This is a genomic window from Caulobacter segnis, assembly GCF_003243465.1.
Lineage (GTDB): Bacteria > Pseudomonadota > Alphaproteobacteria > Caulobacterales > Caulobacteraceae > Caulobacter > Caulobacter segnis_A.
In genome coordinates, this window is sequence record NZ_QFQZ01000008.1 from 1 (window position 1) to 55,326 (window position 55,326).

Below are 55,326 nucleotides of genomic sequence, written 5' to 3' on the forward strand. Positions count from 1 at the left end.
GCGCGACCTGGGAAGGCAACCAGGTGTGGTTCATCCTGGGCGGCGGCGCGATCTTCGCGGCCTGGCCGTTCGTCTACGCCATCAGCTTCTCGGGCTTCTACCTGGCCATGTTCACGGTCCTGGCGGCCATGATCCTGCGGCCGGTGGGCTTCAAGTACCGCTCCAAGCGGCCCGATCCGCGCTGGCGGTCGTTCTGGGACTGGGCGCTGTTCGTCGGCGGCTTCGTGCCGGTGCTGTGCTTCGGCGTGGCCCTGGGCAATGTGTTGCAAGGCGCGCCCTTCCGCCTGAACGACGACCTGCGGGCCTTCTACGAGGGCTCGTTCCTGGGCCTCTTCTCACCGTTCGCCCTGCTGTGTGGCCTGCTGTCGGTGGCCATGCTGGTGCTGCACGGCGCGGCCTGGATCACGGTGAAGGGCGAGGAAGGCCCGGTCAGCGACCGCGCCCGCCGCATCGGCGAGATCGCGGGCCTGGCCAGCATCGTGCTGTTCGCGGCCGGCGGCTTCTGGGTGGCGTTCGGGGGCATGGGCTTCCGGATCGAGGGGCTGGCCGACGCGGCTGGTCCGTCCAACCCGCTGCGGGGCGCCGCCGCCGTGTCGGCGCCGGGCGCGTGGCTCGACAACTACGGTCGTTATCCCTGGATGGTCGCTGGGCCGGTCCTGGGCTTTGCCGGGGCGACTCTGGCCTTGCTAGGCCTGCGCACGAAAAAGGCTTGGATGGCCTTCACCGGCTCCGCGGCTTCGGCCGCCGGCATCATCGGGACGGTCGGCCTGTCGATGTTCCCGTTCATCCTGCCCAGCAGCGTCGACCCGCGCTCGAGCCTGACGGTCTGGAACGCCTCGTCCAGCCACATGACCCTGTTCATCATGCTGATCGTCACGATCGTCTTCCTGCCGATCGTGCTGGCCTACACCGCCTGGGTCTACAAGGTGTTGTGGGGGCGCAGCACCACCGCCGCCCTGGCCACCAACCCCGACCTCTACTGATCCGAAGGAGACAATCCGATGTGGTACTTCACCTGGATCCTGGGCCTGGGCCTGGCCGTCGCTTTCGGCGTGCTCAATGGCGTCTGGTACGAATTCAATCTTCTCGACGACGGCGACGTCGACGAGGGGAGGACCTGAAGCGGACCAGGTCCTAAGGGCCGCCTGGCTGGACACCAGGCGGCCCGCCGCTTTTGTTGAAGAGAACGCCTTGCGGTCCCCTCAAGGGGGCGGTCGGAGACTAGAAGCGATAGCTCAGGCTCACCGAGGCGTTACGGCCTTCGCCCGGCAGGATGTAGCGCGCGACATGCACGTGGCTGTCGGCGAAATAGTCCTTGTCGAGCAGGTTTTCGATGTTGAGCTGGAGTTCCAGCGGACGGCCATCGACCGTGATCCGATAGGCCTGAACCAGATCGACCCGAACATAGCCCGGCAGACGCGTGGTGTTGGCGCCATCGGCGTAACGATCGCCCTGGGCCAGAAGGCCAAGCCCGGTGCGCCACTGGGCGTTCCAGCGCATCTGGCCCCAGAGGCTGCCGGAATCGCGCGCCACGTTGGGGATATGCTTGCCCGGATAAAGGCTGGCCTGGCGGTACTTGGCGTCGGTATTGGCATAGGCGAGATTGACCGACAGGCGATCGGTGACCTGTCCATTCACCGAGGCCTCCAGGCCCTGCGACCGCGCCTGGCCGCCGATCAGGAAGCGGCCGAAGAAGGCCGGGTCGCCCGCGATCATGTTGTCGTGGTCGAGGCGGAAGAGCGCGGCGTCGGCGCGCAGGCGCCCTTCGCCCATGTCGAGCTTCCAGCCGAACTCGTACTGCTTGGAATGGCGCATGGGGGCCGATTGGCCGCTGGTGGTCAGAACCGGCTGGAAAGCACTGCCGGTGCTGTAGGAACCATAGAGCGATTGGGTGGCGGACAGCGCGTAGGTCACGCCAAGCTTTGGCGACAAGCGCGCTTCGGTCACCGGCTTTACGACGCCAACGGTCCCGTAGGCGGAGTCCAGGTCAACCCACTGCAGGCCCGCGATCAGGTTCAATCGACCAATCTCGATCCGGTCCTGGGCGCTGAGCAGCCAGGTCTTGGTGTCCTGGATGGTCAGGGTGCGGGCCAGCGTTCCCGTGGGGGCGACGACCAGGCCGTAGACGGGGTTATAGACATTGATCCGCGGATTGCTGGCGGCGGGTACGCTCAGCGACGGCAGGTTCAGATCCTCGGCATAGTACTCGCCGCCCACATAGAGGTTATGGGTCAGGACGCCGGTGGCGAAGGTCGAGACCGCCGACACGGCCACGGAGTCGATGATCCGCTTGCCGCCGGGCTCGTAGGCGGTGGCGCGGTTATAGGTCCCAACCGGCTGGCCCGCGGCGATCGAGAACACCGAGTTACGCACCGACGTCGTCTTGCTGTCCATGTGCGTGTAGTCGAAACGGACCTGGGTCGCGGGCGTCAGGCGATAGTCGCCATGCAGGCTGTAGACGCGGTTGTTGGTCGTCGAGTCTTTGAAGGGCTCGCCAAGCTGGCGGTCGCGCGGCACGGCCACGACCTTGCCGTTCAGGGCCGGCAGGCCAAAGTCGGGGTTATAGATCTGGTTGGTTCCTTCGAAATCGAAGGCCACGCGATAGCGATCGCCGTCGGTTTTCGACAAGCCAAGCTTGACGCCGTCCAGCCGGTCCTTGGCGTGACGCCACTCGTCCTCGGTGGAGTGAACCACCACCAGGCGTCCGGCCACGCCGTGATCGGCCGACAGCACGCGATTGACGTCGAGCCAGGCTTCACGCGCGTTGTGCGCGCCAACCCGCGCATAGGCCGCGCCGAAGTCGCGAAGCTCGGCGGACTTAGTGGCCACCTCGATCGTGCCGCCAGGTTCGGAGCGGGTCGAAGCGGCCGCGCCGGGGCCGCGCAGGACATTGACCTGGTCGACGAAGGCCGGCGTGAAAGCGTAGTTCGACAGGCGCGCGCCGTCGCGAACGATGCGGCTGCTTTGGGTGCCGCTGTCGGCGATCGAGCCGCGCAACACCGCCACCTGGGAGTGGCTTCCGGTGAAGCTAAGGTCGGGTTGGGCGCCGGGGACATTGCGCAGGACGTCCAGCAGGGTTGTCCCGCCTTGCTCGAGCACCAGGTCGGTTGGAACCGTCGAGATCGACAGCGGCGTCTTCAGCTCGCTCGCCGGCGCGCCCAGCGCCAGGTCCTGCGGCGCGCGGGCATGGGTGACCGTCACCGAAGAGACCGGGGTGTCGGCTTGGCCGTTTTGCGACGCGGGGGTTTGGGCTCGAGCGGTGGAGGCCATGGCGATCAGCGCCAGCGACGCCGTGGCGGTGAGGAGCGAGGGTCTGCGTAGAGGCGCGGGAGGCATTGAGCTGTCCAGTTTTGGATAGAAGGAGAGGGGGAGCGAAATTGTCGGCCAAGCGCGCTCGAACGCGACGCGCCTGGGCTTATGAAGGCGCGCCAAGCTGGTCGATCTGATCGCGGAAGCCCGAGAACATGTCGCGCATTGGACCGGCGATGGCAGGGTCGGTCTTGGCCGGCGTCCCGCCCGCGAACGGCGGCTCGGGGCTATATTCAGCCTGAAGCATCAGCGCCTCGGCGTAGGAGCGGCCGCGGAAAATCTCGACAATGGCGAGGCCAAGATCGAGGCCGGCGGACACGCCCGCGCCGGTGATGACATCGCCGTCCCGTACGACACGCTGATCGGTGGGGATCGCGCCAAAATGCGTGAGCTTGTCGCGCGCCACCCAGTGCGACGTGGCCTTGCGCCCCTTCAGCAGGCCCGCCGCGCCAAGGATGATCGAACCCGTGCAGACACTGGCGACGCAGCGCGCCTTGCCGGCGCGATCGCGCAGGAAGTCGAGGGTCGGGCGGTCGGAAGCCGCCGCGATCGTCCCATAGGTCCCGCCGGGGCAGAACAGCACCGAAAGATCCGCCGGGCAGTCGGCGAGGGTCATCGTCGGGGCGATGGCCAGGCCCAGGTCGCTGGCGACCGGGGCAAGGTTGGCTTGGTTGGTGACCAGGTGAACCTTCGCGCCCATCATGCTGCCAAAGAAATAGTGGGGACCCACTAGGTCCAGCGCGGTGAAGCCGGGATAGAGGAGCATGGCGACCTCCTCATCGCCGTGCATCCGCAGACCTGGAACCTGCATCAGGCGCTCGTGCGCTTCTGCCGCACGCGCCTGGGCGTCGCTCTGGCTGGACTGGAGCGCCGCGGCGGCGGCTTCCAGCACCAGAGAAGGCGAGAGCGCGGCGGCGCCGGCGAAGCCGGCCAGAAGCGTACGTCGTTCTAGGCTCATAGAGGCGCTCCGGGTCAGGGTTTGGCGAACGGATCGCGGTCGGGATCGTCGCGCCATTCGTATTCGAGGCTTCGCGCCAGGGCCTGGGCGTCGGCCTTGGCGGTCAGGCGCGCGATCAAGCCCAGCGCCATGTCGGTTCCGGCCGAGACGCCCGAGGAGGTGAAGTACTTGCCGTCTTCCACCCAGCGGGCGCGCTTGATCCAGGTCACGGAAGGATCCTGATCGACCGCGAGCGAGAACAACGCCTTGTTGCTGGTCGCCTTGCGCCCCTTGAGCAGGCCCGCCTTGGCCAGCAGCGCCGAGCCGGTGCAGACCGAGGTGGTGAACTCCGTCTCGGCGTCGCGCGCCTTGAGGAAGCTCAGGAGGGTTGGGTTTTCAAGCTGGCTGTAGGTCCCCGCGCCGCCGGGAACCATCATGATCGCCAATCTCGGCGCGGTGGCGAAACTGTATTCAGCTTGCACCACGGCCCCCTGGGCCGAGCGCACCGGCCCGCCGTCCTGGGAGATCATCACGACCTCTAGGCCCGGCGTATTGGCCCACATCTCCACAGGACCGAACACGTCCAGCACCTCGAACCCGGGGTAGAGAACGATGCCGACCGTGCGGGTTTGAACCTCGGCGGGCTTCGCGGTCGCCGCGGGCGTGGCGGCCTTGGTTGGCCGGATGTTGGGATCCAGCGCCGCGCGCAGATACGCCGCCCGGCCGTCCTTGATCGTCTCAGCGTATTCGTCTCGGTTCGAGACGCCATCGCCATCGGCGTCGCCGTCGGCGGCCAGATAGGGCGTCAGGGCGCGCGCCAGCGTGTAGTCGCCCTTCATCGGCGCGCCAAAGGCGCCGGCCATGGCGTTGAAGGCGAGATATGACTCCTCGCCCAGCAGGGCGTAGCCCGCCGCCACCTGAGGCGCGGTGGGCCAGGTCTTGGTCAGGCGAGCAAGATCGGTCTGGGCGCTCGCCAAGGCCTGATCATAGGCCGCGGCGAGCCTGGCGCGGTCGAGCCCGCCCTTGGCTTCCAGATGCAGGTCGGCGCCGTTCAGAAAGGCGGCGGCTAGGGCCATCTCGTCGGCGTCGAGCAGGCCGTTGGCCTTGCCCCTGACGCCTTGATTGCCGTCGACCTTTTCGGGCTTGAACTTCAGGCCGCGTAGCGCCGCGTCGAAGTCGACGCTCGCCGTTTGCGCCGAGGACGGCGTGCCCGCCCCCAAGAGCAAGACCGCCGCGAGCGATCCGAGGAGGCCGCGCCACAAGGGGGATTGATGCATCGTCATGGTTTGGCCTCCCCGGCGCCCAGGCATCAGAAGACGGTGCGCAGGCTGACGAAGGCCGAACGCGGCTGGGTCGGGATGACATAGGGCCCGCCGAAGTACTGGTAGGGCTCAAAGCCCTTGCGACCGGCCAGATTGACCACCGACAAGCCGATGCGGACGACGCCCAGATCATAGGAGGCTTGAGCGTCGACCAGGGCCAAGCCCTTGGCGGCGATGGTGTTGGGCAAGGTCAGTTCGCGGCTGGACGTGGCGGTCAGGCCGCCGCCTATCCGCAGGCCCTTCAGGTCGCCGGCCAGGAAGCGATAGTTGGCGGCCAGGCGTCCGGAATGCTTGGGCACGGCGCGCAGGCGGTCGCCGACCGGCAAGGTGTTGTCCTTGCTGATCTCGGCGTCGGTATAGGCGTAGTTGAACAGCACCGAGAGGGCCGGGGTGGGCTCGTAGACCAGATCGGTCTCATAGCCCTTGGAGCGCTGCTCGCCCGTCTGCACCGAGACGAACGGGATCGTCGGGTGAGCCGTGATCACGTTTTGGCGGGTGATCTGGTAGAGCGAGACCGTGCCGGTGAGCCCCTTGATCGGCGCTGTGAACTTCAGACCGCCTTCATAGGATTGGGACGTCTCCGGCTTGGGGGTGATGCCGTAGAAGCCGCCCGCGACCACGCCCTTGAAACCCTCGGCGTAGCCGGCGAAGGCCGAGACGCCCTTGCCGAGCCGATAGGTCGCGCCGATGCGCGGGGTGAGACGCTTGTCGGTGTCGGCCGTGGCGGCGCCGACGTTGCTTTGGATCTTCAGCGTCGTCCAGCGCAGGCCCGCGGTGATGTCGAGGCGCTCGCCAATGGCGATCTGGTCCTGAACAAACGCCGCCGTCGTGCGCAGGCGGTCGTTCTGGTCGAAGTAGAAGGGTGGGTTTCCGCCAAAGGCGGCGTAGGGACGCGCGGCGGCGTAGTCCAGGGTCGCCCAGGCCGCGTTGAAGTACATCGCCCCAAAGTAGCGCGTCTTGTCATAGTCAGCCCCGACCAGCACCTGGTGGCGCACAAGCCCTTCGCCCAGACGCGCCGTCAGGCTGCCGGTCACATAGGTCTCGGTCGTATCCGAGGGCAGGTAGGCCGTGCCGAAGTTGTAGACCGAGCCGGCGATCTGGCCATACGGGAAGGACGAGTACTCCTTGAACGCGCCCTCATAGCGGCTGGCCGTGACGCTGGCCTCGAGCTTGTCGGAGACCTTGTGCGTCAGGTTGGCGGTCAGCTGCTTGTTGGTGATCCGCGTGCGCGGCGCGTCCAGGGCGCCGGCGAACTTGTAGCGATCGATGACCAGGGCCGGCGCGAAAGTCAGCCCCGCCGGCACGCCGGCATATTCGCGTTGTTCGAGGTGGTTGTAGCGACCGCGAACGACAAGCCGCGTCTTGTCGTCGATCTCCACGGCCAGGGTCGGGAAGAGTGCGTAGCGACAGCTGTCGATATGGTCGATGTAGCTGTCGGCCTTCTCCGTCATGCCCGCCAGGCGCAGCCCGATCTTGTCATTGACCGGCAGGTTGATCGCCGCGTCGCCGCCCAGGGTGTTGAAGCTCCCGGCGCGAAGCGCGACCGTGCCGCCGAAGGTCTTGCCCGGGTCCTGGGACACGACATTGATGATGCCAGAGAGCGGCGCGCCCGAGCCGCCGCCGAAGAGCGTGCTGGTCGGGCCCTTGGCGACCTCGATCCGCTCGACATTGACGAGGGTGGCCGGGTCGGCGACGCCCGCAGGCAGCTGATAGGTCGGGGCGCCGTCGAAATAGTAGCTGACCGGGAAGCCGCGGATCATCGGCGGCTGCAGCACGGTCTGTTCGGTGCTGGTCGGGGTGACGCCCGAAACGTTGACCAGGGCGCCCGACAAGGTCTGGAGCGCCTGGTCCTCGATCAGCCCCCGCGTCAGGGTCTGGATCGACTGCGGGATTTCCTCGACCGGGGTCGCGGTGCGCGTGGCGCTGACCGCGCTTGGCGCGGTGAAGCTGCCGCGCGGACTGGTGATCACGACCTCGCTGACCCAGCTGGACGAGGAAGCCTGAGCCAGGCCAAGAGCCGGCGCGCCGATGGCAGCGACTGCGCTACCGACGAAGAGTGCGATTTTCATGGTGTTAGCGCCCCCCGGCGCGGCTCTGAGAGATTGTTTTTTGGTGAGGAGAGGCGCGCTTAGCGCGCGGCGGCGTCGAACAGGGCATTGGCCTTGTTCCAGTTCACGACCTGCCACCAGCCGCTAAGGTAGGCGCCGCGGTTGTTCTGGTATTGGAGGTAGTAGGCGTGCTCCCAGACATCGTTGGCCAGGATCGGCGCGCCCTTGACCGGCGCGTCGTCCATCAGCGGGTTGTCTTGGTTGGGCGTGCTGACGACGCGCAGCTTGCCCTCGCTCCAGATCAGCCAGGCCCAGCCGGAGCCAAAGCGTTGCAGGCCGGCCGTCTCGAAGGCCTTCTTGAAGGCGTCCAGGCTCCCGAAGTCCTTGTCGATCTGGGCGAGCAGCTTGGCCGAAGGCGCGCCGCCCTGGCCGGGCGCGGCCATTAGCGTCCAGAAGAGCGTGTGGTTGTAGTGGCCACCGGCGTTGTTGCGCACGACGGCCGGGTGACGCGAAACCTCCGCCAGGATCGCTTCCAGCGACTTTCCCTGCAGAGCGGGCGTGGCCGCCACGGCGGTGTTCAGAGCGTTGACATAGGCCTGATGATGGCGGCCGTGGTGGATGCGCATCGTCTCGACGTCGATCACCGGCGAGAGCGCCTCATAGGCGTAGGGCAGCGGCGCCAGGGTGAAGGCGGCTTGCTGCTGAGCGCCGGTCGGCGCCGAAGCCGTCGTTTGGGCCAAGGCGGGCGTGCTGATCGAGAACGCGAGGATCGTAAGGGCGAGCAGCGAGCGTCGCATGTCTAAGCTCCTGGGCTGAAAGGGCGGTGACGCCGCGAGCCTCCGACAAGGCTCGCGGCGCCTGGACGGCGCTCGGCCGGGGCAAGGGGAATTCGCCACGCCTCAACGCCGTCGCCGACGGGGGCTTTTAAGAGCCCGTCGTTCCGTTGGCGGGTTGATCGGGCAGCAGGCTGGCGACCAGGACCTGCATGGCGCCGATGTTCTCACCAAGCAGGTCGGCCGAGCGTTGGTGATCCTGCGCGGCGACGGCGTCGAACAGCGCCTGATAGCGATTGATCCAGGTCTCGCGGTCGAGCACGGGCGCCTCGCTGGCCAGATAGATGCGATCGACGGCGTTGCGCAGGTTCTGGACGGTCATCAAGGTCAGATCGCGCTCGGCCGGCCCGCAGAGGGCGGCGTAGTAGCGGCGGTCGGCGGCGATCCAGGCCCGAGGTCCCTCGTCGTCCTCCAGCTCCAGCATCACGGCGCGAACGGCCCGCAAGGATCGCTGCGTATGCCGGCCGATGGCGCGGGCCAGCATGTCGCCCTCCAGCAGGCGACGCAGGTCGAAGATCTCCAGGCAGCGACGCGGGCTGGGCGTGGAGACGAAGGCGGCGCGGTTGGGCGAGATCTCGATCAGGCCCTCCGACTCCAGCTTGGCCAGGGCGTGGAAGACGGGGATGCGGCTGACGCCGAGTTCGGCGGCGACCGCCTCCTGGCGCAGCAGGACGCCCGGCCGCAGAAGGCCCTGGACGATCTGGTCGCGAAGGTGCTCGGCCACGGCCGCGGCGGCGTTGGGGGCTGAGCGGATCATGCGCGCGCCTCGGAGCTTTGAGGGGCGACACAGGGCGAAAGGGCCATCTCGGACCCTGGGGGAAGGAAGATGTGTGACATGGGAGGACACCGATCAGAGCTGACAAAGGCGCGCGGGGCCGCAAGCGGCCAAGGCGCGCGGGCGAGCCGTCAGGCTTGGATCGGCGGTCCCGTCTGGGGCGGGGGACGAGCGCGTAGAGGCAGGGTCAGATCCCGCCCGGCGAGGGGACCAAGACGCGCGGCGGCGACGAGCGCCGCGGGCGCGAGCGTCAGCCGGGGTTCGACTGAAGGCGCGGCCTGGGCCAGTCCTCCAAAGCCGCAATCGGACTTCGAGGTGTGCGGGTGGTCTTCGTGCTGCTCGCCCTCGGCCGCCTCGCGATCGACGGACAGGCCGCCGCGAACCGTCACCAGCTTGGGGCCCGCGCCCGTGCAGATCACCATGGTCGGCGCGCCATTGGCGCTGAATACCGGCATGTATCCGCTGGGGATCAGCACGCGCAGGCAGACGGCCACGAGGGCGAACGCCATCGCGAGATCGGTCCACAGAGGCTTGTGAGCGGCCTTCTCCACGTCTCCCTCGTAATCCCCCGGGGATCACAAGCCAAGAATGAACATCCAAAACGCGTAAAGGTATTCGTGTATACAAAAAGTCAGCTCGATCCTTAGGTAATCGCACGGGGAGACAAGCGCTTTACCTTGGCCTATGAGCGGCGAATGGGCTGCCGGGGAGAACAGCTAAGAGTTTGGGGGCGCGAGGCGGCTCTGCTGCTTGCGCTCTTGGCGCTTGTCCTGCGCTTGATGATCCCCGTCGGCTTCATGCCGAGCCAGACCCAACCGTCCACCTGGCCGTTCGCCACGGTCATCTGCACGGGCTCGGGGCAGCTGGTCCTGCAGCCCGGCCAAGCGCCGCCGCGGGAGGACGCCTCAAAGCGCCCGGCCAAGGCCGCGGGTCATCCAACATGCCCGTTCGGCGCCCAAGGCGTGCTGCTGGCGCCGCCTTTGATCATCCTGTCGCAAGCCGCGATCGCGCGGACCCTGATCTTGGCGCCGCCGATGCCGGCCAAGACCTGGTCCGCGTCCATGGCGGGACCGCCTCTGCCGGCCCGGGGACCTCCCGCGCGGCTTTAGAGCCCCTTCGCGCGAGCCCATGGGCTCGTGACCGCGCCGCCGCCTTTTGGCCAAGCGGCGCTCGACATGCATTCCAGGATCAATCCGTTGAAGACCCAGCTTTTGTTCGGCGCGGCGCTCATCGCCCTCGCGCCCGCCATCGTCCACGCCGAAACCCCCGTCCAGGTCGAGGACGTCATCGTCACGGCCCTGCGCGCGCCAACGCCGCTCAGCCAGGTCGCCGCGCCGGTGAACCTCGTTAGCCAGAAGGACTTCGCCGACCGCCAGGCCCAAGGTTTCGCCGAGGTGCTCGAGCGCCTGCCCAATGTCGAGTTCTTCGGTGGGCCGCGCCTCCAGGGCGAGATGCCGTCGGTGCGTGGCGCCACCGGTCGCCAGGTGCTGATTTCGGTCGACGGCGCGCGCCAGAACGCCACACCGTCTCTGTCGACGCCGCTCTTTCTGGATCCGGCGTTCATCTCGCGCGTCGAAGTGCTCAAGGGCGTGGGATCCTCGCTTTACGGCGCCGGAGCGCTGGGCGGGGTCCTGGCCTTCAAGACGGTCTCGACCGACGATCTCCTGGCCAAGGACGCCGTCATCGGCGCCGATGCGCGGGCCGACTATCAGTCGGCCAACGGAGGCAAGCGTCTGTCGGCGCGGACCTATGCCCGCTCGGGCGGCTTTGACGGCCTCGTGGGCTTGGCGCTTGGCGAGTGGGGGCCGGTGCGGCAAGGCGGCGGAACCCGCCTTCGTCCCGCCGACGGCGACAGTCAGACCGTGATCGCCAAGGGCGGATGGAACGCCAGCGACCGGGTGCGCGCGGAGCTCTCGCACATCTACTACCGGCTCAACGACTTCCAGCCCAACAACCCCCAGGCCGACGCCAGCTTCCCCTACTTTCAGGACAATTACGCGATCCAGCGCCAGACCGTGGCGCGCCTGACCGGCGAGAACGCCGCGGGTGGCGAGGCCTTCAACCTGTCGGTCTATCGCACCACCCTCAACAGCGGCGCGCGCGAGAACCGGGCGGTGACGCCGGTCCTGACCTCGACCTCCACGGCGACCCGCACCACGGGCTTCACGGGGAGCGGGGTGCTCGACTTCAAGACCGGTCCGATCGGCCACCGCCTCGTGGCTGGGGGCGATGGCTATCGCGACAAGATCGCCTCGCGCACCGATGGCCAGCCCGGCACCGTCAGTCCCGATGGCGAGCAAACCTCGCTCGGCGGCTTCGTGCGCGACGAGATCGCGCTTTCGTCCTGGCTTTCCGTCACGCCGGCCGCGCGCTACGACCGATACGAGACCAAGCTTGCGAGCGCGACCACGCCCAAGACCTCGGATACGCGCGTGTCGCCGTCGCTGACCGCCTCGGTCAGGCCAGCCTCTGGCGCGCTGGTCTATCTGAGCTGGGGCGAAGCCTTCCGGGCGCCGGCGGTCAACGAGCTCTATCAATCGCTGTCGCAGGCGACCGCCTTCGCCAACTTCCGCGCCAATCCCGACCTCAAGCCCGAACTTTCCCGCGAATGGGATCTTGGGGCCAGTTGGTCGGGCAAGCTTCCGAACGGGTGGGGGAGGCTGTCGCTGCGCGGCGACGCCTTCAAGGCCAAGGTCGACGACCTGATCACCAGCGTCGTGGTCGGCTTCTACACCAATCCGTTCCTCGGTCGCCGCCCCATCCAGCAGTACCAGAACGTCAGCAAGGCCAAGCGCGAGGGCGTGGAGGTCGAGGCCAGGCTCGAGCGCGGCGTCGTCTCGGCCGAACTGGGCTACAGCCGGATCCGCGTCACCGACGAGATGACCGGCGCCAATCTCTTCTCGCCGCCCGACAAATGGACGCTGGGCCTCAACTACGCCGTCTCGCCCGACGTCTCGCTGCGCTGGCGCTCCTCGATCGTCGCGGCCCAGGACTACGACACGACGGTGATCCGCCGCCGACCGGCCTACGACGTTCACGACGCCTTCGTGTCCTGGGCGCCGGCGGGCCGCGCTTGGCGGGTCGACCTGGGCGTGACCAACCTCTTCGACGAGCAATACGCCGCCTACAAGCAATCGACCGCCTATCCCAACGTCTACGAGCAAGGCCGCAGCCTGCGCGTGGGCCTTGCCGCCAAGTTCTAGGAGGCCCCCCAGATGCGCACGTCAACCTTGATGCTCGGCGGCGGCCTCTGCGCCGCCGCCATCGCGATGGCCAGCGCGGCCAGCGCCGCCGATCAGGCCTTCGAGATCCGCTTCGCCGCCAAGGTGGGCGGCGCGCCGCTCGTTTGCGGCAAGACCTATCCTGGCGTCGGAACGACCAAGGCCGACATTCGGCTGCAGGATTTTCGCCTCTATGTCTCCAACGTCCGGCTGCTCAAGGCCGGCGGCGGGGAGGTTGCGCTGCGTCTCGACCAGGACGGCGTCTGGCAGGACGCGGACCTGGCCTTGATCGATCTCGAAGACGCCAGCGGCAATTGCAACGGCAACACCGCGACCCGCGCGGTCGTCCGGGGCAAGGCGCCGGCCGGGCGCTATACGGGCCTGGTGTTCGACCTTGGCGTGCCCCAGGCCATGAACCACCAGGACCCGACCAACGCCCGCCCGCCGCTGAACTTCTCGGCCCTCTCCTGGCCCTGGCGCGGCGGCTACAAGTTCGTGACCATCGACTTCGACGCCAGCGCCCCGACCAATCCCAAGGCCGCTGGGTTCTCGATCCACCTCGGCAGCACCGACTGCGGGGAGGGCGCGCTGCGCAGCCCGCCGCAGGCGCCCTGCCGGCTCCAGAACAGGCCGACCTATCGGTTCGAAGCCTTCGATCCGGCGCGCCAGATCGTGGTCTTCGACCTGGCGGCCCTGGTGGCCGACAATGACGTCACCCTCAACACCCCCGGAACCCCGGCCGGGTGCATGTCGGGCGACAATGACGACGATTGCGCGGGCGTGATGAAGCGGTTTGGCCTGGCGTTCCGCCAGGCGCCGGCCGGCGCGCAGGCCTGGGTGCGGGTCGAATGATCCCGCGGCGCGGCCTGGCGGCGCTCGCCCTGGGCGTGGTCGCCGTGGCCGGGGGCGCGCTCGCCGCCCAGGGCGGCTTGCTCGCGCTCGGCCCCTATGTGCGCGGGACCTATGACTATGGCCTGCCCAAGTGGGCGCCGGCGCCGCTGGAGCCGAAGGGCAATCCGACGACCGCGGCGAAGGTCGAGCTTGGGCGGCGATTGTTCTATGACAAGCGCCTGTCGCGCGATGGGTCGATGTCGTGCGCCAGTTGTCACGAGCAGCGCCTGGCCTTTACGGACGGACGCGCGACCTCGCCGGGCGTCACCGGCGACCATACGGCGCGCAACGCCATGTCGATCGCCAACGCCGGCTACACACCGGCCCTGACCTGGGCCAACCCCCTGCTGCACAGCCTGGAGCGGCAGGCGATGGTCCCGCTGCTGGGACAGGAACCGGTGGAACTGGGCCTGGCGGGCATGGACGAAACCTTGCGCCAGCGGCTCCAGGCCGAGCCGGTCTATCGCGCGCTCTTTCCCAAGGCCTTTCCCGAGGCCAAGGGCGAGATCACGATCGGCACCATCGCCCGGGCGATATCGGCCTTCGAGCGGACGGTGGTCTCGGTGCGCTCGCCCTATGACCGTTATCGTTACGAAGGCGATGTCGAGGCGCTGTCGGACTCGGCGTTCCGGGGCGAGGCGCTGTTCTTCAGCGAGCGGTTGGAATGCCACCACTGCCATAGCGGCCTGCATCTTTCCGACACCGTCCTGCATGAGCGCAACACGCTTGGCGAGACCGCCTTCCACAACACCGGGCTCTACAATATCGACGGCAAGGGCGGCTATCCGCCGCGCAACACGGGCATCGCCGAAGTGACGGGCCGGCCCGAGGACATGGGGCGGTTTCGGGCGCCGAGCCTGCGCAATGTGGCGCTCACCGCGCCCTACATGCACGACGGCTCCATCGCCACGCTCGATGAGGTGATCGACCACTACGCCGCCGGCGGACGCACGATCACGTCCGGCCCCTATGCCGGCGTCGGCGGCGCCAACCCCTACAAGAGTTCCTTCATGTCGGGATTCAAGCTCGACGCTCAGGAACGCGCCGACCTGATCGCGTTCCTGAAGTCGCTGACCGATGAGCACTTGCTCACCGATCCCCGTTACGGGGATCCGTGGGCCCAGGATCAGGAGCCTTCGCGCCATGCCAAGACCCAATCGGGCCGCTAGCCTGCTGGCCAGCCTCATGCTTGTCGTCGCGACGGGGCCGGCGGCGGCGCACACGAGCCTGGTCAGTTCTCAACCCGCCAGCGGCGCGATCCTGACCGCGCCGCCGACGCGTCTTGAGCTCACCTTCGCCGAACCCACGCGCGTCACCAGCCTGAAGCTGGTCAGTTCGGGCCGCGGCGAGCAGCGCCTGGGCACGCCGGCGAAGACCGCGCTCAGCGTCGTGACGAACCTGCCGCCGCTGGGGCCGGGACGCCACGAGGTGGTCTGGCGGGCCTTGTCGGCGGATGGCCACCCGGTCGGCGGCTCGGTGATCTTCGTCGTGCGCGGTCCGCCGCGTTGATCGCGCTCGACATGCTAGCGGCCGTGTTGAAGGCCTTGCTCTACGCGGCTGTCCTGGTCGCCGCGAGCGAAGGTCTGCCTTCGCCCAGCCGGCATTTGAGGTCGAGGTTCCTGGGGCGGCGCGGGCTTTCGGCCCGCCGGCTAAAACGGATCCTGCTTGGCGCCGCGGCGACGGCCGCATCGCTCTGCGCCCTGGTCTTCGCGCTCCGTCTAGGTGGGTTCGACCCGGACACCCTGACCTATCTGACTGGCACGGCGCCGGTGCGCGGATGGGGGCTGATCCTCATCGGCGCGCTGCTCGGCGTCACCGTCACACGGGGCGTTTGGGCGCGTCGTCTTTCGACCGGCCTGATGTTGGTCGGTCTGAGCTGGTCAGGGCACCTGGCGGCGGCGTCGCCCTGGGGGCGCCTCGTTGTCCTTACGCATCTGGCGGCGGTGTCCTGGTGGATCGCAAGCTTGCTCAGCCTGGCCTATGTGCTGCCGCGATGGCGGGCGCCTCGGCTGGCGAGGATCCTCGCCGACTTCAGCGCCCGCGCCGCCGTGGCGGTCGGGCTCCTTGTCCTGGCCGGGGGAATGGCGATCCTGCTGCTCGCCCGAGGCCATCCGCTGGCCGCGAGCTATCTAATCGGCCTGGCGATCAAGCTTGCCCTGGTGGCGGCCGTTCTGTTGCTGGCGCTCCACAACAAGGTTCGCCTCACGCCCGCCCTGGTTGACCGCGGCCCGGCTCGCCTCCAACGCGCCCTCGGCATCGAACTTGTGCTGATGGCCTTGATCCTGGTGGCGACCGCGGCCCTGACTAGCTTTCTGTCGCCGCATCAGGGGCACTGACGCAAGGAGCGACAAGGCGTGACCGACGGCCTCGTCGAGGCGCCATCGGCAGACCTGGGCAAAACAGCGGCATTGAGCAATTTCGCGCCTCTCGCGCGCCAGTCGCGGTCGCGCGCGCTGTCGGCCCTTGCCAAGCTTCCAAAGTCTCCGCTCAATGTTGTTATATAGTAACATTGAGCGGATCGCGCCGAGATGACCAGCCAGCCGACACGTCGCCACCTCCTAACCTCCGTCGCGGTCGGCGGCTCTTCGCTCCTGGCCGCGGGGGTGGGGGAGGCCGTGGCGCTCGGGCCCGAGGCGTCCTTGCGGCCAGGCTCCATCCCCGTCGCCGACCTGCCCAGCCACTTCGACGTCGAACCAGGCATTCACAATCTCGAGGCCGGCTATTGGAGCATGATGCCGCGCGTCGTCGCCCAGACCTATGCCCGTCACAACGCGGCGGTGAACAGCGCCAACGCGATCTGGGCGCGTAACGTCATGGCTGACGGTTCTGGCTGGGCGGTCGGCAGCCGGGCGGCCCAGGCGGCCATCGCCCGGCAGATGGGCTGCGCGCCCGAGGAGATCGGCGTCACGCGCAGCGGCGCCGACGCCTTGCAGATGTTGATCTGCAACTACAAGCCGCTGAAACCCGGCGACGCGGTGATCCACTGCGACCTCGACTACAATGTGATGATCGCGGCCATGCAGTGGCTCGGCACGCATCGCGGCGCGACCGTGGTCCCGTTCGCGATGCCGGAGCCGGCGACGACCGCCAATATTCTTTCGGCCTACGAAGAGGCGCTCAAGCGCACGCCCCGGGCCAAGCTTCTGCTTGTCACCCAAGTCTCTAACCGCACGGGCCTTGTCACGCCGGTCAAGGAGATCGTGGCCATGGCCCGCGCCCGGGGCGTGGACACCATTGTCGACGCCGCCCATGGCGTAGCGTGCCTGGATTTCCAGCTCGATGATCTGGGGGCGGACTTCGTCGGCTGGTCGGTTCACAAGTGGACCTCGGCGCCGCTCGGCACCGGCGCGATGTACATCCGCAAGAGCCGGCTTGCCGACATCGACATCGCCTACGGCAACACCTTCCATGCCGAAGACGACATCAGAACGCGCGTGCCGGACGGCACCGTCAACTTTCCCGCCATGCTGACCATACCGACCGCCGTCGACTTCCATTTCGCGGTCGGGGCGGCCGCCAAGGAAAAGCACATGCGCGGCTTGCGGGATCGCTGGGTCAACGCCTTGCGCGACCGGCCCAATGTCGAGATCTGCGTGCCAGACGATCCCGCCCGCTATTGCGCCATCACCAGCTTTCGCCTGAAGGGCATGACCACCGACGAGGACGCCAAGCGCGTCCAGCGCATCCTTCTCGAGCGTTATCGCATCCACACCGTCTGGCGCGGCGGCATCGCCAAGGGGCCGGCGATCCGGGTGACCCCGGGGCTCTACAGCACGCCGGCCGACGTCGATGCGTTGGTCGCCGCGCTTCGGGCCGAGCACGCCATGTTCGTCTAGCGCGTTCGCGCTCCACGGCTTGGCGGCCGACTAGAGGCCATAGGCCGACGAAAGGCGCGCGATGAAGGCTTCGCGCGTGATGTCGATCTTGAACTGCCGCGGCTCGAAGGTCTCGTCGGCCACGACCGCGGCGGCGAACCCTCGCATGTCGGCCCGGATAGCGTCGGGCAGGGCGATGCTGGCGCCGGCGGGCAGGAGCTGCAGCAGGCGGGCGACGTCGTTGCGGTGCTTCTTGATGTTGTCGCCCTGGCCTTCCTCGCCGGCGGCGCGCCGCGCCGTCAGATCAAGCCAGGCGCGGGCCTTGAAGGGGATGATCGCCGCTTCGTCGAGGATCGGGACGTCCTGGACGGTGCGCCGCATCGCCTTGAGGAATTCATAATAGTCGGCGTTGAGCAGGATCGCCGACAGGCTGGCGGCCGCCTCGTCGATCGGCAGGGGCGTAAAGACACTGTCCCGCGCCAGCACGATCCCCTCGGGCGTCCGCGAGAAGAGCTCGATCATCGCCGGATAGCTGGCCTGGCTCGGCTTCTGGAACCGGTAGAGCATCTTCTCACCGCTGGCCCGTTCCTGGATCTGGTAGCCGCCATCGGTGATGAAGGCCATGAAGCGGTCGCTGAAGGCGGCGTCGAGGGCCTCGACGATCAGCACGATGTCCAGGTCCTTGGTTAGGCGGAACGGCAGTCCCGCTTCTTCCAGCACCAGTTCGGAGGCGGTCCCGCCGACCAGGACATACTGGTGCCCGCAGCCCGCGAAATGGGCGCGGAAGCGGTCAAGTCCCATCACCATGCCATATCCTCCAGCATTTGCGCGGCCGCCTGAGCGACCCGCTCGTCCGGTTCGCGCCGGATGCTGAGATAAAGCGACAGCCGGTCGACGACGCCATCCTCGGCAAGGACGAGCGGGTCGTAGGACCAGGTCTCCAGTTCGATACGGTCAGCCTCATCGGTCCAGGCCGGCTCGAGTTCCAGCGCTTGGGTCATGCCCGTCCAGCGCGACGCCAGGACCGCTCGCCGCTCCACGCGCGGCGGACTGAGCATCGTGTAGTGCGCCAGGGCGGTCTCCCCGGCCAGGGGCGCCTGGTCGAGCGGGATCTGGCCCCGAACCAGGCGCAGCTTGCGGACCGGCGATTTCAGGCGCGGCTCGATCGTGTTCCACAGATCGCGGCCGTTCACCGCGAAACGAAGCCGCCGGCGCCGGCCGGCCCAGAGGGCTTCCGCGACGCCAATCGCCACCAGTTCGTCGAGCGCGCGGCTCATGCTCATGACCGATACCTGGAACCGTTCGGCCAGGTCGGTCAGGCTCTGTTGATCGACGAACCGGCCCAACATGGCCCCCAGCACGACCGATTGCGCGGTTGGAGAAAGATAGTCGGGCTGCGGCGCGATTTTTGCCGGCGCGCCTTCGCGCAGGTCGAGAAGCGCCTCGGGAACATAGATTTGGGCGCCGGGGGCCAGGAAGGCGATCCGGTGTTCGATCAGTCGGCGGCGTACCCGCGCGTCGACCCGCTCGAGAACCAGGACCACCAGCGCAACACCGAGGTGACGTCGCGCCAACTCGCGGTGCTTGGCGATGTCGAAGGTGTCGAGCGGGCCGGCGCGATTGACCATGAAGACGGCTGGCCGCCCTTGCAGGTCGCCCCGCCAGAAATGGTACCGATCCGTCAGGAAATAGGGCAGGCCTTCCCCGGCGAGGTCGTGCAGGCGCAGGTTCATGCCGAACACTTGCGCCACATAGGCCTCGGCCGTGAGGGCGAGGCGCTCCAGGCGGTCGGCGGCGAAATGATCTAACACCATGATGTCGGTATAACATCGGTGATGTTAAAATGCTATTTCAATGTTAGATGGGCTTGGGGCTGAGCTGAAGGCAATCGGCGACCGACCTCGTCGATAGCCCAGGATAGAGAAGCTCTACGTCCAGCGCCACCGGATCCGCCAGGGCGCCCACCCGCGCCTGGAGACCTACGAGGTCGAGTATAGGGCTTCCGGGTCAGCGCCCCGGCGGGACGCGACAAGGCCTTGAAGATCAATCTCATCCTTCGCCGCAGAGGCCTTTTCCACTGGGCGGTAACGCGCATCGAATTGCCCAAGGATGTGCTTGACGCCGAGGAGGGCGCGACCCCGTCAGCCGCGCCCGCGCCTGAGACGCCCCAACCCGCGGAGCCGGATGTTGCGCAGGCCCCGGAGCCGGAAGCGCCTGCCGCGGCGCCTTCCAGCGTGGTGGAGAGCGCGCCGCCGCCCGTCGCGGCCTTGATCCGCCGATGGTATGCGCAGAACGATCGTTGCCGCGGCGGCTCGGGTGATGATCCGTCCACGGCGCTGGCCTGCGATGATCGCGAAACCACTGCCGGCAAGATCGATGAACTCGGCTGGTGTTACGGTGAAAATCCAGCCCGCCAGACGACATGGGCGCGCTGCAATGGCCGCTAGTTTTAGGCTTATGGTCAAGCTGACGGTATTGACCGCGAATGCGTCTGTCTCAACGGTCAATTGGAGCCAAAATGGGCGAAAATCACGACTTTTTGAGTGATTTTTTTGTTTTATAAAAACAACGGGTTAGGTGGAATAACTTGTGACGGTATTTTGGGCGGTAACGTCGCCTAACGTCTTCTAGAAAGTTTCGTAAAATCAACGCGATAACCGGGTCGTTGATCATCGAGTGGGAATAGGCGTTCCTTGCGGTTCTGGGCTTCGCCTTTCTGCGCCGAGGCCTTAGCTATTAGGCGTCACTCTAAGGATGATCATCATGAAGCGCGTGGTGCTGGCATTCTCGGTCTTGGGTCTGGCGATCGCGGGCCTCGCGCCCGCTGTCGCGGCCGACACCGCCGCTCCGCGCGCCGGCGACATCTATGGCGTCTGGCGCAATCCCAAGGGCAGCGTTCACATCGAGATCAAGCCGTGCGGCGACAGCACCTGCGGCAATGTTGTGTGGGCTAACGCCGAGGCGCAGGCGGACGTGCGCAAGGGCAGCAATCGCGAGCTGGTCGGCATGCAGCTGCTGCGCGACTTCTCGCCGACCGGGCCCATCGACTGGAAGGGGCGGGTGTTCGTACCCGACCTGAACATGACCTTCTCGGGGCAGGTGCGCCTGCTGGACAAGGCCTCGCTGCGCGCCAAAGGCTGCCTGTTGCCCAACTTCCTCTGCAAGTCGCAGGTCTGGACCCGCGTGGATCCGGCGGTCCGCCCCGCCTAGACTTCATGTCGCAACTTGGCCTTCCGGGCTTCGATCCCCCCACGCCGACCGATCGGCTGATGTTCCTGCTGTACCCGGATGCGTCCACGGCCGATCGTATCGCCGGAGAGGCGCGGCGGCTGCGCGAGGCCCTGGGTCTGCGGGGACAGATCCTCCTGACCGACCGCTTCCACCTCACCTTGCATCACCTTGGCGACTATGTCGGCCTGCCCGCAGAGCGCGTGCGCCAGGGCGAGGCCGCCGGCGATGCGATGACGACGGCGTCGTTCGAGGTGTCGCTCGACCGCGCCATGAGCTTCGCCAACCGTCCGGGCAACAACCCCTTCACCCTGCAGCCTGGCGAAGGGCTTGAGCCGCTGCTGGCGTTTCAGCAAAAGCTGGGGGTGGAGATGGCCAAGGTCGGGCTGAAGCCGGACAAGGCCTTCGTCCCGCATGTCACGCTGCTCTATGATGGGCAGGTTGTCCCTGCCGAGGCCATCGCGCCGATTCGCTGGACGGTCGACCGCTTCGTCCTGGTCCAGAGCAAGCTGGGCCAGACGCGCCACATCGTCCTGAAGGCCTGGAACCTTGTCGGCTGAGGTTGGCGGGGAGGCTGGCCTCCTCTAGGCCATCACCCCAGAGGATTCGCCTAGGACGACGGCCATGACCCTGACGATGTACGGCATCAAGAACTGCGACACGGTCGCCAAGGCCCGCAAGTGGCTTGAGGATCGCGGCCTGGCCTATGCTTTTCACGATTATAAGGCCCTGGGCGTCGAGCGCCCGCGGCTGGAGGCGTGGGTCGACGAACTGGGCTGGGAGGTGTTGCTGAACCGCGCCGGAACGACCTTCCGCAAGCTTGACGACGCCGATAAGCAAGACCTCGATCGTGAGAAGGCGATCTCGCTGATGCTGGCCAATCCGTCGATGATCAAGCGCCCGGTGCTGGACATCGGCGAGCGCAGGCTGGTCGGGTTCAAGCCGGACCTGTACGCGGCCGCCTTCGCCTAGAGCGTGACGCCGAAGGTGGGAACCGGTTTCGGCGCGCGTCACGCTCTAAGTCTTTGATTAGAGCCTCCTCGAAACGCGTTCGCACAAGTTTCGGACGACAAGCTTTCGGGGATCGGTCTATCACTTCGGGGAACGGCCGCGACGTGGCGGCCTGCAGGGGGACTTTCAACGGGTGGGGGAAAAGGACGTCGCGCGGTACGAGCTGGTCATCTTCGACTTCGACGGCACGCTGGCCGATAGCGCCGCGTGGATGATGCGCGCGGTCAATCCGATGGCCCGTCGCTACGGCTTCAAGACCGTCACCGACGAGGAGATCGAGATGCTGCGGGGGCGCAGCACGCGCGAGGTGATCCGCTATCTGGGGGTTTCGCCCTGGAAGCTGCCGTTGATCGCCCGGGCCGGCAAGAAAATGATGGCGGCCGACGCGCACAAGATCCCGCTGTTTCCCGAGACCGCCCGGATGCTGCGCGCCCTGCACGCGGCGGGCGTGAAGATCGCCGTCGTCAGCTCCAACAGCGAACAGGTGATCCGCCGCGTGCTGGGTCCCGAACTCGCCGAGCTGATCAGCCTCTACTCCTGCGGCGCGTCGCTGTTCGGCAAGGCGCGCAAGTTCAAGCAGGTGACCGCGCGCGGCGTCTCTCGAGATCGGGTGATCTGCATCGGCGATGAGACGCGCGATATCGAGGCCGCCCGGGCTGTCGGCCTGGACTGCGGCGCCGTCGGTTGGGGCTACGCCAAGCCCTCGATTCTGGCCGAGCATCGCCCGACGGTGTCGTTCAGCTCGATGTCCGAAATTATTTCGTATGTCGCTGCATCCGGGGCGTGGGGCGGCGGCGACTAACCTTCGAAAGCGCGGATGATCGCGCTGAACGAAGGACCAAGGCGATGGCTTACGAGCTGTTTCGTGATTTCTGGTGGCTGATGTTCCCGATGAGCTTCATGGCTCTGGGGGCTTTGCGTGCGTGGTTGAACTATCGCGCGCGCCGCGAGGTGATCAGCACGCTGCGCGACCTGGCCGCCAAGGGACAGGAGCCGTCGGCCGCCCTGCTGGCGCAGCTGTCGCGCTAGGGGAGGGCGTGATGTTCGCTCAGCTGTTTCGAGAATTCTGGTGGCTGATCTTCCCGCTTTCGGCCTTCGCGTTCGGCGCCTGGCGGAATTGGCTGACCTACCGGGCCAACCGGGAGATGCTGGACCTGATCAAGACCTACGCCGCCTCCGGCCGCGAGCCCCCTCCTGAGCTTCTGGCCAAACTCAACGCACCCTGGCGGGACTGCGACGGCGACGAAGAGCGCCCGCGTCATGCTAGGCGTTGGCGCCGCGAGCGGACCTGGTACCGGGTCGTGCTGTTCGGAACGCTGAGCAGCGGTTTCGCCTTCGCCGCCGCGACCAATATCTACGGCGCGGGCGAGGCGTTCACGATCGTGGCCTTCGTGCTGGGCTCGATCTGCTTGGCGACGCTGGTCCAGGTTCTGCTGGATCGGAACGGTCCGACCGTCTGATGGACGCCGCGCTCGTCAAGCAGGCGCGCGCGGGGTCCCAGGCCGCCTTCGCCCGCCTGGTGGCGATCCACGAAAAGCCCTTGCGGGGTTTCCTGCGCAAGAGCGGCTGGATCGACGCCGACGATATCGCCCAGGAGGCCTTCGTGGCGGCGTGGGCGGGACTCCACAGGCTGCGCGACAACGACGGCTTCCGGGCCTGGCTCTACGGCGTGGCCTGGAAGAAGGCGCTATCCCAGCGACGCGGCACCCAGCGCGCGGCGGCGCGCGACGAGGCCTGGCGCGGCGAGCAGGAGCTTGAGGCCGCCGCCGGGGTCGGCGCGGAGGACCGTCTGGCGCTGGAGAAGGCGTTGGCGACCTTGCCGGAGGACCAGCGGGCCTGCGTCACCCTGTGCCTCGGCCAGGGCTGGTCGCACGCCGAGGCCGCCGAAGCTCTGGGGCTTCCCCTCGGCACCGTGAAATCGCATGTTACCCGTGGCCGCGAGCGGCTGCTGTCGGTTCTAGGAGGCGCGTCATGAGCCTGGACGATCAACTGTCGGCCTTCCTGGGCGAGACACCCAAGCGGAGCCGCGCCGATCTCATTGCGCTGGAGGTGATGCAGCGCGCCGAGCGGCGGGCTTTCGTCGAGCGCCTGGTGCTGAGCGCGATCGGGGCGGGGGTCGTGGCGCTGGTGCTTTGGGCTTGCGCGCCGGTCCTCAACGTCGCGGTTTTCACGATCGCGCCAAGCCTGGTGTCTATCGCGTCCGTCCTGACGATCGCGGCGGCGGTCCTGCTGATCGGCGCGCCGTCGCTGTGGAGCCAGTCGCTCACTCCGCGACGCTGATCTCGCCTTACGAAAGTTTCATCCCGGCGGGCGCCTCCAAACGGAGCCTTGAACGCCTCTTACTCATGAAAGCGGCGCTGGGGGCGTCGCTCCGCGAAATGGAGGTTGGCCCATGGGTCCCGATATCGTCGTTCCCGTCGTTGGTTGCATGATGATCGTCGCCATCGTCGTCTTGCCCTTCTACTTCAAGAGTAAGGAGCGCCGCGAAATGCAGGCCACGATCCGCACTGCGATCGAGAAGGGCCAGCCGCTTCCGCCCGAGGTCATCGAGACCCTGACCAAGAGCGTGAAGCTGCCTCCGAGCCGTCTGCGCGACATCCGCACGGGCGTGATGTGGCTGGCGGTGGGGTTGGGACTCGCCGCCTTCGGGGTCGTGATCGGCCGCGAGGAGGGCGAGGCTCTGACTCCGCTGCTGGCCGTCGCCTGTATGCCCGCCTTCATCGGCGTGGCGTACATCATCCTCAGCTTCTTCAATCCGAACAAGGAGCCGCGGGTCTAGCGCCCGTCGCCTTGGGAGGGGCTTGAAACCATGGGCGCGCAAAGCCCGCCAACCGGTCACGACATCGAGCTCGCCGCCAAGGCGGCGGGCGGCGATCGCCAGGCCTACGGAGAGCTGGTCCGGCGGCACGGCTCGGCCGTGCGCGGCCTGCTGCGGCGGCTGGGCGCGGACTCCGCGACGGCCGACGACCTGGCCCAGGACGCGTTCATCGCCGGCTTCGAGCAGGTGGCTGATTTCCGCGGCGAGGGAACCTTCGCCGGCTGGATCAAGAAGATCGCCGCGCGGCTCTATCTGAAGAAGGTCAAGCGCGAGGCGCGACTGATCTTCTCGGACACGGTCGAGCCGGTCGAGGAATTCGGCCGCCAGGACGCCTCCGGCGACGCCGCCCGTCGGATCGACCTCGACGACGCGCTGAAGGCGCTGTCGCGCGGCGAGCGACTATGCGTCTCGCTTTGCTATGGCGCCGACTGGTCCCACGGCGAGGCGGCGGAGGCCTTGAATATCCCGATCGGCACGGTCAAATCCCATGTCAAACGTGGTCTGGATAAACTCCGGGCGAAGCTCGCCCGACCTGAGGAAGGGGCGAGGAGGGAAGCGCATGGCTGAACCCGATTTCGAAGCCCAGCTGACCCGGCTGTTCGCCGAGCCGCCGTCGTTTCCGGACGCGGCGCTTTTCAACGCCGAGGTCGCGGCCAAGCTGGATCGCGGCTGGGCGATGCGGCGCCTTTTCATCGGCGGCGCGGGAACCGTGGCGGGCCTGTTCGGCGCCTTCCAGATCCTGTCTTCGCGCTTCGCGGACGAGATTGCGCAGCTGTCTCGCAACGGCGGCCACAACCTCGAAGCCGAGTACAGCGCGGGCGTCGCCAAGATCAACGCCGTTCTGACCACGCCCGCCAGCGCCGAAGCCGTCTGGTTGGCCGCCGCCCTGGCGGTGGTGGCCCTGGCTTTCGCGGTCACGCGGATCGTCGAGGAGCTTTAGTCGGCTTATCACTGTTCATGTTGCGGCGCGGCGCGATCCGGCCCACAAACGGCGCCCAATCGCGTTGCCTGAGGAGCGTTGGTCCTGTCCGCTCACCGTGAAGAGACGGTTCGCCGTCTGGCCGCCCCCGACATCGCCGCGCGTAAAGGCGGCAAGCCGATCGTCTGCCTGACCGCCTATACCGCGCCGGTCGCCGCGGCGCTGGACGAGTCCTGTGACGTTCTGCTGGTCGGCGACTCGGTCGGCATGGTCGTGCACGGCCTGCCCAACACGGTCGGCGTCACCCTGGACATGATGATTCTGCACGGCCAGGCGGTGATGCGCGGCTCGCGCAAGGCCATGGTCGTGATCGACATGCCGTTCGGCTCCTATGAAGGGTCGCACGAGGAGGCCTACGCCAACGCCGTGCGGATCATGAAGGAGACTGGCGCCCAGGCCGTGAAGGTCGAGAGCGGCCAGACGGTGCCGGCGACGATCGCCTATCTGACCCAGCGCGGCGTGCCGGTCATGGGCCACGTCGGCCTTCGCCCCCAGGCCGTGCTGCTGGAAGGCGGCTTCAAGGCCAAGGGCAAGGACGAGGCTGGCCGGGCCAAGGTGCTGGAGGAGGCGCGCCTGACCGCCGAGGCCGGCGCCTTCGCCATCGTGGTCGAGGGCGTGGCCGAAGGCTTGGCCCGCGAGGTCACCGAGGCGGTCAGCGTGCCGACCATCGGCATCGGCGCGTCGGCGGCGTGCGATGGCCAGGTGCTGGTGGTCGACGACATGTTGGGCCTGTTCGACTGGACCCCGAAGTTCGTCCGCCGCTACGCCGACCTGAAGGGCGAGATCGAGCGCGCGGCGCGCGAATTCGCCCGCGACGTACAGGACCGCAGCTTCCCCGGCGAGGCCGAGACCTATTTCGCCAAGAAGGCCTGATCTGCTCAGGATCGATCCGCGACCGGCGGGCGTTGCGGCAGGGCGCGGCACGCTATAGGTTCGCCGCCTCGGCTGGCGGCCCTTCGCCCGCCACAATCTGTCTTACACCAGCGATGTCGGCCGGGTTCGTGCGCGGCGTCGTTTGGTTCTAGCGCCTGTTTCGGAGCGTCGTTTCGTGGTCGATGTTTTTGACGAAGTCGAAGAACAGCTTCGGGCGGAGCGTTATCAGTCGCTCGCCGTCAAGTCGCTGCCGTGGGTGGCGGCGGCGGTCGCCGCGGCTGTGATCGGCGTCGGTGGCTACTGGGGTTGGAAGTCCTACCAGACCAGCCAGGCCGACAAGGCCTCGGAAGCCTACCAAGCGGCGCTGGAGACCGCCCAGAAGGCCGGCCCGGACAAGGCGTTCGGCCAGTTCAAGGCGGTCGCGGACGGCGGCGCGCGCGGCTACAAGGCCCTGGCGCTTCTGCAGATGGGCGACATCCGCATCGAAGAGAACAAGACCAAGGAAGCCGTCGCCTATTTCGATGAAGCGGCCAAGGCGGCGTCCGATCCCATTCTCGGCGACCTGGCTCGCCTCAAATCCGCCTTCGCCCTGATGGACACCGCTTCCTACAAGGACATCGAGTCGAGGTTGACGCCTTTGGCGGGGGAAAAGAGCCCATACCGCGTGTACGCCAAGGAAGCGCTGGCCTTCGCCAAGCTGCAGGCCGGCGATGTCGCCGGCGCGCGCGGCGACTTCGTCGTGCTGGCCAACTCGCTGGACAACACCTCCGAGGAGGTTCGTCAGCGCGCCCAGGCGGCCATGCAGCTGATCGACTCGGGCACCGCTAAGGATCTGGCCGCGGCGGTGAAGGCCGCCGCCAGCCTGCCCGCCATGCCGCCCATGGGCCAGCTTCCGCCCGCCGGGGCCCCTAACGCCGCCCCCAACGCCGCCCAATGAGCCGCCTGATGATGTCCAAGCGTTCCGTCGCCCTGGTGGCGCTGATGTCGGCCTCGGTGGCCGTCAGCGGCTGCTCGACGGTCTCCAAGCTCAATCCGTTCGACAAGAGCGACAAGAACAAGAGCACCGCCAGCCAAGGCCAGCGGATTTCGATCATCGCCTTCGACCAGAAGGTTGAGGCCAACGAGTCGCTGAAAGGCGCTGACTTCTTCCTGCCCGACCCCGTCGCTCAGACGGAGTGGCGACTGCCGGGCGGCAACCCCGAGCAGTCGATCGAGCATGTCGACGCGGGCAAGGCCTTCGAGATCGCCTGGAAGCGGGGCTTCGGCAAGAAGGGCGGCCGCACGTTCCACGTCACCGCCCCGCCGGTTTCGGCGGGCGACCGCATCTATGTGATGGACGGCGCGGCCGAGGTGGCGGCGCTGGACGCCAAGACCGGCTCGACCGTCTGGCGCAAGGATATGCGTCCGGCCGCCGGTCCGACCAAGAAGGGCGGTTTCCTGGGGCTGATCCCCAAGAAGAACGATCGCCTGGGCTTTGGCGGCGGTCTGGCCCTCGGTCCTGACAACAAGCTCTATGTCGCGTCGGGCTTCCGCTTTGTCGCCCAGGTCGACGCCGCGAGCGGCGCGCTGGGCTGGACGCAACCGGCGTCGACCCCGATCCACGCCGCCCCGACCGTCGTTGACGGCCGCGTCTTCGTGGTGTCGACCGACAACGAGCTGCTGACCTTCGACGCCGCCACCGGCGCGCCGGGCTGGACCTACCAGGCGCTCAGCGAGCCCGCGCGGATTCTGGCCGCCTCGACCCCCGCTGTCAGCGGCGACACCGTGGTCGCCGGCTTCGCCTCGGGCGAACTGGTGGCCCTGCGGGCGGCCAACGGCAACGACCTCTGGAGCGAGGCGCTCAGCCGCGCCAGCCGCACCAACGCGCTTTCCGAGATCCGCGACATCCCCGGCCGTCCGGTCATCTACAAGGGCGACGTCTTCGCGGTCAGCCACTCGGGCGTGTTCTCGGCGACCGACCTTCGCACCGGCCAGGCGCGCTGGAGCCTGCCGGTCACCGCCATCACCACCCCGTGGGTCGCCGGCGACGTGGTCTATGTCGTCGACAAGGCTGGCCAGGTGATCTGCGTGTCGCGCGAGAGCGGCTCGGTCTACTGGATCCAGGACCTCAACAACACCGAGGCCCTGACCAAGAAACAGAAGAAGAAGCGCGCCAAGCATCCGATCCTGTGGTCGACGCCGATCCTGGCCAATGGTCGCCTGATCACGGTGTCCAGCCAAGGCGAGGCCGTGGCGCTGAACGCCAAGACCGGCGCCAAGGAAAAGACCCTGAAGATCGGCTCGCCCGTCCTGATCAACCCGATCGCGGTGGGGAACATGATCTATGTGGTCACGGACGACGCCGAACTGGTCGCCATCCGCTGATCCTCGGCCCCTCTTAGGGGGGCGGAAAGACAATCAAACGCCTTCGGGCCCGGGACGGTGAGAGCCGGCCCGGGCCTTCGCTTTTGCGAAGAGGGCGAAAATCGACTACTGGACGCCTATGCCTTTGAAACTCGCCATCGTTGGCCGCCCGAATGTGGGCAAGTCCACGCTGTTCAATCGTCTGGCCGGCAAGAAGCTGGCCATCGTCGACGACCAGCCGGGCGTCACGCGCGACCGTCGCTACGCGGACGGCCGCCTGGGCGACCTGGACCTGCAACTGATCGACACCGCCGGCTTCGAGGACGTCGCCGACGAGAGCCTCGAAGCGCGCATGCGCGCCCAGACCGAGCTGGCGATCGAGGAAGCGGATCTGTCGCTGTTCATCTACGACGCGCGCGAAGGCGTCACCCCGCTGGACGAAGTGTTCGCCACCCTGCTGCGCCGTCGCGGCAAGCCGGTGATCATCGCCGCCAACAAGGCGGAGGGCAAAGCCGGCCAGTCGGGCATCGGCGAGGCCTACAAGCTGGGTCTTGGCGAACCGATCCCGATCTCGGGCGAGCACGGCGAAGGCATGGCCGAGCTCTATGCCGCCATGCTGGAGGCCGTCCCCCCAGAGCTCTACACGGGCGACGACGAGGACGAGGACAAGCCGATCCGCCTGGCGATCGTCGGCCGTCCGAACGCCGGCAAGTCCACCCTGATCAACCGCCTGATCGGCGAGCAGCGCCTGCTGACCGGCCCCGAGGCCGGCATCACCCGCGACTCCATCTCGGTGGACTGGGTGTGGGGCGACAAGAAGGTCCGTCTCGTCGACACCGCGGGCCTACGCAAGAAAGCCAAGGTCCAGGAGAAGCTTGAGAAGCTCTCCACCCAGGACACGATCCGCGCGATCACCTTCGCCGAGGTCGTGGTCCTGGTGATGGACGCCACCCATCCGTTCGAGATCCAGGACCTGCAGATCGCCGACCTGACCGAGCGGGAAGGGCGGGCCCTGGTGTTCGTGCTGGCCAAGTGGGACCTGATCGAGGATCAGGCCGGCACCCTGGCCGCGTTCCGCGAACATGCCGAGCGGATGCTGCCCCAGGTGCGCGGCGCGCCGGTCGTAGCGCTGTCGGGGGAGACTGGCAGCGGCGTCAACAAGCTGATGCCGGCCGTGCTGAAGATCCACAAGGACTGGTCGACCAAGGTCAAGACCCGCGACCTGAACGACTGGCTGCAGATGGCCATGCAGCGCCATCCGCCGCCGGCCGTCAGCGGCCGCCGGGTGAAGCCGAAATACATGGCCCAGACCAAGGCCCGTCCTCCGACCTTCGTGCTGTTCTCCAGCCGCGCCGACCAGATGCCCGACCATTATCGGCGCTATCTGATCAACTCCCTGCGCGAAAGCTTCGACCTGCCGGGCGTGCCGCTGCGCATCACCATCAAGTCGGGCGCGAACCCTTATGCCGACGGCGAGGCCAAGGGGCACAGCGGCCGGGGCAAGCGTGAGTTCGAACGTCGCGAGCGCGAGGAGGAGCGCATCCGCGCCTCGCGCAACACGGTCAAGAAGTCCAAGCGCCTGGCGGACGAAGCCGCCGCCAGGGCCGCTGCGGAAGCGGGGCTGCCCGATCCGACGGTGAAGGCGCCGGTCAAGAAGAAGGCCGCTGCCGCCCCGAAGGCCGCGCCGAAGGTGGCTTCCGCGGACGCGCCGACCGCCGAACCTGGCAAGGCCGCCGTCAAGTCGGTGAAGGCCAAGGGGCCGCGCGCCCAGAAGAAGGTCTCGACGACGCCCAGCTACAAGGTCGGCGCCAAGTCGGCCGGTGGCAAGGCTGGGGCGCCGCGTCGGCCGACGGCCGGATCAAGGACCGTGCGTGGCAACACTGGGCCTGGCCGCCCCAAGGGACGTTAGAGGCTAGAACTCCTCCCAGTCGGTCGAGGGCGCAGCGGCGGCCGATCCGGGACGGGCGAAGGCGCGCACCCGCGCTTGCTGCTCGGCCACTGGATTGCGGGCGGGCGCGTGGCGCTCCACCCGCGCCGGTTCGGGGCGAGCCGGCGCGCCGATCTGGAACCGGGCGATCTGGCGGGCCAGATCCTGGGCCTCGCCCTTCAGGGCGGCCGAGGCGGTGTTGGCTTGCTCGACCATCGCCGAATTCTGCTGCGTCACCTGGTCCATCTGGTTGACCGCGGCGTTGACCTGATTGAGGCCCGTGGCCTGCTCTTGCGACGAGACCGCGATCTCGCGGATCAGACCGTTGATCTCGCCCACCTTGGCGACGATGCCGCTCAGGGCCTCGCCGGTGTCGCCGACCAGGCGAACGCCACGCTCGACCTGCGCCGTGCTGCTGGCGATTAGGGTCTTGATCTCCTTGGCCGCGTCGGCCGAACGCTGGGCCAGGGCCCGGACCTCCTGGGCGACCACGGCGAAGCCCCGGCCGGCTTCGCCGGCGCGCGCGGCCTCGACGCCGGCGTTGAGGGCCAGCAGGTTGGTCTGGAAGGCGATTTCGTCGATGACCCCGATGATCTGGGTGATCTGTCCGGACGACTTCTCGATCTCGCCCATCGCCGCGACCGCTTCGCGCACCACCTCGCCCGAGCGGTCGGCGTCCGCGCTGGCCGTCGCCGCGACGCCGGAGGCCTGCTGCGCGCCGTCGGCGCTGCGCTTGACGGTGGCGGTGATCTCGTCGAGCGCGGCGGCCGTCTCCTCGAGGCTGGCGGCCTGCTGCTCGGTGCGCTTGGACAGGTCGTTCGAGGCGCTCGCGATCTCGCTGGAGCCGTTCTCCATGCCACGGGCGGCCTGGGCGATCGCGGTCATGGCCTCCTTGAGGCTGTCGATGGCGGCGTTGTAGTCCTGCTTCAAGCGCGCGTAGCGGCCATCGAACTGGGCCTCGATACGGGCCGTCAGGTCGCCCGCCGCCAGGCGTTCCAGGCTTTGGGCCAGCGTCGCGACAACACTCTCTTGCTCTCGCAGCGACTGTTCCCGCAGCGCTTCGCCCTGGCGACGCTCGACCTCGACCTCGGTGACGTCGGCGGCGAACTTGATCACCTTGATCGGCTTGCCGGCCTTGTCGAAGATCGGGTTGTAGGAGGCCTGGATCCAGACCTCGCGACCGCCCTTGCCGATGCGGACAAACTTGTCGGCCAGGAACTCTCCGGCGTTCAGGCGACGCCAGAACTCCCGATACTCGGCGCTGGCCGCGTAATCGGCGGCCACGAACAGGCTGTGCGACTTGCCCTGGATCTCGCCAAGCGTATAGCCGAGGGCCTTGAGGAAGTTGTCGTTCGCCGTCAGGACCGTGCCGTCCAGAGCGAACTCGATCACCGCCTGGGACCGCTGGATCGCGTTCACCACACCTTCCAGGTCGGCCAGCTTGGTCGAAAGTTCGCTATCTGCGCGACGGGAGGAGAACAGCGCCATCTTGGGTCCCTGCGGTGACTTAGGGCGCAAGCAGTCGGGCGGGTTTCCTTAATGTCGCGCTAAGATTAACGCCCGCTAGCGCAAAGTCGCGAAACAACGTTCTGACTTGGCGATTCAGGGTGGCATTTCGCCGGCGCTGACAACCCTGGCGGGCCGGGCGCGCGAATCGCTTCAGGCGTCGATGCTCGGCGCTTCCTGGCCACGGTCCTTGAAGCGCACGACGCCCTTGGGCGCGTCGCGATCCGGGCGGACCAGGTCGACGACGAACGGGACGATGCTCTCCGGAGCCGGCACCGTCTGGGGGTCTTCGCCCGGGAAGGCGCCGGCGCGCATCTTGGTGCGCATGGCGCCAGGATCGACGCAGAAAGCGCGGACGGACGTGTTCTCCATCTCGTCGGCATAGACGTCGACGACGGCCTCCAGCGCCGCCTTGGTGGCCGCGTAGACGCCCCAGAACGCCGGGCGCGTGCGGGCGACGCTGCTGGAGAAGAACAGGGCCCGGCCGGCGTCCGAGGCGCGCAGCAGCGGGTCCATCGAGCGGATCAGGCGCCAGTTTGCCGTCAGGTTGGTGCTCAGCACCATGTCCCAGCCCTTCGGCTCCAGATGGCTGACCGGGGTGAGCGGGCCGAGCAGGGCGGCCGCCCCGACCAGGATGTCGAGCTTGCCCCAGCGCTGGTGGATTGCCGCGCCCAGATGATCAAGGCCGTCGGCCTCGCGCAGGTCCAGCGGGACCAGGGTCGCGCGCTCGCCGGTGGCGGCGAGGATGGCGTCGTCCAGGGCCTCCAGGGCGCCTTGGGTGCGGCCGACGGCGATCACATGCGCGCCGGCCTTGGCCAGGCCCAGGGCGACCGCCTCGCCGATGCCGCGCGTGGCGCCGGTGACGAGGGCGATGCGGCCGGCGAGCGGCTTTTCGGAGTCGATAGTCATGGCGCGGGTTCTAGAGCAGGGGGCGGCAAACGTAAAACCGCGATCAGCCCTTAAGCTTCCTTGGTCTGCTTGGCGTAGTGCTGGGCGATGACCGAGCATGCCATCAGCTGGATCTGGTGGAAGATCATCAGGGGCAGGACGATGACCCCGGCGGTCGGGCCGGGGAACAGGATCCCGGCCATCGGCACGCCGGTCGCCAGGCTCTTCTTCGAGCCGCAGAAGGTGATCGCCTTCTCATCCTCGGGGGAGAAGCCTAACGCCCGCGCGCCGAAGGTGGTGGCCGCCAGGACGATCGCCAGCAGCGCGCCGTTGACGGCCAGCAGGATCAGTAGCTGCAGCGGCGAGATCTTGTGCCAGATGCCGCCGACCACGGCCTCGCTGAACGCCGAATAGACAACCAGCAGGATCGAGCCTCGGTCGACATAGCCGATCAGGCCCTTGTGTTTGGTGATCCAGGCGCTGACCAGCGGGCGCGCCAACTGGCCGGCGATGAAAGGCAGCAGCAGCTGGACGACGATGTCGCGCACCGACTGCCAGCCGCCCGCCGCGCCGCCTTGGGTGTGCATCAAGAGGCCCACCAGCACCGGCGTGATGAAGATGCCGAACAGGTTCGAGGCGCTGGCCGCCACGACGGCGGCGGCGACATTGCCGCGCGCGATCGACGTGAAGGCGATCGACGACTGCACCGTCGAGGGCAGGCAGCACAGAAACAGGATGCCCGCCGCCAGGGTCGGCGGCAGGACGCCGATCTTGCTGATGACCAGACCCAGCACCGGGAACATCACGAAGGTGAAGGCCAGGATCAACAGGTGCAGGCGCCAGTGGGTGACGCCCGCCACGACCGACTCCCGCGACAGCTTCGCGCCATGGAGGAAGAACAGCAGGGCGATCGCCAGCTTGACGACGATCGACAGACCGTGCGCCGCCTCGCCTCGCACGGGCAGGATCGAGGCCAGCACGACCATGCCGAACAGGGCGATGACATAAGGCTCGAGCTTCAGCTTCTCGAGCAGACCCTTCAGACCCATGCGGGCGGCGGCTTTATGCGCTGACCAGCAGCGACAGCTGCTTGTCGTTGGCTTCGTTGCGGCCTTCGGCGATCTCGCGATCCGTCAGGCGGGTCGGATAGTCGCCGGTGAAGTAGTGGTCGGTGAACTGCGGCGCCGCCGGATCGCGAGGACCGGCCTCCAGGGCGTCGTAGAGGCCCTCGACCGACAGGAAGCCCAGGCTGTCCACTTCCAGGAACTTGGCCATCTCTTCCAGCGACTTGTTGGCCGCCAGCAGCTGCTCGCGCTCGGGCATGTCGATGCCGTAGAAGTCGGGCCACTTGATCGGCGGGCTGGCCGAGCGGAGGTGGACCTCGGTGGCGCCGGCCTCGCGGACCATGCGGACGATCTTCAGCGAAGTGGTGCCGCGCACGATCGAGTCGTCGATCAGCACCACGCGCTTGCCGGCCAGGATGGCGCGGTTGGGGCTGTGTTTCATGCGCACGCCCAGCTCGCGGACGCCCTGGGTCGGCTGGATGAAGGTGCGGCCCACATAGTGGTTGCGGATAATGCCCATCTCGAAGGGCAGGCCGCTTTCCTGGGCGTAGCCCAGCGCTGCCGGCACGCCGCTGTCCGGCACCGGCACCACGACGTCGGCCTCGACGCCGGTCTCCTTGGCCAGGTTGCGGCCCATGCGCTTGCGCACGCCATAGACCGAGCGGCCGTTCACGACGCTGTCCGGGCGGGCGAAATAGACATACTCGAAGACGCAGGGCCGGGCGGCCTTGGTCTGGAACGGCTTGGTCGAGGTGACGCCGGTCTCCTCGATCACCACCATCTCGCCGTGCTCGATGTCACGCACGAAGCGGGCGCCGATCATGTCGAGGGCGCAGGTCTCCGAGGCCAGGACGGGCTTGCCGTCCAGGTCGCCCAGCACCAGCGGGCGGATGCCCAGCGGGTCGCGGACGCCGATCATCTTCTTGTTGGTGATGGCCACCAGGGCGTAGCCGCCCTCGATCTGGCTGATGGCGTCGACGAAGCGGTCGACGATCTTGGCCTTCCGCGAGCGGGCGATCAGGTGAAGGATCGCCTCGCTGTCCGAGGTCGACTGGAAGATCGCGCCTTCCTGCACCAGGCGCTCGCGCAAGGTCAGGAAGTTGGTCAGGTTGCCGTTGTGGGCGATGGCCACGCCGCCGGTCTCGAGATCGGCGAACATCGGCTGGACGTTGCGGATGAAGCTGCCGCCGGCCGTCGAGTAACGGGTGTGGCCGATGGCCATGTTGCCGGGCAGGCGCTGGACGAGGTCGGAGCCGGTAAAGGCGTCGCCGACATGGCCCATGTGGCGTTCGGTATGGAAGCGGTTGCCGTCGAAGGCGGCGATCCCGCAAGCCTCTTGGCCGCGATGCTGCAGGGCGTGAAGGCCCAGCGCGGCGATGGCGGCCGCGTCACGCGCGCCAAAGACGCCGAACACGCCGCACTCGAGGCGAAGCGTATCGTCCTCGGGATCGCGCCACGGGGCGGACGAATAGCGGTCGGTCGACTGGCCCAGGAAGCTCATCGCGATTTCTCCACCAGATCGTCGAGGTCCCGACGCTGGTTCCTATCATAGCCTTTTCCCGACGATTTCTCGCCGGACGTATTGTCGCCGTCGTCCTCGGTCCCCTCGTGGACGGCGTCCTTGATCGCAGGGGCCAGCTTGCCGGCCAGGGCCTTGCCCTTGGGGGCGAAGACCTTGAGCGCTTTGCCGCTGACTTCGGACAGCGGGTAGAACAGCGAGTCCTCGACCCAGTGCGGCATCCGATCCGGCGGCGTCGCCAGGTGCAGCAGAAGGTTGAAGACGCCCAGCACCACGCAGGCGCGGACCAGACCGAAGGTCGCGCCGATGGCGTTGTCCGCGGTCCCGCCGGCCGAGCTCTTCTGCAGCTTGGCGGTGACCCGAGCGCCGATCAGGCGGAAGATCAGGAAGAAGATGACGAAGACCACCAGCACGGCGGCGCCGGTGGCGGCCCAGTCGGGGTCCATGAGCTTGCGGAACAGCGGTCCCGTGATCCGCAAGCCAAAGAGGGCGATGGCGGCCGCGAACAGGAACGACAGGGCCGAGGTCAACTCGCGCGAAGCGCCGCGCAGCCAGCCGGTCACGCCCGAGATCAGCAGCAGCAGGCCGGCGATGATGTCGAAAGGCGTCACGTCAGGCTCGTCCAGATCTCGTCGCCGATCCGGCGCACGGCGTCGGCCAGGCGGGCCACGCCCGCGACCGGCAGCGATCCGCCGCCCTCAGGCAGGCCGGCGAGCGGTCCCAGCGCCCGGCCAAATCCCAATTTCGCGGCTTCCTTCAAACGAGTCTCCATCCGGCTGACGGGCCTGACTTCGCCCGACAGACTGACTTCGCCGAACACGACGCAGTCCTGGGGCAGGGCGACGTCCAGGGCGGAAGAGGCCAAGGCCGCCGCCGCCGCGAGATCCGCCGCCGGTTCGGTAATGCGCAGGCCGCCGGCGACGTTCAGATAGACGTCCTTGTCGCCAAAACCAAGGCCGCATCGGGCCTCGAGCACGGCCAGCACCATGGCCAGGCGTCCGGAATCCCATCCGACGACCGCGCGGCGCGGCGTTCCGTACGCGGAAGGCGCGACCAGGGCCTGGAATTCCACCAGGACGGGCCGGCTGCCCTCGATGCCGGCGAACACCGCCGCGCCAGCGGCGCGCTCGCCGCCTTCGTTCAGGAACAGGGCCGAGGGGTTCTTCACCTCGCGCAGTCCGACGTCGCCCATCTCGAATACGCCGATTTCGTCGGTGGCGCCGAACCGGTTCTTGGCGCCGCGCAGGATGCGGAACGGGTAGCCGCGCTCGCCCTCGAAGGCGAGGACGGCGTCCACCAGGTGCTCGACCACGCGGGGGCCGGCGATCTGGCCGTCCTTGGTGACGTGGCCGACCAGCAGGATCGCTACGCCCTTCTTCTTGGCCAGGCGCACCAGCTCGGTGGCGCAGGCTCTGACCTGGGTCACGGTGCCGGGCCCGGCTTCGTGGGCGTCACTCCAGAGCGTCTGGATCGAGTCGATGACGACCAGATCGAAGTTGTCGCGCTTCAGGCCATCCAGGATGTCGCGCAACGAGGTCTCGGCGGCCAGGCTGACATTCGATTTGGCCAAGCCCATCCGGTCGGCGCGGCCGCGGATCTGCTCGACAGCCTCTTCGCCCGAGATGTAGGCGCAGGAGACGCCGCGCGCGGCGGCGCTGGCGCAGACCTGCAGCAGCAGGGTGGACTTGCCGACGCCCGGGTCGCCGCCGATCAGGATGGCCGAGCCGGGCACCACGCCGCCGCCGCAGACTCGGTCGAACTCGTCGACGCCGGTGAGGATGCGCGGGGGCGGGGCGGTCTCGCTCTCCAGGCCCGTGAACTGCAAGCCGCGCACGCGCGTCGCCTTGGTCGTCGACAGGGCGCCGGGCGGCTTGGCGCCGACCTCCTCGACCAAGGTGTTCCAGCTTTGGCAGGCGGGACATTGTCCGGACCACTTGGTCTGAACCGCGCCACAGGACTGGCAGGCGTAGACGGCGCCGTCGCGGGCCATGAGGTCTCCTGATTCTCGGATGCGTGGAGACTACAGGCTGGCGGGCGGCTGCGCCAAAGCCGGACGCAGGCCTTAGCGGTAAATGCGCCGGGCGCGCGGGGCGATGTTGGTCAGCAGCTCGTAGGCCGTGGTGCCGGCGGCCGTCGCGGCGTCGTCGATCGGCATGTGGATCCCCACAAGCTCGACCATGGCGCCAGGACGGGCGGCGTCGCAGTCGGTGATGTCGATCGCCATCAGGTCCATCGAGACGCGGCCCAGCATTTGGCGGCGCGCGCCGTCGAACCAGACCTGGCCCTTCGGATGGCTCGAGCGCGGCACGCCGTCGGCATAGCCGGCGCCGACGATCGCGATGCGCGTGGTCTCGGGCGCGATCCAGGTCGCGCCGTAGCCGACCGTCTCGCCGCGCGGCACGACCCGCACCTGCAGGATCGGGGCCTCGACGGTGGCGACGGCGCGGATTTCGGGATGCGGGCGACCTTCGGGCCCTCCGCCATAGAGGCTGACCCCCGGTCGGGCCTGGTCGAAGCGGTAGGCCTTGCCCAGGAACAGGCCCGCCGAATTGGCGAAGCTCTTGCGGGCGTTGGGGAGCAGGGCGACGGCTTCGGTGAAGCGTTCCAGCTGCCTGGCGTTCATCGGGTGGTGGGGAGCGTCGGCGCAGGCCAGGTGGCTGATCACCAGCTCCACATCCAGGCGCTTGAGGCGGTCCATGGCCCCCAGCAGCACCTTCAGCTCCTCGGGGCGCAGGCCCAGGCGGTTCATGCCGGTGTCGAGGTGCAGGGCGGCCTTCAGGCGACCCGAGCGGGCCTGGGCGTTCCAGGCCTCGATCTGCGGCAGGCTGTTGAGCACGGGTGTCAGGCGCGCGGCTTCAAGGGCGTCGCCGGCGCCGGGCGTGGCGCCGTCGAGGACGTAGATCGACGCTTCGCGATCGCCGAGCGCCGCGCGCAGCGCCACGCCCTCGGCAAGCCGCGCGACATAGAAGGATCGGGCGCCTTCGGCCCATAGGCGGTCGGCGATCTGCGCCGCGCCGAGTCCATAAGCGTCGGCTTTCACCGCCGGCGCGACCTCGGCGTCGCCGGCGCGCGCCTTCAGGGCCGAGTAGTTGGCGGCGAGGGCGTCGAGGTCGATCGCAAGGCGGGCGTCGTGGAGGTCGGTCACGCCCGTGGGCGTAGCCGACGCGGGCCGGCGGTTCAACGGTTTAGCCGTGATGGGCGGCCATGAACTTGGCCACCAGGCTCTCGGCTCCCGACGCGATGATCTGAACGCCGATGCACAGCAGCAGGAAGGCGACCAGCCGCGAGAGGACCCGCGCGCCGGCCGGACCCAGCATCCGCATCACCCGTTCCGAGGCGCTGTAGAGAAGCCAGACCATGATCGCGACCAGGGCGGCGGCCAGGCTCGCGCCGATGAAGAACGGCGCCACGGCGTCGCCCTCGGTCGGCCGCTGGGAGGAGAGGGCGATGGCGACCGAGATCGAACCAGGGCCCGTCGTGAACGGCATGGTCAGCGGGAAGAAGGCGACATCTTCGCTGCTCTGGGCGGGCTCGGTCTGGCTGGTCTTGCGTTCCTCGTTTTCCTGCGGGTCCATCAGCAGGCCCCAGGCGCGGATCGCCACGACAAGGCCGCCGGCCACGCGCAGGGCGCCGAGACTGACGCCGAAGAAGTTCAGGATGTAACCGCCCAGCAGCAGCGAGCCGAGCAGCACCAGGAAGGCGTAGAAGCCGATCTGCCGCGCCAGCTTCAGTCGCTCCTCGCGCGCGCGGCCCGACATCGCCTGGTGGAAGATCAGCGAGGCGCCCACCGGATTGACGATCGAGAACAGCGCCGGGAACGCGATCAGGAACGCGCCGACGAGGCTGGATGTGGGCAGAGGGCTGAAGTCCATGCGACTCGTCTGGGCAAGGGGCGAGGCGGGGACGGTGGCTTGGCGGCGGCCTTTTCGTCAAACACCCAAACACCGTTTTCCCCGGCGAATGCCGGGGCCCAGATACATCCTCAGCGGTTTAGGTGGGTTCGCCATTCGCTAGCGCCCCTTTCCGCGGCTTTGTTTCCTCGATCTGGGCCCCGGCATTCGCCGGGGAGATCGGGGCGATAGATCACTCGTCCGACGGAATGTTCCGCGCCTGGGCGAAGTAGTGGTCCTTGGCCAGATTGCCGAAGCGGGTGGTGTCGCTGTTGAACGACAGGCGCACGGTGCCGATCGGGCCGTGACGCTGCTTGGCGATGATCACCTCGGCCAGGCCGTGCAGGCGGTCCATCTCCTCCTGCCAGGTCAGGTGTTCGGGCGTGCCTTCACGCGGCTCGGCGCGGCCGACATAGTAGGCCTCGCGGTACACGAACCAGACCATGTCGGCGTCCTGCTCGATCGAGCCCGATTCCCGAAGGTCGGAGAGCTGGGGGCGCTTGTCGTCGCGGGCTTCCACCTGACGCGACAGCTGCGAGAGGGCGATGACCGGACAGGCCAGCTCCTTCGCGAGCGCCTTGAGGCCCATGGTGATCTGCGAGACTTCCTGCACCCGGTTGGCGTTGGCGCCGAGGTCCGAGCCGGTGACCAGCTGCAGGTAGTCGACCACGATCAAGTCAAGGCCGACCTGGCGCTTCAGGCGGCGAGCGCGGGCGGTTAGCTTGGCGATCGAGATACCACCGGTGGCGTCGATATAGAGCGGCGCTTCCTGCAGCTCCATGGCCGCGTCGCGGACCCGGCCGAACTCGCTAGCGTCGATCTCGCCCTTGCGCAGCCGGTCGCCCGACACGCCCGAGGCGTCGGCCAGCATACGCAGAGCCAACTGCTCGGCGCTCATTTCCAGCGAGTAGAAAGCGACCACGCCGCCCTGGACCGTCTTTTTGGTGCCGTCGGGCTGGATTTCGTAGGCGTATTTCTTGGCGATGTTGAAGGCGATGTTGGTCGCCAGCGCCGTCTTACCCATCGAGGGACGACCGGCCAGGACCACCAGGTCGGAGGGGTGCAGGCCGCCGATCTTCTGATCGAGGTCAATCAGGTCGGTGGCGATGCCCGACATGCCGCCGTCACGGCTGTAGGCCTCGGCGGTCATTTCGACCGCGCCGCGCAGGGCGTCGCCGAACGAGACGAAGCCGGAGGAGGCCGCGCCGCTCTCGGCCAGGCTGTAGAGCTGCTGTTCGGCCGCTTCGATCTGGTCGCGGGCCGCGCGCTTCTCGTCGCCGCCGCCCTGGGCGGCCGTGGCGATGTCGCCGCCGATGCGGATCAACTCGCGGCGCAGGGAGAGGTCGAAGATCACCCGCGCGTAGTCGCCCACGTTTGCGGCGGGCGGGGCGCGATCGACGAGGTCGGCCAGATAGCGCAGGCCGCCCAGCTCCTGGAACGCCGGATCGTTCTTGAACTCGTCGGCCAGCAGGATCGGCTCGGCCAGCTGGCCCTTGCGGACGTGGGTCTCGATCGCCTGGAACAGGCGCTGGTGGAAGGGCTCGTAGAAGCAGCGAGCCTGCAGGTTGTCGCTCAGCCGCTCGTAGGCGGCGTTGTCGTAAAGCAGGATCCCGAGCAGCGCCTGCTCGGCTTCCATGTTGTGGGGCGCCACGTTGATCGTGGGCTCTTCGATCGGTGGGCGCAGGTCGAGCGCGGGTACGAGAGACATCATCGGAAGTTAACGCTAGGCGACTTTCGACGCGCGGGGGGAGTTGGTCCGGCGAGTCAGATGAGCGGGGATATTCTGTGTATGTTCTGAGTCCGCGATCGTGCAAGCGCACGGGCCTGGGAGGGCGTCCGGTCCTGACGTAGGGGGCAAGGCAAAGGGCGCGGAGATCGCTCTCCGCGCCCTGCAGGGTGGCGTCGCCGACGCTTACCAGTTGACCGCGATACGGCCGTACAGATAGCGCCCGTTGAAGCCGAACGGCGAGAAGCTGGAGAAGGGGTTCCCGCCGCTGGTGTTCAGGTTCGGCGGGACCTGGTCCGGGTACTGGTCGAACAGGTTGTCGGCCCCCAGCGACACGGTCGTGTGCTCGCCGAAGCGATAGCGGGCTTCCAGGTCGACGATGCCTTGCGTGCCGGTGTGCCAGTCGCCGCTGCCGTCGGCGGCGGTGCCGGGCGCCAGGACGTCGTCATAGAGCGTGGTGCGCAGGGTGGCACCCCATGGACCCTTGCTCCAGTCGCCCTGCAGCGAGACCTTCCACTCCGGCGTGCTCTCCTCGAAGCGCAGGGTGGCCTGGCGCGCGAACAGCGAGACCGGGGTCGGCAGGACGCTGGTGGTCGGCGTGCGGCGAACGTCGAAGTTGTTGATGTTACCGGCCGCCGTCAGGTCGAACGTGCCGGCCTGATCGTCGAGGATCCGATAGCGGGCCACCACGTCCAGGCCGACGGTCTTGGTGTCGACGCCGTTGGTGAAGTAGCGCGCCGCCGAGGCGCCGTAGGGCGCCAGGAGGTCGAAGATCACCCGGGCGTTGGTTCCCGCCGCGGCGGTGGCGCTGCCCGTCAGGGTCTCGGTCAGGACGATGCGGTTGTCGACGTCGATGCGGTAGGCGTCGACCGTCAGCTCGAACGGGCCCTTGTGGAACACCGCGCCGAGCGAGAAGTTCTTGGACTTCTCGGGCTCCAGCGGCTTGCCGCCCAGGGCGCGGCCGACCGCGCTGACCGACGGATAGGTGCCGGTCTCGAACGGCACGGCCGTGGTCACGCCGCCGACGTTCTGGTTGATGTACAAAATCGAGGTCGAGGTGAAGTACTGCTGCTGCAGGCTCGGCGCGCGGAAGCCCGTGGAGACCGCGCCCCGGATCGCGAACGCGTCGGTGAAGTCGTAGCGCGCCGACAGCTTGCCGCTCGTATTGGTCCCGAAGTCCGAATAGTCCTCGTACCGGACGGCGGCCGAGCCGGTCAGCTTTTCGGTCAGCTTGCCCTCAAGGTCGAGATAGACGCCGACCGCGTCGCGATCCACGTCGATGGCGTTGCCGGGCGTGAAGCCAGTGAAGCCGCGCGAGCCGAAGGCCAGGGTGGGCGACACGGTCCCGCGGGCGTAGGAGGCGACTTCCCCGGCGTTGATCTGGAACGTCTCGCGACGCGCCTCGACGCCCCAGGCCACGTTCAGCGGTCCGGCCAGGCCGACATCGAACTCACGGCTGGCGTCCAGGCCGAACACCAACTGGTCATAGGTCAGGCCGCCGGCCTGGAAGCTTGTCGGCGAGGTCGGGCCGTACGACGGGTTCAGGGTGTTCTTGACCCCGAAGTCGATGTCGTTCTTGCCGTAGACGAGGTTGGCGTCCAGCTTCCAGCCCGCCAGGTCGCCGCGCAGGCCGATGGCCGCCGTCGCGTCCTCGGTGTTGGTCGTGATCAGCGGCAGGTAGCCATTGGGATAGACGCTGGGGATGTTCTGGCTGGCGTCGGTGGGCAGGCGGTAGGTGGCCGAGGCCTCGGCGTCACGCTGCTGATAGCCGTACCAGCCGTATAGCTCCCAGCCGTCGCCGATCGGCTTGCCGGCGTTGGCGTAGAAGCTGACCTGCTCCAGGTCGGGATCGCCGAAGCGCGACGTTACGCGGCGGGGCGTCACCCGCGTGTCGATGTCGCTGCGATTGGTGAAGTTGCGGTCTAGGTACTCGGCAGAGAGGGTCAGGAAGCCGTCGGAACCGAGCTTAAGCCCCTGCCACCCGGCGACCGTGGTGGTCAGGCCGTCGCGGCGCTTGTTTTTCTGGCCGGTCTGCAGGCCGTCGAAGCTGGTGATGTATTTGCCGGTGGTCACGGTCGCGCCGCCGCCGTGATCGGCTTCGCGCAGGCGCAGATTGACCACGCCGGCGATGGCGTCCGAGCCATATTGGGCCGAGGCGCCGTCGCGCAGCACCTCGATGCGGTCCAGGGCGACCGACGGGATGGCGTTCAGGTCGACCGAGGTCGAGCCGCGCCCAACCGAGCCATTCAGATTGACCAGGGCGGTCGTGTGGCGGCGAGCGCCGTTGACCAGCACCAGGGTCTGGTCCGGGCCCTGGCCGCGCAGCACGACGGGCCGCACCGAGTCGGTGCCGTCGGTGTTGGATGGGCGCGGGAAGTTCACCGAGGGGACCGTGGCCGCCAGGGCGGTGGCCAGCTCGGTGGTTCCGCGCTGTTGCAGAGTCTTGGCGGTGACGACGTCGACGGGCGCCAGGGTGTCGAGGCGCGAGCGGCCCGCGACGCGCGTGCCGGTGACGACGATCTCCTCGACGTTGGTGTTGTCGTCCTTGGCCGGCGCGGTCTGGGCGTGGGCCATGCTGGAAACGGCCGTCAGCGAGGCGGCGGCCAGAAGCAGATGTCTGTAGCGCATGAGAATTCCCCTCTCGTGGCCGGGGCGTGGACATGCGTCTTCTCGCCCCGAGGCGGGGGTCTCGATAGCCCCCATGGCGAACATGGGATTGCGAGGGGATGGGCACAAGCTGAACATTTCTACGCTGCGGCGCAGAAAAAAACGGCGCGGATTGCTCCGCGCCGTTCTCTTGAAACGTTCAGATCCCTTACGGGTCTTAGGCTTCGTAGTCGCCTTCTTGCGAGCCGGCGCCGCCTTCCAGGAGGTCCTGGGCGGCTTCGGCTTCGGCGGCGCGTTCTTCTTCGAACTGCGAGGCGATGACGTTCTCGCCGCGCGCTTGGCGCTCGGCTTCGTCTTGGCTGCGCGCGATGTTCAGGGTGACCGTGATGGTCACTTCGGCGTGCAGCTTCACCTTCACTTCGTGGACGCCGAGCGTCTTGATCGGCTTGTCCAGGACGACCATCGAACGGTCGACCTTGCCGCCTTCGGCGCGGATGGCGTCAGCCACGTCGCGACCGGCGACCGAACCGTACAGCTGGCCGCTTTCGCCGGCTTGACGGATCAGGACGTATTGCGTGCCGTCCAGCGCTTCGCCGTTCTTGGCGGCCGCTTCGCGGTTCTTCACGTTGCGGGCTTCGATCTCAGCGCGCTGAGCTTCGAAGGTGGCCAGGTTCGCCTTGGTGGCGCGCAGGGCCTTGACGCGGGGCAGCAGGGAGTTCCGGGCGAAGCCGTCCTTGACGGTGACTTCGTCGCCGAGGACGCCGGTGCCTTCAACGCGTTCGAGCAGAATGACTTTCATCGTGGCGTCTCCCTTACTTCACGACGTAGGGGAGCAGAGCCAGGAAGCGGGCGCGCTTGATGGCCTTGGCCAGTTCGCGTTGCTTCTTGGCCGACACCGCGGTGATGCGCGACGGCACGATCTTGCCACGTTCGGAGACGTAGCGCTGCAGCAGCTTCACGTCCTTGTAGTCGATCTTCGGCGCGTTGGCGCCCGAGAACGGGCACACCTTGCGGCGACGGAAGAACGGACGGCGGGCGCCGCCAGCGGCGGCGGCCGGAGCGCCGGCTTCGGGAGCAGTCGTATCGGTCATGATCTTTCTTCTCCCTTACGCCTGAGCGCCGAAGTCTTCGCGCGGACGCTCGGGACGGTCGCCGCGATCGCGACGGGCCAGCACGGGCGACAGCTCGAGGTCCAGCTCTTCCACGCGGATGGTCATGAAGCGCAGCACATCTTCGTTGATGAGCAGCTGGCGCTCCATTTCCTTCACGGCCGGCGCCGGGGCGTCGATCGCGAGCAGGGAATAGTGACCCTTGCGGTTCTTCTTGATGCGGTAGGTGAGGTTACGCAGGCCCCAGTACTCGATCTTGGCGATGTGACCGCCATTCTCTTCGATCAGGGCTTTGAGTTGCTCGTTCAGAGCTTCGGCCTGTTGCGGCGAGATGTCCTGCCGCGCGATGACCACGTGTTCGTAGAACGCCATGTTTTCCTTCTTCCGTTGTGGAAGGCGGCGCGGCCGACGACGGAAGTCCGTCGACCACGATGGATCCGGCACGCCGAGCGGGGAAACCCCGGTCCCGGATGGGTGCGTGCAAGACCGCCTTCCGTGAGAACGCGCGCTATTACAGAAGATGGGCTCGAAAGGCAAGGAAGCTTTCGGCCTTGCTGCTCCTGGTTGAGCGGGGCTAGAGCTTTGCCTTTCAGCGGGGAGGGACGTCGAATGCGCAAGACTCTTATGGTGTTGGCGCTGGTCGCCGCGGCATTGGCGCCCACGGTCGCCTTGGCCGAGCCTTCGGCCAAGGCCTTGGCGCTGACGAAGCGCATGGTGGCCGCGATGCACGTCGATGAGACCATGGCGCCGATTATGCGGTCGATGACGCGTCAGCAATTCGAAGGCGTCGTTGCGCAGCAGAAGGGCTTGAACGATCAACAGAAGGCCGCGTTGAGCCGGGCCGTCGCCGAAACAATGGAAGAGAGCCTGAATGACGGGCTCATGCAGAAGGTCATGGATAAGCTCATTCCGGCCTATGCCGAGGTCTATACCGAGCAGGAGCTCCAGGCCCTCGTGGACTTCTACGAAAGCCCGATCGGCCAGTCCGTGCTTCGCAAGATGCCGCAACTCGGGTTGGTCGCCGGAAAGGCCATGGGCGAGATAATGCCTGGAATGATGGCGGACATGACGGCTCGCATGAGCAAGAAGTTGGAAGGCTTCGATAAGCTAGGGAAGTAGCCGACTTTAGATTGAGCCGAGCGAAACCTGTGCTAGGTAAGGCGCTATGAGAGGCGTGAGCATTCCTCTGATTGCTTTGACGGTCGGCTTCATGCTGGCTGGCGTTGCGCGCGCGGAACTCGTGCAGAAGCCCGCCATGTCGGTCTCGGCTAAGAACGGCCGCTTCGCCGGCTATTCGGCCGCCCTTCCGCTCGATCTCTCCACAGACACCGAAAAGGTCGCCCTGACGGTCAAGAGCACCGGGACGATCGAGAAGCCGACCTATGGCCTCGACCTCAACCTGACCCAGAAGCCGGACGACGACAGGATCGGGCAGCGTTCGCTGGCGCTGGGCGCCTCGTGGAACGATCAGGAGGCCAAGCTTCGGTCTTCGATGTCGAAGATGTTCGGCTTTGGCCTCCTGCCGCGCGCCAATTACGTGCGGGTGTCCATGGACATGGACGCCAGCCAGGCGATCGCCGTGCCGAACAAGGTGCCGGTGGCGCGCGCCAATATCCGCTCGTCCCTGACCCTCGACGGCAAGCCCATCGGCTCGATCGCGTTCGGTGGCGGCTCGCGGGGCGAGGAGGGGGTCGATCTGTCCCTCACGCGACCGTTCGACATCCCGGCCGAGTTCACGGTCAGCGTGCGCGGCGTCAACAGCGACCGTGAGCAATGGCGGCTGCAGGACGCCCGCGCCATGGTCAAGCTGGTGAAGGCAAGCTGGTAGCCGCAAGCTTGCGGTCCTTGCGCGCCGTGACCTCGGCGAACCGCTTCAGATACTCCGGGTGCTCGGTACCCATCCGCTTGTCCCACCAGGTGAAATAGAGGCCGTAGTTCCAGCCCGCCTGGGCGTGGTGCAGGTCGTGGTGGGTGACCGTCGTCAGCCAGGGGATCAGAGGCCGACCATCCTTGCGCGCGGGGAACAGCTCGTAGCCGGAATGGCCGATGGTGTTGCGGACGATCTGGTGCAGCATGAACAGGCCCACCACCGGCCATTGTGTCGGGACCAGGATCATCCAGAGGGGGACGAACACGCCGTTGATGAACGCTTCGCCTAGGTCGAAGCTATAGGCCGTGAACGGCGAGGGGTTGTTCGACCGGTGATGCCGCCGGTGGAAGCTGCGGAACAGCCGCCGGTCGTGGATCAGCCGGTGGGTCCAGTAGAACCAGGCGTCGTGGGCGATGATCATCAGGACAAGGCTGGTCCAGAACCAGAGCGGTCCCCAGCTCTTGGCGATGTAGGGGCCGGGCAGCAGCCCGGCGCGGAACAGGGCGAAGGTCAGCAGGCCGACCGTCGAGAAGATCATGATCGAGCGGATCGAGACGGCGAACTCGGTTAGCAGTTGCCGTGCCGGCGGGCGGCTGTCGCGGATCTTCCGGCCGGCCAGGGGGACGGCCAGCACGACCCATAGGGTCAGCCAGACGCCGACCGAGAAGATCACATAGCGGGTCACGTCGACCTGCATGGCGCCCAGCCATTGGCGGCCGAAGGCGAGAAGTGTGTCGAGCATCGAGGGGCTCCTTGGCGATGAACCTCGCCAGGAAAGTCTCGGTCGGACGGCGGGTCTCGCCGTCCGCGAAATCAGGCCCGTTTGTCGGCTTTCGGCGCGGCTTGGGCGGTTTCGACCAGGCGCAAGTGGGCGATGGGCGGGGTGGCCTGCTGGCGCCAGGCGGTCGGGGTGACGCCGAAAGCGGCGCGGAAGGCGCGGTTGAACGGACCCAGCGAGCCGAAGCCGTGCTCATAGGCGATGGTCGAGACCGACTTCAGGGCCTGCTCGGGATCGGACAGGGCGGTCTTGGCGGCCTCAATGCGCCGGCCGTTGACGTAGTCGGCGAAGTTGCGGTGTCCCAGCGTGCCGTTGATCAGCTTGCGCAGGCGATGCTCGGGCGCGCCGACCAAGGCGGCCAGGCTTCCGATCGACAGATCCTCGCCACGCCAGACTTCGTTATCGTTCATGGCCTTATCCAGCCGCGCCAGGATCAGGCGGTCGGCGGGGGTGAGGTCGAGGGTCTCCGACCGGGCCGCCCCCGGCGATGTCTCACTCGGCGCCGCGACGAGCTGCGGTTCGGCGCGGAGCAGGACCAGCGTCGTGCCCAGGGCCAGGACGGCGAGCAGGGCGGCTTGGGCGAGATCGACGACGTCATGCGGCAGGTCGTTCAGCCAGCCCATGTCCCTGGCGGCGACCTCCAGCACATACACGCAGGCCGATACGGCCAGGATGGGTCTCAGGCGCCGACGCTGCGGGACGAGGTCGCCGCGCCAACCGCGCCAGGCCACCAGCAGGATGTGGGTCACCATCATCATCTGCATGGCGATGTAGGCGCCCCAGATGGTCTCGCACCAGGCCTTCGGCGCGACCTGGGCCGAGAGCCAGAACAGGAAGGCCGCCGCGGGCGCCGCGAAGCGCCAGGGCGGTGGGCGCGGCCTGTCCTCAAGGAGGTCCAGGGCGAACATCCAGAACAGCCCCGCGCCGATGACCGAGGCGGCCCACAAGGGATCAAATCTCTTGAGCTCCGGCCCCCACGCGCTGATGACGTGGGCGATGACGCCCAGGAAGAACGTCGCGCCAAGCCAACGGGTGGGAGAGGGGCGAGGCGTCGCCGCCAGAACGAGGCCGCTCGCGGCGAAGCCGCCGATGGCCACGCCGCGCACGATCGCATCGATTTCCATCAGATCGGTCATGGCCGATCATGGCCGCCGGCGCGCGCGAGCTTCAACCCGCGCGGCTGGCTGAAAGCGCAAAAGGCTCGCTACTTCTTGGCGTTGTAGGCCTTCACCGCGCCCATGGTTTGCTGGACGTGGCCCATGAAGTTGCCGTCGGTGTAGCTGAGCAGGATCTTGCCGTCGGGCGCGATGACGTAGGAGGTGCGGTTCGACCAGTCCGGCTTCACGGCCAGGGCGACGTCATAGGTCTTGACCAGGGCCTTATCGGCGGCGGCGACCGCGAACTTGTCGCGGCAGTGTTCCTTGGAGAAGTCCTTGATGCGGTCGACATTGCCGGCCGTGACGCCGATCACCGTGGCGCCCAGCTTTTCGAACTCGGGCGTGGCCTCGGCGAACTCATGCGCCTCGGCGGTGCAGCCCGAGGTGTAGGCGGCCGGGAAAAAGTACAGCACCACCGGGCCCTTCTTCAGGGCCTTGGCGAGGTTGAAGTCGAAATCCTTGCCGGCCAGGGCGGCCTTGGCGCTGAAGTCCGGGGCCTTGTCGCCGACCTTCAGGGCGGCCAGGGCGGGGGACGCGAAGGCGAGGGCGGCTGCGGCGACACCGGCGAGAACGGTCTTCATGGCGCGACTCCGAAAGAATGATGGCCCCGCTACGGGGGCGTGCGCACTTTGGACGTGGCCGCGCTGATTGCAAGCACTGGTCGCCTCGCGCCGCCGCACTTGCTCGCCAGCCGGGTTTCCCCTAACCCTCGCGGCCTTGAATCTCATAAGAACGGAGCGGGCTTAGATGAGCATCGCCTTCATTTTCCCGGGTCAGGGCAGCCAGTCCGTCGGCATGGGCGTCGATCTCGCCGACGCCTTCGGCGCGGCCCGCGAGGTCTTCCAGGAGGTTGACGACGCCCTGGGCCAGAAGCTTTTCGCCCTGATGAAGGAAGGTCCCGAAGGCGACCTGACGCTGACCGAGAACGCCCAGCCGGCCCTGATGGCCGTCAGCCTGGCGGTCACCCGCACGCTGGAGAAGGAATTCGGCGTCGGCATCGACAAGGCCGCCTTCGTCGCCGGCCACAGCTTGGGTGAATATTCGGCCCTGGCCGCCGCCGGCGCCATCAGCCTATCGGACACCGCGCGCCTCCTGAAGCTGCGCGGCCAGGCGATGCAGCGCGCCGTGCCGGTGGGCGAGGGCGCCATGGCCTCGCTGATCGGCCCCAAGACCGACCTGGCCCTGGCCGAAGAAGCGGCCAAGGCGGGCTCGGAAGTGGGCGTCTGCGTCGTGGCCAACGACAACAACAACGGCAATGTCGTGATCTCGGGGGCCAAGGCCGCCGTCGACAAGGCCATCGAGAAGGCCAAGGCGCTGGGCGCGCGCGCCATTCCGCTGAACGTCTCGGCCCCGTTCCACTGCCCGCTGATGCAGCCGGCCGCCGACGAGATGGCCGAAGCGCTCTCGAAGACCACGATCCTGGCCCCGCGCGCGCCGCTGGTCGCCAACGTCACCGCCGCCCCGGTCCATGATCCGGACGTCATCCGCAAGCTGCTGGTCGAGCAGGTCACCGGCCGCGTCCGCTGGCGCGAGAGCATGACCTGGCTGGCGACCCAGGGCGGTGTCACCCGCTTCGCCGAGGCCGGCGCCGGCAAGGTGCTGTCGGGCATGGCCAAGCGCATCGCCCCGGACGCCGAGGCGACGCCGCTGAACACGCCGGCGGACCTCGAAGCCTTCGCCGCTTCGCTCTAGAAACTGTCATCCCGGCCCAGCGCGAAGCGCGCCGAGCCGGGACCGCAACACGCGCCGGCGTTTCCGGCGATCCTGGCTCTACGGCCGGGATGACACTGGGAGAAAACCCACATGTTCGACCTCACCGGCAAGACCGCCCTCGTCACCGGCGCCACCGGCGGCATCGGCGGGGCCATCGCCCGCGCCCTGCACGCCCAGGGCGCGCATGTCGTGCTCTCCGGCACCCGCGAATCGGCCCTGGCCGAGCTGAAGGCGGAACTGGGCGATCGCGCCTCGACCGTCGTCGCCAACCTCTCGGACGCCGGACAGGTCGACGGCCTGGTCGCCAAGGCCGAGGAAGCCGCCGGCGCGCCGCTCGACATCGTGATCGCCAACGCCGGGATCACCCGCGACGGCCTGATCGTCCGCATGAAGGACGAGGACTGGGACACCGTGATCAAGGTGAACCTGGAGGGCTATTTCCGCCTCGCTCGCGCCGCCGCCAAGGGCATGATGAAGCGCCGCGCCGGCCGCATCATCGGCATCACCTCGATCGTGGGCGTCACGGGCAATCCCGGCCAGACCAACTACGCCGCCTCCAAGGCCGGAATGATCGGCTTTTCCAAGGCCTTGGCCCAGGAACTGGCCAGCCGAGGCGTGACCGTCAACTGCGTCGCGCCGGGCTTCATCGCCAGCCCGATGACCGACGCCCTGAACGAGCAGCAGAAGGCCGGCATCCTGTCGACCATCCCCGCGGGCAAGCTGGGCGAGGGCGCCGATATCGCCGCCGCCTGCGTCTACCTGGCCAGCGATCAGGCCGGTTACGTGACGGGTCAAACCCTGCACGTGAACGGCGGCATGGCCATGATCTAATCCACAGCCTCCTTTTCGGCGAACCGCTAGTAAGCCGAAAAGGAACGTGATAGGCGGAGCCCCGAACGTCTGTTGACGCGAAGCGGGGCTTCGTCCGAAACAGACCGAAAATTTCTAAACGAGGGACTAAACAGAATGTCCGACATTCTCGAGCGCGTGCGTAAGATCGTCATCGAGCACCTGGATGCCGATCCCGAGAAGGTCACCGAGAAGGCCTCCTTCATCGACGACCTGGGCGCCGACAGCCTCGACAACGTCGAGCTGGTGATGGCGTTCGAAGAAGAGTTCGACATCGAAATTCCGGATGACGCCGCCGAGCACATCCAGACGGTTGGCGACGCCGTGAAGTTCATCACTGAAAAGACCGCCTAAGAGGCGTCTCGTTCGCCTAGCGAACCTGACCATATTCCGCCGCGTCGCACGGGCTCTTGCCATCGTGCGCGCGGCGGTTTTCGTTTGAGGCCAAGATTCGCGGGTGGCGTGGCCGGGGGAGCTCCCCACATCTCGCTACCGCATCGAAGGTTGGGAGTGATCCATGCGTAGAGTCGTCGTCACCGGGCTGGGCCTGCTGACCCCTCTGGGCCAGGGCGTTGATGTCACCTGGAAGAACATTCTGGCCGGCAAGTCCGGCGCGAACCGCATCACGGCCTTCGATCCGACCGACTATGCCTGTCAGGTCGCCTGCGAAGTGCCGCGCGTCGATGGTCGCGGCGGCGGCGGTCCGGACGTCGAGGGCAGCTTCGATCCCGACCAGACCATGAGCCCGCGCGACCAGAAGCGCGTCGACGATTTCATCCTGTACGGCATCGCCGCCGCCGACGAGGCCATCAAGGACTCCGGCTGGGTTCCCGAGACCGACGAGGACAAGTGGCGCACGGGCGTCATCCTGGGCTCCGGCATCGGTGGTCTGTCGACGATCGCCGACACCGCGCTGGAGCTCGAGGCCAAGGGGCCGCGCCGGGTCAGCCCGTTCTTCATCTCCTCGGCCCTGATCAACCTGATCTCGGGCCAGGTCTCGATCAAATACGGCTTCAAGGGCCCCAACCACGCGGTCGTGACGGCCTGCGCCACCGGCGCCCACGCCATCGGCGACGCCGCGCGCCTGATCAAGTACGGCGACGCCGACGTGATGATCGCCGGCGGCGCGGAAGCCGCCGTCTGCAAGGTCGGGGTCGCCGGCTTCATCGCCTGCCGCGCCATGGCCACCAGCTTCAACGACACGCCCGAGAAGGCTTCGCGTCCCTATGACAAGGACCGCGACGGGTTCGTGATGGGCGAGGGCGCCGGCGTCCTGGTGCTGGAAGAGTACGAACACGCCAAGGCGCGCGGGGCCAAGATCTACGCCGAAGTCGTCGGCTACGGCCTGTCGGGCGACGCCCACCACATCACCGCCCCGTCGGAGGACGGCGAAGGCGGCTACCGCGCCCTCGCGGCGGCCGTGAAGGACGCGGGCCTGAAGCCCTCGGACATCGACTACGTGAACGCCCACGGCACCTCAACCATGGCCGATGGCCTGGAGGCGGGCGCCGTCGAGCGCTTCCTCGGCGACCACGCCAAGAACGTGGTCATGTCCTCGACCAAGTCGATGACCGGCCACCTGCTGGGCGCGGCCGGCGCGATCGAAGGCATCTTCTCGGTGCTGGCGATCCGCGACCAGATCGCGCCGCCGACCATCAACCTCGACAACCCCGACGTCCACGTCGCCATGAACCTGGCGCCGAACAAGGCCGTGCCGCACAAGATTGACGTGGCCGTCTCCAACAGCTTCGGCTTCGGCGGCACCAACGCCTCGGTCGTGTTCAAGAAGGTCTCGTGAGCAAGAAGCCGTCTCCCCGCAAGAAGACCACGCGGGGCAAGTCCTCCCGCCGGGAGACCGCGTCGGCCGCCAGCCGGCTGACGCGCGGCCTGCTGGGCGCCGTCGCCACCTTCGTGGCGATCGGCGTGCTGGCGGTTCTGGCGGCGCTCTGGGTCTACAGCGGCCCCGGTCCTTCCGCGCCGAACGGCGAGACCACCACGGTCGTCCTGCGCAAGGGCTCCAGCCTGCCGGAGATCGCGTCGAGCCTCCAGAAGGGCGGGGTGATCGGCTCTTCCTCGATCTTCATGACCGCCGCCAAGCTGACCGGCGCGGCGCGCTCGCTGAAGGCCGGCGAATACGAATTCAAGTCGCGCGCCTCGATGGCGTCGATCCTGGACGCCATCCGCCACGGCCGCATCGTTCGCCACTGGATCACCGTTCCCGAGGGCCTGACCTCGGACATGGTGATGGATATCCTCAACAAGTCCGACGTCCTGACCGGCGAGGCCGCCACGCCGCCGGAAGGCGCGATCCTGCCCGAGACCTACGAGGTCCAGCGCGGCGAGACCCGCGCCGCCGTCCTGCGGCGGATGATGGACGACCGCGACAAGGTGCTGGACGCCCTGTGGGCAAACCGTGCGCCGGGCCTGCCATTCGCCACCAAGGAGCAGGCCGTCACCCTGGCCTCGATCGTGGAGAAAGAGACCGGCCTGCCGGAGGAGCGTCCGCGCGTCGCCGCGGTCTTCGTCAATCGCCTGCGGACTGGCATGCGCCTGGGGTCGGACCCGACCATCATCTATGGCATCTCGCGCGGCCGTCCGCTCGGTCGAGGCATCCTGCTGTCCGAGCTGCGCCGCCCGACGCCCTACAACACCTATCTGATCGCCGGCCTGCCGCCGACGCCGATCGCCAATCCGGGCCGCGCGGCCCTGGCGGCGGTGCTCAATCCGGCCAAGACGGGCGACCTGTACTTCGTCGCCGACGGTACGGGCGGTCACGTCTTCGCCTCGACGCTGGAACAGCACAACGCCAACGTCGCCAAGTGGCGCGAGATCGAGCGCCAGCGCGCCGCCAAGACGGGGGGCTGAGCCCATGCCGCTGTCGGGAATGACGGGTTTCGCCCGGGTCGAGGGCGCGCATGGCGCCTGGTCGTGGGCGGTCGAGGCGCGCAGCGTCAATGGCCGCAATCTTGAGACCCGATTCCGGGGACCGCCCGGCTTCGAGAGCCTGGAGCGCGCCGCTCGCGATGGGGCCCAGGCCCGCTTCCAGCGCGGCCAGCTGACCGTCGGCGTCCAGGCCAAGCGGGCCGAGAGCGGCGGCGAAACCAAGGTCAACATCCAGGTGCTGGAGCGCTACTTGACCGCCGGCGGGCCCTATGTCGCCACCGGCATGGTCGCCAAGCCGTCGCTGGACGGCCTGCTGGCGCTGAAGGGCGTGATCGAGGCGCGCGAGGACGAGGACGACGCCGAGACCCGCGCCGCCGTCGAGGCCGCCATGGCCGCCTCGATCGCCCAGGCCCTAGACGGCCTCAAGGCGGCGCGCCTGGAGGAGGGCGCGGCCCTCTCGCCGGTGCTGCATGGCCTGGTCGACCGCATCGAGGACCTGAACCGCCATGCCGAGGGCGAGGCCGCCGGCCAGCCGTCGGTGCTGAAGGAGCGCTTCGCCCGTCGCATGGCCGAGCTTGTCGGTGAGGGCGCGGCCGAGGAGCGCATCGTCCAGGAGGCCGCGGCCCAGGCCGTAAAGGCCGACGTGCGCGAGGAACTGGACCGTCTGACCAGCCACGTCGCCGCCGCGCGCGGCCTCTTGGCGGGTGAGGGCGCGTCGGGCCGCCGGCTCGACTTCCTCTCCCAAGAATTCATGCGAGAATCCAATACCCTCTGCTCGAAATCGGCCCTGACAGCCCTGACCGCGATTGGTCTGGAGCTCAAGGCCGTGATCGAGCAGTTCCGCGAGCAGGTCCAGAACGTTGAATAAGCCCCATCATCCCACGCGCGGCCTGCTTTTGATGGTCGTGGCGCCCTCGGGCGTCGGCAAGACCTCGCTGACCCGCCGCCTGGTCTCGGATCATAACGACCTGCACCTGTCGATCAGCGCCACCACCCGCGACCCGCGTCCCGGCGAGCATGACGGCCGCGACTATCATTTCGTCACGCGCGAGCGCTTCCAGGAAATGATCGAGCAGGACGCCTTCCTGGAGTGGGCCGAGGTCTACGGAAACTACTACGGCAGCCCGCGTCCGCCGATCATGGAAGCTCTGGAGCGGGGCGAGAGCGCGCTGTTCGACATCGATTTCCAAGGCGCGATGAAGGTCCACGCCCAGGCCAAGCAAGACAGCGTGCTGGTCTACATCCTGCCGCCGTCCCTGGCCGAGATGAGCCGTCGCCTGCACACGCGCAGCCAGGACAGTGAGGAAGTGATCCACCGCCGCCTGTCGCGCGCCAAGGACGAGGTCGCGGCCTGGGAGCAGTTCGACTACGTCATTCTGAATGATGATTTCGACCGCGCTTACGCGGATCTGGCCCACATCTACCACGCCGAACGTC

The 55,326-nt window shown here is 67.7% G+C and carries 59 protein-coding genes and 1 pseudogene (1 of these 60 only partly in view); 35 read left to right on the forward strand and 25 right to left on the reverse strand.

What is annotated here, in order from left to right; genetic code table 11:
- Positions 1-983 (forward strand): cytochrome d ubiquinol oxidase subunit II (gene cydB, locus DI526_RS04230; RefSeq protein ID WP_304274423.1); only part of this gene is annotated, 983 nt, incomplete at its 5' end.
- A gap of 18 nt (positions 984-1,001) precedes the next feature.
- Positions 1,002-1,121, forward strand: a complete 120-nt coding sequence (gene cydX / locus DI526_RS04235; RefSeq protein ID WP_304274426.1) for a cytochrome bd-I oxidase subunit CydX — start codon at positions 1,002-1,004, stop codon at positions 1,119-1,121.
- Between the two features lie 100 nt (positions 1,122-1,221).
- On the opposite strand, the gene DI526_RS04240 is transcribed toward cydX, so the two are convergent.
- The 7 genes from DI526_RS04240 to DI526_RS04270 form a co-directional block, all read right to left on the reverse strand.
- Positions 1,222-3,336: a TonB-dependent siderophore receptor gene (locus tag DI526_RS04240; RefSeq protein ID WP_304274429.1), complete on the reverse strand. Its 2,115-nt coding sequence runs from the start codon at positions 3,334-3,336 to the stop codon at positions 1,222-1,224.
- A 79-nt stretch (positions 3,337-3,415) separates the two neighbouring features.
- Positions 3,416-4,324: a DJ-1/PfpI family protein gene (locus DI526_RS04245; RefSeq protein ID WP_304274431.1), complete on the reverse strand. Its 909-nt coding sequence runs from the start codon at positions 4,322-4,324 to the stop codon at positions 3,416-3,418.
- Positions 4,282-5,529 (reverse strand): DJ-1/PfpI family protein, encoded by a 1,248-nt coding sequence (locus DI526_RS04250; protein WP_304274433.1) that lies wholly within the window; start codon positions 5,527-5,529, stop codon positions 4,282-4,284. Before DI526_RS04250 ends, DI526_RS04245 begins: the two co-directional genes overlap by 43 nt.
- Before the next feature lie 26 nt (positions 5,530-5,555).
- Positions 5,556-7,754: a TonB-dependent siderophore receptor gene (locus DI526_RS04255; protein WP_304274435.1), complete on the reverse strand. Its 2,199-nt coding sequence runs from the start codon at positions 7,752-7,754 to the stop codon at positions 5,556-5,558.
- The gene (locus DI526_RS04260) at positions 7,697-8,413 is read right to left on the reverse strand and encodes a superoxide dismutase (RefSeq protein ID WP_304274438.1); all 717 of its coding nucleotides are present in this window, start codon (positions 8,411-8,413) and stop codon (positions 7,697-7,699) included. The genes DI526_RS04255 and DI526_RS04260 overlap by 58 nt, the downstream gene beginning before the upstream one ends.
- 127 nt (positions 8,414-8,540) lie before the next feature.
- Positions 8,541-9,206, reverse strand: a complete 666-nt coding sequence (locus DI526_RS04265; protein WP_304274441.1) for a GntR family transcriptional regulator — start codon at positions 9,204-9,206, stop codon at positions 8,541-8,543.
- Between the two features lie 149 nt (positions 9,207-9,355).
- Entirely contained in the window at positions 9,356-9,775 is a 420-nt protein-coding gene (locus DI526_RS04270) for a DUF2946 family protein (RefSeq protein ID WP_304274444.1), read from the reverse strand.
- 228 nt (positions 9,776-10,003) lie between these two features.
- Between DI526_RS04270 and DI526_RS04275 the strand changes: the two genes are divergently transcribed.
- From DI526_RS04275 to DI526_RS04310, 8 genes and pseudogenes are all read left to right on the forward strand, one after another.
- Positions 10,004-10,333, forward strand: coding sequence for a hypothetical protein (locus DI526_RS04275; protein WP_304274446.1), 330 nt, complete (start codon positions 10,004-10,006; stop codon positions 10,331-10,333).
- A gap of 66 nt (positions 10,334-10,399) precedes the next feature.
- Entirely contained in the window at positions 10,400-12,427 is a 2,028-nt protein-coding gene (locus DI526_RS04280; protein WP_304274451.1) for a TonB-dependent receptor domain-containing protein, read from the forward strand.
- 12 nt (positions 12,428-12,439) lie between these two features.
- Positions 12,440-13,297, forward strand: coding sequence for an MbnP family copper-binding protein (locus DI526_RS04285; protein ID WP_304274453.1), 858 nt, complete (start codon positions 12,440-12,442; stop codon positions 13,295-13,297).
- Positions 13,294-14,505 carry a methanobactin export MATE transporter MbnM gene (locus DI526_RS04290; protein WP_304274456.1) on the forward strand — a complete coding sequence of 404 codons (1,212 nt, stop codon included), beginning with the start codon at positions 13,294-13,296 and terminating at the stop codon, positions 14,503-14,505. Before DI526_RS04285 ends, DI526_RS04290 begins: the two co-directional genes overlap by 4 nt.
- Positions 14,480-14,845 carry a copper resistance protein CopC gene (locus tag DI526_RS04295; protein WP_304274458.1) on the forward strand — a complete coding sequence of 122 codons (366 nt, stop codon included), beginning with the start codon at positions 14,480-14,482 and terminating at the stop codon, positions 14,843-14,845. The genes DI526_RS04290 and DI526_RS04295 overlap by 26 nt, the downstream gene beginning before the upstream one ends.
- Entirely contained in the window at positions 14,842-15,672 is an 831-nt protein-coding gene (locus DI526_RS04300; protein WP_304274460.1) for a CopD family protein, read from the forward strand. The genes DI526_RS04295 and DI526_RS04300 overlap by 4 nt, the downstream gene beginning before the upstream one ends.
- 18 nt (positions 15,673-15,690) lie before the next feature.
- On the forward strand, positions 15,691-15,840 hold the full coding sequence (locus DI526_RS04305) for a hypothetical protein (RefSeq protein ID WP_304274461.1): 150 nt from the start codon (positions 15,691-15,693) through the stop codon (positions 15,838-15,840).
- A gap of 36 nt (positions 15,841-15,876) precedes the next feature.
- Positions 15,877-17,172: pseudogene (locus DI526_RS04310) on the forward strand (aminotransferase class V-fold PLP-dependent enzyme); the annotation flags it as partial.
- Positions 17,173-17,202: 30 nt separating this feature from the next.
- Here DI526_RS04310 and DI526_RS04315 read toward each other — a convergent pair.
- Together DI526_RS04315 and DI526_RS04320 are read right to left on the reverse strand one after the other, a co-directional pair.
- A complete protein-coding gene (locus DI526_RS04315) occupies positions 17,203-17,958 on the reverse strand; it encodes a hypothetical protein (protein ID WP_304274464.1) in 756 nt (251 codons plus the stop codon).
- Positions 17,952-18,962 (reverse strand): hypothetical protein, encoded by a 1,011-nt coding sequence (locus DI526_RS04320; protein ID WP_304274466.1) that lies wholly within the window; start codon positions 18,960-18,962, stop codon positions 17,952-17,954. The genes DI526_RS04315 and DI526_RS04320 overlap by 7 nt, the downstream gene beginning before the upstream one ends.
- Before the next feature lie 225 nt (positions 18,963-19,187).
- On the opposite strand from DI526_RS04320, the gene DI526_RS04325 reads away from it, so the two are divergent.
- The 16 genes from DI526_RS04325 (at position 19,188) to der (ending at position 30,312) form a co-directional block, all read left to right on the forward strand.
- On the forward strand, positions 19,188-19,598 hold the full coding sequence (locus DI526_RS04325) for a hypothetical protein (protein WP_304274469.1): 411 nt from the start codon (positions 19,188-19,190) through the stop codon (positions 19,596-19,598).
- A 307-nt stretch (positions 19,599-19,905) separates the two neighbouring features.
- Positions 19,906-20,361, forward strand: coding sequence for a DUF2147 domain-containing protein (locus DI526_RS04330; protein ID WP_304274472.1), 456 nt, complete (start codon positions 19,906-19,908; stop codon positions 20,359-20,361).
- Between the two features lie 5 nt (positions 20,362-20,366).
- Entirely contained in the window at positions 20,367-20,939 is a 573-nt protein-coding gene (locus DI526_RS04335; RefSeq protein WP_304274475.1) for a 2'-5' RNA ligase family protein, read from the forward strand.
- A 64-nt stretch (positions 20,940-21,003) separates the two neighbouring features.
- Positions 21,004-21,351 carry an ArsC family reductase gene (locus DI526_RS04340; protein ID WP_304274477.1) on the forward strand — a complete coding sequence of 116 codons (348 nt, stop codon included), beginning with the start codon at positions 21,004-21,006 and terminating at the stop codon, positions 21,349-21,351.
- Positions 21,352-21,502: 151 nt separating this feature from the next.
- Entirely contained in the window at positions 21,503-22,192 is a 690-nt protein-coding gene (locus DI526_RS04345) for an HAD family hydrolase (RefSeq protein WP_304274663.1), read from the forward strand.
- A gap of 44 nt (positions 22,193-22,236) precedes the next feature.
- Positions 22,237-22,419 (forward strand): hypothetical protein, encoded by a 183-nt coding sequence (locus tag DI526_RS04350; protein WP_304274479.1) that lies wholly within the window; start codon positions 22,237-22,239, stop codon positions 22,417-22,419.
- 11 nt (positions 22,420-22,430) lie between these two features.
- A complete protein-coding gene (locus tag DI526_RS04355) occupies positions 22,431-22,850 on the forward strand; it encodes a hypothetical protein (RefSeq protein WP_304274484.1) in 420 nt (139 codons plus the stop codon).
- Complete coding sequence (locus DI526_RS04360) at positions 22,850-23,365, forward strand: RNA polymerase sigma factor (RefSeq protein WP_304274487.1); 516 nt, start codon at positions 22,850-22,852, stop codon at positions 23,363-23,365. The genes DI526_RS04355 and DI526_RS04360 overlap by 1 nt, the downstream gene beginning before the upstream one ends.
- Positions 23,362-23,670, forward strand: coding sequence for a hypothetical protein (locus tag DI526_RS04365; protein WP_304274489.1), 309 nt, complete (start codon positions 23,362-23,364; stop codon positions 23,668-23,670). The genes DI526_RS04360 and DI526_RS04365 overlap by 4 nt, the downstream gene beginning before the upstream one ends.
- Before the next feature lie 112 nt (positions 23,671-23,782).
- Positions 23,783-24,169 carry a DUF6249 domain-containing protein gene (locus tag DI526_RS04370; protein ID WP_304274493.1) on the forward strand — a complete coding sequence of 129 codons (387 nt, stop codon included), beginning with the start codon at positions 23,783-23,785 and terminating at the stop codon, positions 24,167-24,169.
- A 30-nt stretch (positions 24,170-24,199) separates the two neighbouring features.
- Positions 24,200-24,775, forward strand: coding sequence for an RNA polymerase sigma factor (locus DI526_RS04375; protein ID WP_304274496.1), 576 nt, complete (start codon positions 24,200-24,202; stop codon positions 24,773-24,775).
- Positions 24,768-25,148 carry a hypothetical protein gene (locus DI526_RS04380; RefSeq protein WP_304274498.1) on the forward strand — a complete coding sequence of 127 codons (381 nt, stop codon included), beginning with the start codon at positions 24,768-24,770 and terminating at the stop codon, positions 25,146-25,148. The genes DI526_RS04375 and DI526_RS04380 overlap by 8 nt, the downstream gene beginning before the upstream one ends.
- A gap of 84 nt (positions 25,149-25,232) precedes the next feature.
- Positions 25,233-26,060 carry a 3-methyl-2-oxobutanoate hydroxymethyltransferase gene (gene panB / locus DI526_RS04385; RefSeq protein WP_304274666.1) on the forward strand — a complete coding sequence of 276 codons (828 nt, stop codon included), beginning with the start codon at positions 25,233-25,235 and terminating at the stop codon, positions 26,058-26,060.
- A gap of 175 nt (positions 26,061-26,235) precedes the next feature.
- Positions 26,236-26,997 carry a tetratricopeptide repeat protein gene (locus tag DI526_RS04390; RefSeq protein ID WP_304274500.1) on the forward strand — a complete coding sequence of 254 codons (762 nt, stop codon included), beginning with the start codon at positions 26,236-26,238 and terminating at the stop codon, positions 26,995-26,997.
- Positions 26,994-28,424 carry a PQQ-like beta-propeller repeat protein gene (locus tag DI526_RS04395; protein WP_304274502.1) on the forward strand — a complete coding sequence of 477 codons (1,431 nt, stop codon included), beginning with the start codon at positions 26,994-26,996 and terminating at the stop codon, positions 28,422-28,424. The genes DI526_RS04390 and DI526_RS04395 overlap by 4 nt, the downstream gene beginning before the upstream one ends.
- 118 nt (positions 28,425-28,542) lie before the next feature.
- Positions 28,543-30,312, forward strand: coding sequence for a ribosome biogenesis GTPase Der (gene der, locus DI526_RS04400; RefSeq protein ID WP_304274505.1), 1,770 nt, complete (start codon positions 28,543-28,545; stop codon positions 30,310-30,312).
- A gap of 3 nt (positions 30,313-30,315) precedes the next feature.
- On the opposite strand, the gene DI526_RS04405 is transcribed toward der, so the two are convergent.
- From DI526_RS04405 to rpsF, 13 genes are all read right to left on the reverse strand, one after another.
- On the reverse strand, positions 30,316-31,818 hold the full coding sequence (locus DI526_RS04405) for a PAS domain-containing methyl-accepting chemotaxis protein (RefSeq protein WP_304274508.1): 1,503 nt from the start codon (positions 31,816-31,818) through the stop codon (positions 30,316-30,318).
- Between the two features lie 171 nt (positions 31,819-31,989).
- Positions 31,990-32,745 (reverse strand): SDR family NAD(P)-dependent oxidoreductase, encoded by a 756-nt coding sequence (locus DI526_RS04410; RefSeq protein ID WP_304274511.1) that lies wholly within the window; start codon positions 32,743-32,745, stop codon positions 31,990-31,992.
- 50 nt (positions 32,746-32,795) lie between these two features.
- Positions 32,796-33,773, reverse strand: a complete 978-nt coding sequence (locus tag DI526_RS04415; protein ID WP_304274515.1) for a bile acid:sodium symporter family protein — start codon at positions 33,771-33,773, stop codon at positions 32,796-32,798.
- Between the two features lie 13 nt (positions 33,774-33,786).
- The gene (gene purF, locus DI526_RS04420; protein ID WP_304274520.1) at positions 33,787-35,289 is read right to left on the reverse strand and encodes an amidophosphoribosyltransferase; all 1,503 of its coding nucleotides are present in this window, start codon (positions 35,287-35,289) and stop codon (positions 33,787-33,789) included.
- The gene (locus tag DI526_RS04425; protein ID WP_304274522.1) at positions 35,286-35,918 is read right to left on the reverse strand and encodes a CvpA family protein; all 633 of its coding nucleotides are present in this window, start codon (positions 35,916-35,918) and stop codon (positions 35,286-35,288) included. The genes purF and DI526_RS04425 overlap by 4 nt, the downstream gene beginning before the upstream one ends.
- Positions 35,915-37,297 carry a DNA repair protein RadA gene (gene radA, locus DI526_RS04430; protein ID WP_304274525.1) on the reverse strand — a complete coding sequence of 461 codons (1,383 nt, stop codon included), beginning with the start codon at positions 37,295-37,297 and terminating at the stop codon, positions 35,915-35,917. Before radA ends, DI526_RS04425 begins: the two co-directional genes overlap by 4 nt.
- Positions 37,298-37,369: 72 nt before the next feature.
- Positions 37,370-38,452: an alanine racemase gene (gene alr, locus DI526_RS04435; RefSeq protein WP_304274528.1), complete on the reverse strand. Its 1,083-nt coding sequence runs from the start codon at positions 38,450-38,452 to the stop codon at positions 37,370-37,372.
- Positions 38,453-38,492: 40 nt separating this feature from the next.
- The gene (locus DI526_RS04440; RefSeq protein WP_304274531.1) at positions 38,493-39,179 is read right to left on the reverse strand and encodes a MarC family protein; all 687 of its coding nucleotides are present in this window, start codon (positions 39,177-39,179) and stop codon (positions 38,493-38,495) included.
- Positions 39,180-39,390: 211 nt separating this feature from the next.
- Positions 39,391-40,908, reverse strand: a complete 1,518-nt coding sequence (locus tag DI526_RS04445) for a replicative DNA helicase (protein ID WP_304274533.1) — start codon at positions 40,906-40,908, stop codon at positions 39,391-39,393.
- A gap of 201 nt (positions 40,909-41,109) precedes the next feature.
- Positions 41,110-43,551: a TonB-dependent siderophore receptor gene (locus DI526_RS04450; protein ID WP_304274536.1), complete on the reverse strand. Its 2,442-nt coding sequence runs from the start codon at positions 43,549-43,551 to the stop codon at positions 41,110-41,112.
- Positions 43,552-43,747: 196 nt separating this feature from the next.
- Positions 43,748-44,329 (reverse strand): 50S ribosomal protein L9, encoded by a 582-nt coding sequence (rplI, locus tag DI526_RS04455; protein ID WP_304274539.1) that lies wholly within the window; start codon positions 44,327-44,329, stop codon positions 43,748-43,750.
- A 13-nt stretch (positions 44,330-44,342) separates the two neighbouring features.
- The gene (gene rpsR, locus DI526_RS04460; RefSeq protein ID WP_004615089.1) at positions 44,343-44,621 is read right to left on the reverse strand and encodes a 30S ribosomal protein S18; all 279 of its coding nucleotides are present in this window, start codon (positions 44,619-44,621) and stop codon (positions 44,343-44,345) included.
- A gap of 15 nt (positions 44,622-44,636) precedes the next feature.
- Positions 44,637-45,011 carry a 30S ribosomal protein S6 gene (gene rpsF / locus DI526_RS04465; RefSeq protein WP_013079423.1) on the reverse strand — a complete coding sequence of 125 codons (375 nt, stop codon included), beginning with the start codon at positions 45,009-45,011 and terminating at the stop codon, positions 44,637-44,639.
- Positions 45,012-45,248: 237 nt separating this feature from the next.
- Here rpsF and DI526_RS04470 point away from each other — a divergent pair, with 237 nt between their 5' ends.
- Positions 45,249-45,758: a DUF2059 domain-containing protein gene (locus DI526_RS04470; protein WP_304274567.1), complete on the forward strand. Its 510-nt coding sequence runs from the start codon at positions 45,249-45,251 to the stop codon at positions 45,756-45,758.
- 91 nt (positions 45,759-45,849) lie between these two features.
- Complete coding sequence (locus DI526_RS04475; protein WP_304274669.1) at positions 45,850-46,467, forward strand: hypothetical protein; 618 nt, start codon at positions 45,850-45,852, stop codon at positions 46,465-46,467.
- On the opposite strand, the gene DI526_RS04480 is transcribed toward DI526_RS04475, so the two are convergent.
- The 3 genes from DI526_RS04480 to DI526_RS04490 all read right to left on the reverse strand — a co-directional run bounded on the left by DI526_RS04480 (position 46,442) and on the right by DI526_RS04490 (position 49,025).
- Positions 46,442-47,251 carry a sterol desaturase family protein gene (locus tag DI526_RS04480; protein WP_304274569.1) on the reverse strand — a complete coding sequence of 270 codons (810 nt, stop codon included), beginning with the start codon at positions 47,249-47,251 and terminating at the stop codon, positions 46,442-46,444. The genes DI526_RS04475 and DI526_RS04480 overlap by 26 nt on opposite strands.
- A gap of 71 nt (positions 47,252-47,322) precedes the next feature.
- Entirely contained in the window at positions 47,323-48,423 is a 1,101-nt protein-coding gene (locus tag DI526_RS04485) for an AraC family transcriptional regulator (protein WP_304274572.1), read from the reverse strand.
- A 68-nt stretch (positions 48,424-48,491) separates the two neighbouring features.
- Positions 48,492-49,025, reverse strand: a complete 534-nt coding sequence (locus tag DI526_RS04490) for a peroxiredoxin (RefSeq protein WP_304274573.1) — start codon at positions 49,023-49,025, stop codon at positions 48,492-48,494.
- 166 nt (positions 49,026-49,191) lie between these two features.
- On the opposite strand from DI526_RS04490, the gene fabD reads away from it, so the two are divergent.
- The 7 genes from fabD to gmk form a co-directional block, all read left to right on the forward strand.
- Positions 49,192-50,136: an ACP S-malonyltransferase gene (fabD, locus tag DI526_RS04495; protein ID WP_304274575.1), complete on the forward strand. Its 945-nt coding sequence runs from the start codon at positions 49,192-49,194 to the stop codon at positions 50,134-50,136.
- Between the two features lie 111 nt (positions 50,137-50,247).
- Positions 50,248-50,988, forward strand: a complete 741-nt coding sequence (fabG, locus tag DI526_RS04500; RefSeq protein WP_304274577.1) for a 3-oxoacyl-[acyl-carrier-protein] reductase — start codon at positions 50,248-50,250, stop codon at positions 50,986-50,988.
- A 135-nt stretch (positions 50,989-51,123) separates the two neighbouring features.
- On the forward strand, positions 51,124-51,360 hold the full coding sequence (locus DI526_RS04505; protein ID WP_004615098.1) for an acyl carrier protein: 237 nt from the start codon (positions 51,124-51,126) through the stop codon (positions 51,358-51,360).
- 163 nt (positions 51,361-51,523) lie between these two features.
- A complete protein-coding gene (gene fabF, locus DI526_RS04510) occupies positions 51,524-52,804 on the forward strand; it encodes a beta-ketoacyl-ACP synthase II (protein ID WP_304274587.1) in 1,281 nt (426 codons plus the stop codon).
- A complete protein-coding gene (gene mltG / locus DI526_RS04515; protein ID WP_304274588.1) occupies positions 52,801-53,871 on the forward strand; it encodes an endolytic transglycosylase MltG in 1,071 nt (356 codons plus the stop codon). Before fabF ends, mltG begins: the two co-directional genes overlap by 4 nt.
- 4 nt (positions 53,872-53,875) lie before the next feature.
- On the forward strand, positions 53,876-54,757 hold the full coding sequence (locus DI526_RS04520; RefSeq protein WP_304274589.1) for a YicC/YloC family endoribonuclease: 882 nt from the start codon (positions 53,876-53,878) through the stop codon (positions 54,755-54,757).
- Positions 54,750-55,326, forward strand: the 5' portion of a protein-coding gene (gene gmk, locus DI526_RS04525) for a guanylate kinase (RefSeq protein ID WP_304274590.1). 65 nt of this gene lie beyond the right edge of the window; 577 of the gene's 642 nt are visible here — the first part of the coding sequence; its start codon is at positions 54,750-54,752; the stop codon falls past the right edge of the window. The genes DI526_RS04520 and gmk overlap by 8 nt, the downstream gene beginning before the upstream one ends.

Excerpts from the sequence above, each read along its gene's own strand:
- DI526_RS04380 (WP_304274498.1), top strand. The coding sequence starts at position 24,768 with ATGGCTGAACCCGATTTCGAAGCCCAGCTGACCCGGCTGTTCGCCGAG.
- DI526_RS04315 (WP_304274464.1), bottom strand. The coding sequence starts at position 17,958 with ATGGTGATGGGACTTGACCGCTTCCGCGCCCATTTCGCGGGCTGCGGG.
- fabD (WP_304274575.1), top strand. The coding sequence starts at position 49,192 with ATGAGCATCGCCTTCATTTTCCCGGGTCAGGGCAGCCAGTCCGTCGGC.
- DI526_RS04405 (WP_304274508.1), bottom strand. The coding sequence starts at position 31,818 with ATGGCGCTGTTCTCCTCCCGTCGCGCAGATAGCGAACTTTCGACCAAG.
- DI526_RS04330 (WP_304274472.1), top strand. The coding sequence starts at position 19,906 with ATGATCATCATGAAGCGCGTGGTGCTGGCATTCTCGGTCTTGGGTCTG.
- DI526_RS04250 (WP_304274433.1), bottom strand. The coding sequence starts at position 5,529 with ATGACGATGCATCAATCCCCCTTGTGGCGCGGCCTCCTCGGATCGCTC.
- DI526_RS04355 (WP_304274484.1), top strand. The coding sequence starts at position 22,431 with ATGTTCGCTCAGCTGTTTCGAGAATTCTGGTGGCTGATCTTCCCGCTT.
- DI526_RS04490 (WP_304274573.1), bottom strand. The coding sequence starts at position 49,025 with ATGAAGACCGTTCTCGCCGGTGTCGCCGCAGCCGCCCTCGCCTTCGCG.
- rpsR (WP_004615089.1), bottom strand. The coding sequence starts at position 44,621 with ATGACCGATACGACTGCTCCCGAAGCCGGCGCTCCGGCCGCCGCCGCT.
- DI526_RS04240 (WP_304274429.1), bottom strand. The coding sequence starts at position 3,336 with ATGCCTCCCGCGCCTCTACGCAGACCCTCGCTCCTCACCGCCACGGCG.
- DI526_RS04290 (WP_304274456.1), top strand. The coding sequence starts at position 13,294 with ATGATCCCGCGGCGCGGCCTGGCGGCGCTCGCCCTGGGCGTGGTCGCC.
- DI526_RS04275 (WP_304274446.1), top strand. The coding sequence starts at position 10,004 with ATGATCCCCGTCGGCTTCATGCCGAGCCAGACCCAACCGTCCACCTGG.
- DI526_RS04285 (WP_304274453.1), top strand. The coding sequence starts at position 12,440 with ATGCGCACGTCAACCTTGATGCTCGGCGGCGGCCTCTGCGCCGCCGCC.
- DI526_RS04415 (WP_304274515.1), bottom strand. The coding sequence starts at position 33,773 with ATGGGTCTGAAGGGTCTGCTCGAGAAGCTGAAGCTCGAGCCTTATGTC.
- DI526_RS04520 (WP_304274589.1), top strand. The coding sequence starts at position 53,876 with ATGCCGCTGTCGGGAATGACGGGTTTCGCCCGGGTCGAGGGCGCGCAT.
- fabG (WP_304274577.1), top strand. The coding sequence starts at position 50,248 with ATGTTCGACCTCACCGGCAAGACCGCCCTCGTCACCGGCGCCACCGGC.
- rplI (WP_304274539.1), bottom strand. The coding sequence starts at position 44,329 with ATGAAAGTCATTCTGCTCGAACGCGTTGAAGGCACCGGCGTCCTCGGC.
- DI526_RS04375 (WP_304274496.1), top strand. The coding sequence starts at position 24,200 with ATGGGCGCGCAAAGCCCGCCAACCGGTCACGACATCGAGCTCGCCGCC.
- cydX (WP_304274426.1), top strand. The coding sequence starts at position 1,002 with ATGTGGTACTTCACCTGGATCCTGGGCCTGGGCCTGGCCGTCGCTTTC.
- DI526_RS04335 (WP_304274475.1), top strand. The coding sequence starts at position 20,367 with ATGTCGCAACTTGGCCTTCCGGGCTTCGATCCCCCCACGCCGACCGAT.
- purF (WP_304274520.1), bottom strand. The coding sequence starts at position 35,289 with ATGAGCTTCCTGGGCCAGTCGACCGACCGCTATTCGTCCGCCCCGTGG.
- DI526_RS04265 (WP_304274441.1), bottom strand. The coding sequence starts at position 9,206 with ATGATCCGCTCAGCCCCCAACGCCGCCGCGGCCGTGGCCGAGCACCTT.
- DI526_RS04340 (WP_304274477.1), top strand. The coding sequence starts at position 21,004 with ATGACCCTGACGATGTACGGCATCAAGAACTGCGACACGGTCGCCAAG.
- DI526_RS04480 (WP_304274569.1), bottom strand. The coding sequence starts at position 47,251 with ATGCTCGACACACTTCTCGCCTTCGGCCGCCAATGGCTGGGCGCCATG.
- DI526_RS04260 (WP_304274438.1), bottom strand. The coding sequence starts at position 8,413 with ATGCGACGCTCGCTGCTCGCCCTTACGATCCTCGCGTTCTCGATCAGC.
- DI526_RS04440 (WP_304274531.1), bottom strand. The coding sequence starts at position 39,179 with ATGGACTTCAGCCCTCTGCCCACATCCAGCCTCGTCGGCGCGTTCCTG.
- DI526_RS04450 (WP_304274536.1), bottom strand. The coding sequence starts at position 43,551 with ATGCGCTACAGACATCTGCTTCTGGCCGCCGCCTCGCTGACGGCCGTT.
- DI526_RS04360 (WP_304274487.1), top strand. The coding sequence starts at position 22,850 with ATGGACGCCGCGCTCGTCAAGCAGGCGCGCGCGGGGTCCCAGGCCGCC.
- radA (WP_304274525.1), bottom strand. The coding sequence starts at position 37,297 with ATGGCCCGCGACGGCGCCGTCTACGCCTGCCAGTCCTGTGGCGCGGTT.
- DI526_RS04365 (WP_304274489.1), top strand. The coding sequence starts at position 23,362 with ATGAGCCTGGACGATCAACTGTCGGCCTTCCTGGGCGAGACACCCAAG.
- DI526_RS04470 (WP_304274567.1), top strand. The coding sequence starts at position 45,249 with ATGCGCAAGACTCTTATGGTGTTGGCGCTGGTCGCCGCGGCATTGGCG.
- DI526_RS04295 (WP_304274458.1), top strand. The coding sequence starts at position 14,480 with ATGCCAAGACCCAATCGGGCCGCTAGCCTGCTGGCCAGCCTCATGCTT.
- DI526_RS04475 (WP_304274669.1), top strand. The coding sequence starts at position 45,850 with ATGCTGGCTGGCGTTGCGCGCGCGGAACTCGTGCAGAAGCCCGCCATG.
- rpsF (WP_013079423.1), bottom strand. The coding sequence starts at position 45,011 with ATGGCGTTCTACGAACACGTGGTCATCGCGCGGCAGGACATCTCGCCG.
- fabF (WP_304274587.1), top strand. The coding sequence starts at position 51,524 with ATGCGTAGAGTCGTCGTCACCGGGCTGGGCCTGCTGACCCCTCTGGGC.
- DI526_RS04280 (WP_304274451.1), top strand. The coding sequence starts at position 10,400 with ATGCATTCCAGGATCAATCCGTTGAAGACCCAGCTTTTGTTCGGCGCG.
- DI526_RS04350 (WP_304274479.1), top strand. The coding sequence starts at position 22,237 with ATGGCTTACGAGCTGTTTCGTGATTTCTGGTGGCTGATGTTCCCGATG.
- der (WP_304274505.1), top strand. The coding sequence starts at position 28,543 with ATGCCTTTGAAACTCGCCATCGTTGGCCGCCCGAATGTGGGCAAGTCC.
- DI526_RS04505 (WP_004615098.1), top strand. The coding sequence starts at position 51,124 with ATGTCCGACATTCTCGAGCGCGTGCGTAAGATCGTCATCGAGCACCTG.
- DI526_RS04410 (WP_304274511.1), bottom strand. The coding sequence starts at position 32,745 with ATGACTATCGACTCCGAAAAGCCGCTCGCCGGCCGCATCGCCCTCGTC.
- DI526_RS04245 (WP_304274431.1), bottom strand. The coding sequence starts at position 4,324 with ATGGCGCGACGATCCCGACCGCGATCCGTTCGCCAAACCCTGACCCGG.
- DI526_RS04485 (WP_304274572.1), bottom strand. The coding sequence starts at position 48,423 with ATGACCGATCTGATGGAAATCGATGCGATCGTGCGCGGCGTGGCCATC.
- DI526_RS04395 (WP_304274502.1), top strand. The coding sequence starts at position 26,994 with ATGAGCCGCCTGATGATGTCCAAGCGTTCCGTCGCCCTGGTGGCGCTG.
- DI526_RS04445 (WP_304274533.1), bottom strand. The coding sequence starts at position 40,908 with ATGATGTCTCTCGTACCCGCGCTCGACCTGCGCCCACCGATCGAAGAG.
- DI526_RS04370 (WP_304274493.1), top strand. The coding sequence starts at position 23,783 with ATGGGTCCCGATATCGTCGTTCCCGTCGTTGGTTGCATGATGATCGTC.